Origin of the sequence: Pseudarthrobacter sp. NPDC092439 (assembly GCF_044754945.1) — a bacterium.
Lineage (GTDB): Bacteria > Actinomycetota > Actinomycetes > Actinomycetales > Micrococcaceae > Arthrobacter.
Genome location: NZ_JBIVQB010000005.1, coordinates 110,252 through 166,730 on the forward strand (window position 1 = coordinate 110,252; position 56,479 = coordinate 166,730).

Genomic DNA, 56,479 nt, shown 5'->3' on the forward strand with positions numbered 1-56,479 from the left:
CAACAAGGACGCCTACCTCCGCCGGCTCAAGCGGATTGAGGGCCAGGTGCGCGGCATCGCGCGCATGGTGGATGAGGACAAGTACTGCATCGACATCCTCACACAGGTGTCCGCTGTGACCAAGGCGCTGCATGCGGTCAGCCTGGGGCTCATGGAGGAGCACATCGGCCACTGCGTGGTCGGCGCAGCTGCCGAGCCGGACCCGGAGGCCCGCGCCGAAGCCATCGACGCCAAAGTCAAGGAAGCGGCGGACGCGATCGGCCGCCTGCTCCGCTGAGCACCCCCACCAAGCCCCCGGCCACCGCCGGCACACCGCGAAGGAGCACGCCATGAGCACCACCTCCCCCACCACCACCCGGGTCAGCGTTTCCGGCATGACCTGCGGCCACTGCATCTCAGCCGTTACCGAGGAACTTGAGGCCCTTGAGGGCGTCCAGGACGTTGACGTGGACCTTAACGCCGGCGGCGTGTCCACCGTAACCATCACCTCCGCCAAGGAACTCTCCCCTGCCGAAATCGGCGAGGCAGTGGCGGAAGCCGGCTACCTCGTCGTCGCCAACGAAGCCTAGGAAAACCCGCCGCTGGGCGACCCCCTCGGCGGACCCCGGACCGTCCCAAGGAGACGCCATGAGCAGCCAGGAACTCCTCAACCAGCCGGGCAGCCGGGTGGTAGAGCTCGACATCGAGGGCATGACCTGCGCCTCCTGCGTGGCGCGGGTGGAGAAGAAGCTCGGCAAGCTGGACGGTGTGGCGGCCTCGGTCAACCTCCCGCTGGAATCGGCCCACGTCACAGTACCGGCCGGCATCACGGATGAACAGATCACGGCAACCGTAGCGGCGGCCGGCTACAAGGCACGGGTCCGGGTGCCTCAGGAGTCGGCCATCGATGCCGGGGACCTGCCCACGGAACCAACCGCGCACGGCGAATCCCACGCCGCCGGCACCCTCCGCCCGCGCCTGATCCTCGCGGCTGTACTGACACTGCCGGTCTTCCTGATCTCGATGGTCCCGGGCTTCCAGTTTCCGCACTGGGGCTGGGCCGCGGCGGCACTCTCGCTGCCGGTGGTCACGTGGGCGGCCTGGCCGTTCCACCGCGCGGCCGCAGTGAATGCCCGGCACCTTGCCTCCACCATGGACACGCTGGTCTCCATCGGCGTGACCGCCGCCTACCTTTTCTCCGCCTGGCAGCTGCTCGCCGATCCGCGAATGACGGAGCACCCGGGCATGGAAGGGATGGACACCGGCGGCCTGTACTTCGAGGTGGCCGCCGTGGTCACCACCTTCCTCCTGCTGGGCCGCTACCTGGAGGCCAACGCCAAGCAGAAGGCCGGTGATGCCCTCAAGGCCCTCCTGAACCTGGGCGCGAGGGATGCCACCGTGCTGCGGGACGGTACCGAGCTGCGGGTGCCCGCGGAGACCCTGCAGGTGGGCGACGTCCTGGTGGTCCGGCCCGGCGAGAAAATCGCCACGGACGGTGTGGTGGTCGACGGGAATTCCGCAGTTGACGCCTCCCTGGTCACCGGCGAATCGGTGCCGGTGGAAGTGGGACCGGACAGCCGCGTCACCGGCGCCACCATCAACACCTCCGGCCGGCTGCTGGTCCGGGCAACCCGGGTGGGCAGCGAAACCACGCTGGCGCAGATGGCCCGGCTGGTGTCCCAGGCGCAGACGGGCAAGGCACCCATCGCACGGCTGGCGGACCGGATCAGCGCCGTCTTCGTTCCGGTGGTCCTGGCCATCGCCGTGGTGACCTTCGCGGCATGGCTGGTCACGGCAGGGCCGGACATCACCTCCGGTGAGCTGCGCGCGGCCTTCACCGCCGCCGTCGCGGTTTTGGTCATTGCCTGCCCCTGCGCCCTGGGGCTGGCCACGCCGGTTGGCCTGCTGACGGGTACCGGGCGCGGCGCCCAGCTGGGCATCCTGATCAAGGGCCCGCAGGTCCTGGAGGACACCCGGACGGTGGACACCATCCTGCTGGACAAGACCGGCACCGTGACCACCGGGGTGCTCGCGGTGGACTCCACCATCGCGTTCGGGGGCCTCGATGCCGCCCGGGTGCTGCGCCTGGCGGGCGCGGTGGAAGCCGCCTCCGAGCACCCCATTGCGCACGCCATTGCGGCTGCAGCACGGGATGCGGCCGACGACGGACGCCTGCCTTCCGTGGAAAAGTTCAGTTCCGCGCCGGGGGGCGGAGTTACCGGAACCGTGGACGGGCAGCTGGTCATCGCCGGCCGGACCGGGTGGCTGGAGCAGAACGGCGTGGCCATCAGGGCGGAGCAGCGCAAGGCCCTGGCGGCGGCTGAGGATGCCGGCGCAACCGCCATCTGGGTGGCCGTCGACGGGGAGGTGGCCGGGATCGTGAGCCTCCGGGACTCCATTAAGGACGGGTCCGCGCAGGCAGTGTCCCGCCTCCGGGAACTCGGGCTGCGGCCCATCCTGCTGACCGGCGACAACGCCGCCGTGGCCGCCCAGGTGGCTGCCGCCGTCGGAATCGCTGCGGCGGATGTCTACGCGGGCGTCCTGCCGGAGGGGAAAGTGGACGCCGTCCGGAAGCTGCAGGCCGCCGGCGCCACCGTGGCCATGGCCGGGGACGGCGTGAACGACGCCGCGGCGCTGGCTCAGGCGGACCTTGGCATTGCGATGGGGTCGGGAACGGATGTGGCCATCGAGGCCGCGGACCTGACCGTGATGGGCAACGACCTTGCCCAGGTGGCGCAGGCCATCGAGCTGTCCCGGCGCACGCTGGCCACCATCAAGACCAACCTGTTCTGGGCGTTCTTCTACAACGCCGTGGGCATTCCGGTGGCGGCCCTGGGGCTGCTCAACCCGATGATTGCCGGCGCCGCGATGGCCGCGAGTTCGGTGCTGGTGGTGACCAACTCGCTGCGGCTGCGGAGCTTCGGCAAGTAGCCACGTCCGCCGCTGCCGGCCGGCGCGTCAGGCCGTGCCGTAGCGTACCGCGGCGCGCGCCTTGGCCTTGGCGGCCTCGGTGTCGCGGTCCTTGGGCGGCGCCTGGGTGACGAGGGCGTCCAGGAGGTGCTGGGTGATGTGCGCGATCTCATGGACGGCATGGTCGAACGCATCCTGGTTGGCCTTGGACGGCTTGGTGCTGCCGCTGATCTTGCGGACATGTTGCAGGGCCGCGGCGTGGACCTCCTCGGAGGTGGCGTGCGGCTCGAAGTTGTGGAGGGTTCGGATGTTCCGGCACATAACCCCATGCTAGGCCCGCGCCGGTGGATGCGTCAGGGGACGGGTTCGACGTCGTTCGCGTGCTCCAGCGGTGAGGGCTGCCCGGGTGCCGCCCGCCGGAGTTCATCCAGCCGGACCAGGACCACGCCGCCCACGATCAGGACGCCGCCCAGCAGCTGGATGGGACCGGGCAGTTCGCCCAGCAGGAGCCAAGCCCAGAGGACGGCGAACAGCACCTCGGTGAGGGAGACGAAGGACGCCACCTTGGAGCCCAGGGCACGGGCGGCCATGATTCCGGAAACGTAGGCGAACACGGTGGCCAGGACCACGAGCCCGGCCACGGAGACCCACCAGGGCGTGACCCATGGACCGAGCCGGGTATCGGCTGTGCTGAAGGCCATGGGGAGCAGGCCGGTGGCTGCGGCCAGCCACATCACGGCGGCGCCCACCAGGAGCCCGCCGGAGGCCAGGACCAGAGGCGGAAGGGTGTCGTTCTCCTTGGCCGTGATGAAGAAGTAGATGGCCAGGCAGACGGCGGCCGCCATGCCCCAGAGGACGCCCACCAGGTCGATCCGGATGGCGCCGGTCAGGTCCAGCACCAGCACCAGGCCGCCAAGGGACAGCAGCGTGCCGCCGAACGTCAGGGCGCTGGGCCGACGCCGGCTCGCAGCCCAGAGCCACAGGACGATGAGGACGGGCGCCAGGTATTCGAGGAGGAGGGCCACCCCCACGGAGAGCCGGGCCACGGCGTTGAAGTAGAACAGCTGGCAGGCCGCGACGCCAATCAGGCCGAACAGCACGATGGTGAGCCAGTTGTCCCGCAGCTGGTGCCACCTGCCGCGCAGGGCGGGGAGGGCGGGCACGGCCAGGATCAGCGCCGCACCCGTAAGCCGTGCGGTGACCGCCGCCCCGGGGGACCAGCCGGTCTCCAGCAGCGCCTTTCCGAAGGACCCGGAGATCCCAAAGACTGCGGAAGAGAACAGCGCGATGCCCAGGCCGGACGCCAGGAAGCCGCCGCCTGGCTGCTGCAGCCGGGCGGAAGTGGACTTGTTAACGGCTGGCACCGCGGCCTCCTGTCAGGAGTAAAGTGGGGTAATGCCCCTGACATTACGCCTGCAGCCTGTAAGGAGTCAAGATGGTCTTTGCCCCTGACACTGAAGTGGCACTGCGCACGGTGGTGAACCTGATCAACTCCGCGGCCAACGGCACCGAAGGGCTTGCTTCCGCGGCCGATCTTGACGCGTTCCTGGCGGCGGAGGGGTTTACCGGTTCCCGGACGCACGACGCCACGGAACTGGCCAGCGTGCACGGGCTCCGCAGCCAACTGGCGGAGCTGTGGACCGCGAACCAGGATGCCGCGGTGGAGATCATCAACCGGCTGCTCCGGGAGGCCAATGCACTCCCGCAGCTGGTCCGGCACGACGGCTGGGACTGGCACCTGCACGCCACCACGCACGAGGCGCCGCTGGCGGACCGGATGGGCACGGAAGCGGCGATGGCCCTGGCGGACGTGGTCCGCGGCAAAGAGATGGACCGGCTGCGAAGGTGCGAGGCGGAGGACTGCAACGCGGCGGTGCTGGATCTCACCAGGAACCGGTCAAAGCGCTACTGCGACACCGGGAATTGCGCCAACCGCGTGCACGTCGCGGCCTATCGAGCCCGTCAGGCCGCCGGGGGCGGGGGGCTGGCGGATTGAAAACCGTCCCCTCGGGCCGCCAAGGGGCAGCGAAGTAAGGGCTAGCGGCCGGCGGGACCTGCGGGGCCGCCGTCGGACGCTGCCGGCGGCTCCTGGCCATCCTGAAGGCCTTGGTTGTCCCGGGTACCCTGCGCGCCGAATCCGTGGGACGGACGCTTGGCGGAGGAGAGGTTCACGCCGGAGCCCTTGCCCAGGTGCTCGGCATTTTCCTTGTAGCTCATGGATAACATCGCGGCAATCACCAGGGTGACGATGAAGGCAATGCCCGCTCCGGTGAACGCAAGGTCGAAGCGCGGCTCGCGGGCGCTTCCGCCAGACGCGAAGATCAGGACCGCCACGAAGGCCACAACGGCCCAAAAGGCGGAGAACATCAGCGGCCCCTTCACCGAGGTCCGCAGGTTGCGCGGTTTGCCTGGATGCTGGTCTGCCACGGTGGTTCCTCCCTGCAGGCGGCGCACGGCCAACCTGGATTGCGTGATGTGGTGGTGTTTCCCGGCGGTGTTTCTACAGGAAGTAGAACCGGTCCCCTCCTAGTTTACGGGTTACCCGCGGCGCCGCGGGCATCGTGCCGGAGGGTCAGGCCGGCCAGGATCCACAGGACGCCCGAAATGATTGCCCCGCCGCCGGTAACCCCCAGCAGCGCATGGGCGCCCAAGGCGGTAAAGAAGGGCAGGGCAGCAGCCGTTCCGAGTCCGATGACGCCGGAGGCGATCCAGTCGCGCGCCAGGACATGCCGGCCGCGGAACCTAAGGCCACACGCCAGTTCCAGGGCGCCGGCAACGCCCAGGCCGAGCGCGGCGATCACAGCGTAGAGCAGGTCACCATTCAGGAGTACGACGGCGAAGCCCGCTCCGGCGAGCACGGAACCGGTGGCGGACAGCAGCTTCCCCGGGGTGGACTTCGGGGCGAATCCCGCCGCCGGGACGCCCCGCAGGACGGTCAGGCCGGTGGCCAGCAGGTAGAGCCCCCCGACCCAGCCCATCACTTCGATGGAGGGAGAGGGCCAGAAGATCGTCACCGCGCCGAACACCAGTGCCGCTGCGGAGCGGAGCACGACGGGCTTCCAGAGGTCCGGGCGGGGGTCGGTGCCGGCTGCCATGCCTGCCGGGGTCAGTGGTTGTGTCACCGGTTCAGTTTAGTGCGCCCTCACCGGGCACCCACGCCTTGAAACTTTCCCCTGGCTTTGCGTGGTATTCACTTGGGCTCTCACTTCCGTTGGTGCGTTCTGGTTTTTCTTGATGGAAATGGGAGGTTTTGATGGTTTTGGAAATACCCGCACTACGGCTTGAGCGGTTGAAGGAACTGATTACCGACGGGGGTGCACTGTCCGTGCGGACGGCCATGTCCGTCCTCGATGTTTCCGAGATGACCGTCCGCCGGGATTTCGCCGCGCTGGAAGACCAAGGACTGGTGCAGCGCACCCGCGGAGGGGTGGTCGCGACCGGGCGTATCGCGGCCGACGTCTCCTACAGCCAGCGTGAGCAGCATGAAGCTGCCGCCAAGATGGACATCGGCGTCAAGGCGCTGGGCCTGGTCAAGGACGGGGACATCCTCTTTATCAGCGGCGGAACCACCTGCCTGGCCTTCGCACGGGCACTGCGTGGCAGGCGGCGCGTGACGGTGATCACCAATGCCGTCACGGTACTTACGTACCTGATGACAGACCCTGGCATGACGGTGCTGGCCACCGGCGGTGTGGTTTCCGCTCAGGACCAGGACATGACTGGACCGGTGGCCGCGGCTGCCCTGGCCCGGTTCCGCGTAAACAAGGCGTTCATCGGCGCCTCGGGCGTCAGCGCGGAGGGTGTCTTCAACTCCAACCAGGCCAGGGCCGCCACGGATGAGCTCATGGTCAAAGCCGCGCGGCACGCGTATGTCCTCGCGGACCGAACCAAGCTCGAAGCCGTAGCACTTGCGCTGGTTGCGGGACTGGAGTCAATCGACGGGCTTGTAACCGACTCAATCCCCGCGGACGCCACCCTTGAATGGCTGGACGACGCAGGCGTGCAAACACTCATCGCGGGCGGGGAGGGTGCCACCCCAAGCGAGGGAACCAACCCATGAGCGTGTTTGAACAGTCGAAGCGTATGAACGTCCAAAGTTCCGTTGACTTCTCCACAGCAGTTCGGCTCTCGGCGGAGGAGGCGGCCCTCAACGTCAGGGAGCTGCTCTGCGAAGGATTCCGCAGTCCGGGATCCCCCGACCTCAAGGGCGATCCCCACGACCTTGTCACCAAATATGACCGGCTGGCCGAGGAATCAATTAGGGCCACGATACTCAACGCGTTTCCCGAAAGCCGCGTCGTCGGCGAGGAAGGCGGCTCACGGGGCGGAGGCGACCTCACCTGGCACGTTGACCCCATCGACGGTACATCGAACTTTGCCGGCGGAGTGCCCTTCTTTTGTGTCTCCATAGGCGTCGAATACCACGGATCCCTCATTGCCGCCGTCGTTTTTGATCCGCTGCGGCAGGATCTCTTTTCCGCTGATCTGGCCGGCGCGTACCGCAACGGCGTCACCATGAAGTCCTCGGGAGCCGGCAGGGACCGCGACGCCGTCCTTGCCACGGACTATCCCGACCCGCGGCAGCGGGGTTTCGATACGAATGGGCGTCCCGAGACTGAGATCTTTGGTGAGCTCACCCACGCTTTCAGGACAGTGCGGCGCCTGGGTTCAGGAGCGCTGACCCTGGCCTACGTGGCCGCCGGCCAACTTGACGCGACCTTGGGGGTCAATGCCAAGTCCTGGGACGTAGCCGGCGGGATCATGCTGGTCCGGGCCGCCGGAGGCCAGTTCCATCCCGCTTCCCTCCCTGCTCTGCCCGCCGCGCCTGCATGGGCGTGCGAGGCATACGTCGCAACTGTCCAGGAGCTGGACATTAACACCTCCATCCTCAACACCGTCCTCGGGGGCCTCCATGCCTAGTCAGCTCTTCAACCGCCACAGCGGCACCGAACGACCATTACTGGTCGCGCACCGCGGCGATCAGTACGGGGCTCCCGAAAACACGATGGCCGCGTTTAGGCAGGCCACGGCTCTTGGCGCGGATGTCATAGAACTGGATGTCCAGCTTTCGCGGGACGGCGTCCCCGTCGTCATCCATGACGACACCTTAGACCGCACGACTAACGGTTCGGGAGCGGTCAGGTGCATGGACTGGGACCAGCTGGTGCAGCTCGACGCGGGCAGCTGGTTTGGAAGCGGCTTTGCGGGAGAGGGCATCCCCGCACTGGGGGACGTCCTTGCGTGGGCCGCGGACTGCGGGGTTGGGCTCCTGATCGAAATCAAGACCCATCCGGTTCACGATCCCGACGCCGCGGAGCTGCTGGCCGCGTTCTTCGGGGCCCGGCAGCTTCCCAATTGTGCGATTTACAGCAGCGACCACGTCCTTCTCCAGGACCTGGCCACCGCTGTTCCGGAACTGGCGAGGGGCGCCCTCGTGAATGAACGAACACCCTTCCTGCCGCAAATCCTCCGCATCACGGAATCGAAATTGTTGAGCCAGTCCGTCTGGGTCCTCACGCCGGACACCGTGCGGGATGCCCAGGAGGCGGGCGCCGTCGTCTGTTCGGAAGCCCGCTATCCCGCTGACGTTCGCATGCTCGCCGGCTGGGGAGTCGACCTCATCGTTTCCAACCGCATCCCGTTGGTCCACCTCGCCGGGGAACTCCGGCGTGTCAATGAAATGAGGCACCATGACACTGCCCGCCTTTAAGGTTCCGGTCGACGGCCCTCCGCTGATCTCCGCGCATCGGGGAGCCGGCAACATGGCGCCGGAAAATACGCTCGCCGCATTTGAAGCAGCCCTGGAAAAGGGGGCGACGATGATCGAGCTCGATGTGCACCTGAGCTCGGACGGCGTCCCCATGGTCATCCACGACGTCACCACGGCACGAACGACCGGAAAGAACGGATACGTTTCTGAGCAGGCCCGCGCGGAACTGCAAGGTTTGGATGCAGGCTCATGGTTCGGGCCCGGCCACGCCGGGCAGCGGATCCCCTCATTTGAGGACATCCTCGACTGGGCCAAGGACCGTGTCTACCTGAACGTGGACGTCCGCAACTACCCCGGACTCAGTTCCTACGACACGGGTCTGACGGCCCGCGCCGTTACCGACGCAGTGGCACGCACAGGGATGCTGGAGCAGGCCGTCATCCAGTGCCTCGACCACCAACTGGCAGTTGAAGTCCGGCGGAGGCGCCCGGATGCCATCACGGGCATAACCTTTCATGGCCGGGCCGCCGATCTCGCGGGAATGGCCCGGACTGCCGGCGCCACCCTCATTAGTGGTGATGCGGCATTCAGCACCGGGGAGGTGGTCGCCGGCCTGCATGCAGCCGGTATCGGCTGGATGACCACTGCCGAGCTTCGGCTCCCGGGCCTCGCCGACAACCCCGACCTGATTGCCGCTTCTTCGCGGAGGTTGCGGGATATCGGCACCGACATCATTGTGACGGACGACGTTGACGCCACGCTGGCGGCCCTGCGGGAGGGCACGGCGTGACGCTCATGAAGGCTCCCGGCGCAATGCATGGAAGCGGAAATGCAGCCCCGTCCGCGCCGGCCAGGCGCAGAAAGCCGCGGACGGACTGGAGCGCGTACCTCTACGTGTTCCCTGCCACCGTCCTGCTGCTGGTATTCAGCATCTGGCCGCTCTTCTTTGGCTTTTGGATCAGCCTGTGGAAGTGGGGGATCGGGCCGCAGAAATTCGTCGGATTCGCCAATTACGCGGCCATCTTCACCCGCGACCTGGTCCAGGACAATGGTGCGGGCACCCTGGCTCCCGGCCCCATCGGCCAGGCACTCCTGAACACTGCGTACTACGTTGCCGGATCGGTCGCGGTTTCCATCGTGCTCGCCTTCGTACTCGCTTATCTCCTCTTTCGCATCAAGACGTTCCGGAACACGCTGCAGTCGCTGTTCTTCCTGCCGTACGCCACGACCATCGTGGCGAGCGCGCTTGTCTTCATCTGGATCTTCGACCCGCAGCTCGGCATCGCCAATGCCGTCCTCAAGGGCCTTGGCCTGCCTGCCCAGACCTGGCTGCTGGACCCAACCCCGGCAGCTGCCCGGTTCATCAGCCTCGTCACCGGAACTCCCGCCGCGGAGGTGACCAATCCCTATATGGGACCCAGTGTGGCCATGTGCGTGGTCATCCTGTTCAACATTTGGAACACGCTGGGCTTCAGCATCATGATCTACCTCTCCGGGCTGGCATCACTGCCGGCCGAACTTCTCGACGCGTGTGCACTGGATGGTGCCGGCGAGCGGCAGACCATCCGACACATCGTGCTCCCGCTCATGAAGCCCACAACGCTCTTCCTGCTCATGTACAGCACCGTCCACTCGTTCAAATCCTTCACGCCAATTTTCTCCCTGACCCAAGGGGGCTTCAGCGGGGGCAACGGCACCCAGGAAGCGGGCGGTCCGTTAGGAACCACCAACGTCCTGACCACAGAGATCTTCAACAATTTCTACCAACGGCAGGACCAGGTGGGATACGCCTCAGCGGTGTCGTTCCTCCTCCTCGCGCTTCTCATCACGCTCACCCTCGTTCAATTCCGCCTTCTCGGCCGGAGGTCCGACTTTGACTAGTTCACCAACGCGGCGCAGGCCCCTTACGTCGCCGACCCTGATCCCACTGCTCATTCTGGTGCCGGCCGCCATCATCATGGTGTTCCCGTTCATGTGGATGGTGCTCTCTTCACTGAAATCCAGCTCCGAACTCACCCAGGTGCCACAAGCCCTGTTCCCCGAGACTCTCCTCTGGTCCAACTTCGCTGAAGTCTGGAATCAGCCGCCCCTTACCTTCGGGAGGTTCTATGTAAATTCCTTCGTCCTTGCCTTTGTTGGCACCATCCTTAAAGTCACGACGTCGGTGCTTGCCGCCTACGCATTTGCAACGATGCGCTTCCCAGGCAGAAACGTACTGTTCGTACTCTTCCTGGCCACCACGATGATTCCCGGGGAAGTAACCCTGATTCCGAACTTCATCACCATTCGGCACCTGCCGTTCCTGGGCGGGAACGACTGGACGGGCGCCGGCGGCCAGGGCCTGTACAACAGCTACGCCGGCATGATCGTGCCAGGCGCAGCGGACGCCTTCAGCATCTTCCTGCTTCGCCAGGCCTTCTTGTCCATCCCGGGCGACTACTGGGAAGCGGCGCGGCTGGATAACTGCGGACGGTTCCGCTACCTGGTCTCCATCGCACTGCCGATGATCCGGCCTGCCCTGGCGGTGGTCATCATCCTCTCCGTCTTTGAGTACTGGAACTCGCTGCTGTGGCCCTTGGTCTCCACCGACAGCGATGAAATCCGCCCAGTGCAGGTCGGAATCCTGTACCTCCAGGGCCAATTCAACGCCCAGCCCAACCTGGTGATGGCGGCGGCTGCGCTCAGCATCATCCCAATTCTTGTCCTCTACCTCTTCGTCCAACGGCAGTTCCGCGAGTCTGTGGCGCATTCAGGCCTTCGCGGCTAAACAACAATCAAAGGAAAATCGATGCGATCCCCAAAATCCAAAACTATTGCCCTGGCTCTCACGGGCCTCCTGGCCCTCACAAGCGCAGGCTGCAGCATGGTGTCACCGGTTGCCCAGGAATCCGCCAGCGCTGCGGCCATCCCGTCCGAATTAACCGAACCGGTGACGGTCACGTTCTGGGAGCGGTACTGCGACGACGGCGTCAAGCAGGCCGTTGAGCGCTTCAATGAGATCCACAAGGGCAAGATCACCGTGGACAGCGTCTGCGTAGGCGGCGGAGAAAGCAACCTGGCCTCCAAGATCCAGGCAGCTGCGGCGGGCGGCGGCCTTCCCGATGTCGCCACAGCATCCGAGCAGTACGTTACCCAGTACCGCAAAGCCGACCTGCTGGTGCCGTTGGACCCCTACATCGAATCATCCAAGTGGGGCATTGGAACCCCGGAAAAGGATGATTTCCTCCCGGCCTCGCTGGCCAGAACGTCTCTTCCCGCGTACGGGGGACAAACGCTTACCTGGCCATTCGGGAACACCGCGAACGCCCTCTACGTCAACATGGACCTGCTCAACAAAGCCGGTGTCACGAAGGCTCCCACCACGTGGGATGAATTCGCCGCCGCAGCATCAGCCATCAAGACCAAGACCGGCATGGCAGGCTGGGCAGCGGGCCCCGGTGACGGCCCGGACCTGTTGAACGCTGTCTGGTCTTCTGGTGTCCCCTGGGTCAGCGAAGACGGAACCAAGGCGCAACTGGACAGCCCGGAAACAGTCAGCGTCCTGACGCAGTGGAAGGACCTGTTCGCCGCGGGCCACGCGGAGGTTTCGAGCAACTACAAGTCCATGTTCACCAGCGGCAACGCGGGGATGGTCTTCGCCAGCACCGGATACACCACCACGTGGGCCAAGGACCTTGGCAAGACGGAATGGGACATCGCCATGTTCCCCCACGGAAAGGGCCAGGAACCCCTCACTGAAATGTTCGGGTCAGTCACGGAAATGTTCCGCAGCACTCCCGAGAAGCAGCTCGCCAGCTGGCTCTTCATGAAGTATCTCGCGTCAGCTGAGAACCAGGCAGCGATGTGCCCGGTGGAAGGCTGCCTTCCGGCAACAAAGTCCAGCACGGACTCCGGCGAGATCGCCAAAGCGGCGCAGGCGGTTCCACAGTTCGGAGCAGCCATCACCGAGATCGCCCCGCATGCCCGGCTGCTGCCGCAAAGCCCCGCGTTGTCCGAAGTGCGCGGCAAGATCGCTGGAGACATCCTGGACCAGGTCCTTGCGGGAACACTGACTCCGGAACAGGCCAGCCGGCAGCTCCAGGCTAAAGCCCAACAGGCCATCGACAGGAACAACGGCTGACGCCAGATTGACCCGGCCGCGAATTCAGTTCGCTCCGGAACCGAGCACCATCCACCGGTCCGACCGGGCCCTGAATCCCAGGGTCAGGGCCCGGGCCGCCATGTAGCCCAGTGCGAAGGCGGCCCAGAGCCAGCCCAGCCCGGCCGGGCCGGTGGTGCCGGCCAGGGCGACGGCGCCCAGCAGCGGAGCGTACGCGGCAACGTTGGCCAGGCCTGCAAGGGCAAGGTAGCGGGCGTCGCCCGCGCCAATGAGCACCCCGTCCAGCACAAAGACATACCCGGCCATCGGCTGGCCCGCGGCTACGGCCCACAGCGCCACCGCGAGGGCCCACTGCACCTGTGGGTCCGGCGTGAAGAGGCGGCCCAGCCACGGGGCCGCGGCGGCCAGCAGCAGCCCCGTTGCCACGCCCAGGCCGATGCCCCAGCGGGTCATGGTCCGGGTTAGCAGCCCGGCACGGGCCGGGCGGCCGGCACCCAGCTCCTTGCCGATCAGCGCCTGCGCGGCGATGGCCAGGGCATCCAGGCCGAAGGCCAGGAAGGAGAAGATCGTCATGGCCAGCTGGTGGGCCGCAAGGTTGACTGGACCCTGCGCGGTGGCAACCAGGACGGTGGCCAGAATGGCCACGCGCAGGCTGAGCGTGCGGAGCATCAGCCACGATCCCACCTTCGCCATTGCCCGGATGCCGCGCCATGAGGGGCGCAGCGGCACTCCATGGCCGGCAGCGTAACGCCTCACCATCAGCACATACACGAGGGCCATGGCCCACTGGGCCACGCTGGTCCCCGCCGCGGAGCCCGCCACGGACCAGCCCAGGCCGTAGACCAGCCAGAAGTTCAGGACAATGTTCAGTCCGAACCCGGCGGTGGCCACCACCAGCGGAGTCCGGGTGTCCTGCAGCCCCCGAAGCACGCCGGTCCCTGCGAAGACCAGCAGCATGGCCGCCAGGCCGGGCATGGACCAGCGGAGGTACTCCACTGCGAAGGTACGCACCTCCCCCTCGGCTCCGAGGAGGTCCACGAGCGGTCCCGCAGCGGCAAAGCCGGCCACGGCGAGGGCCGAGCCCAGGACCAGCGCCAGCCATACGCCGTCGCGCCCTGCAGCCAGTGCCTTGCCCGGCTGCCCCTCCCCCACGGCGCGCGCCACGGCGGGGGTGGTGGAGTAGGCGAGGAACACCATGAGTCCGACGGCGGTGTGCAGCACCGCGGATGCCAGGCCCACGCCTGCCAGTTGAGCCACGCCGAGGTGTCCCACGATGGCCGAATCCGCGAGCAGGAACAGCGGCTCGGCCACCAGTGCTCCGAACGCCGGAACGGCCAGGCGCAGGATTTCCCGCGCGTGCCCACGGGTGGACTGCGAGGCGGTAGCGGGAGGGATTGGCACGGTGCCAGCCTAAACCGTGCCGGCTGCCGGCGCGGCGGAAGGTGAGAGAGCGTTCCGGTTCAGGGCGCATTAAGTGAGAGAGCGTCACAAGTGGGGCGGAGCGGGGCCACGTCCTACAGTGGGCACCATGACTGCGACCGGCCCCGCCAACTCCGTGACCCTCCGCTTCCTGGCAGCGCCCATGGACGTGGGACACAGCGGATCCGTCGACGCCGGGACCGTTCTCGAATGGGTGGACAAGGCCGCCTATGCCGCCGCCGTCGGCTGGGCCAAGTCCTACTGCGTCACCGCCTACGTGGGCAACATCCACTTCGCCGACCCCGTAAACAGCGGCGACATGGTGGAGGTGGAGGCAACCATCGTCTACACGGGCCGGTCCTCGATGCACATCCGCACCGTGGTCTCGTCCGGGGATCCCAAGGGCGGTCCGGCCAGGATGCGCAGCCAATGCCTGGTGATCTTCGTGGCCGTCGGCGAGGACGGCAAGCCCATCCCCGTCACCCAGTTTGAACCGCGCACTCCGCAGGAGATCGAGGAGCGCGACCATGCCCTGGCGCGCATCAAGGTGCGCGAGCAGATCGTCGAAGCCATGAACCGTCAGGAATATACCGGCGCCGGGACCGCCGAGCGGGTGACCCTGCGGTTCATGGCCGCCCCCACCGATGTGAACTGGGGCGGCAAGGTCCACGGCGGCATCGTGATGAAGTGGATCGACGAGGCCGCCTATGTCTGCGCCTCCCGCTATTGCGGCCGGGACACGGTAGCGGTCTTCTCCGGCGGCGTCCGCTTCTACCGTCCACTGCTGATCGGCCACGTGGTGGAGGTGGAGGCGCGCCTGGTCTACACCGGCACCAAGGGGATGCACATCGCCGTCCATGTCCGCTCGGGCGACCCCAAGGGCGGGGAACTTCAGCTCACCACGTACTGCCTCACCGTGATGGTGGCGCGCGACGACGACGGGAACTCCGTGCCGGTCCCGGCCTGGGTACCGGTCACCGAGGAGGACAAGCGGTTGCACGCCCATGCCCGCGAACTGCTCGAAATCCGCGGCACCGCGCCGGGAAACAGGCTGCCCAACCACCTGCTGGCGCAGGCGGGCGAGCCCTAGAAGCCGCCTCCGCCGGCGTCTCCGGCCATGTTGGCGAACCGGGAGTAGTGGCCCTGGAACGCCACCACGATGTCCTTGGTGGGGCCGTTACGGTGCTTGGCCACCAGGATGTCCGCCTCCCCGGCGCGCGGAGACTCCTTGTCATACACATCTTCGCGGTGCAGCAGGATGACCATGTCCGCGTCCTGCTCGATGGAGCCGGACTCACGAAGGTCCGACACCATGGGGCGCTTGTCCTGGCGCTGCTCCGACCCACGGTTCAGCTGTGACAGCGCGATGACCGGCACCTGAAGTTCCTTGGCGAGCAGCTTGAGGGCACGCGAGAATTCGGAGACTTCCTGCTGGCGGGATTCAACCTTCTTGCCGGAGCTCATCAGCTGCAGGTAGTCGAGGATGACCAGCTTGAGGTCGTGCTGCTGCTTGAGCCGGCGGCACTTGGCCCGGATCTCCATGAGCGACATGTTGGGGCTGTCGTCGATAAACAGCGGCGCATCGTTCATCCGGCCCATGGTGGTGGCGATCTTGGACCACTGCTCGTCCTTGATGGTGCCTTTCCGGAGGTCCTGGAGCCCGATGGTGGCCTCGGCGGACAACAGGCGCATGGCGATCTCGTTCCGGCCCATTTCGAGCGAGAACATAACCGTGGACAGGTTGTTCCTGATGGCCGCGGAGCGTGCGAAGTCCAGCGCAAACGTGGACTTACCGACGGCAGGGCGGGCGGCGATGACGATCATCTGGCCGGGGTGCAGGCCGTGGGTCAGCTCATCGAGCTCGTAGAAGCCGGTGGGCACACCGGTCATGCCCTCACCCCGGTGGCCGGACGCTTCGATCTCATCGACCGTCGATTCCATGACGTCCTTGAGGACCACATAGTCCTCCGCGGTGCGTCGCTCCGCCACGGCGTAGACCTCAGCCTGGGCCTGGTTGACCAGATCCTCGACTTCGCCGTCGGAGCCGTAGCCCAGTTGGACGATCTTGGTGCCGGCATTCACCAGGCGGCGCAGCACCGCGCGTTCGGCCACGATCTCGGCGTAGTAGCCGGCATTGGCGGCGGTGGGAACGGTCTGGATAAGTTCGTGGAGGTAAGCCGGGCCGCCGATCCGGTTGATCTCGGCCCGCTTGGTCAGCTCATCGGAAACCGTGACGGCGTCGGCGGGCTCACCGCGGCCGTAGAGGTCGATGATCGCTTCGTAGATCGTTTCGTGTGCCGGCCGGTAGAAGTCCTGGCCGCGGAGGATTTCCACCACGTCCGCGATGGCGTCCTTGGAGAGCATCATGCCGCCCAGCACGGACTGCTCGGCGGCGATATCCTGGGGAGGCTTCCGGCCCGAGTCCGATCCCCGGGTGGTCTCGACCGTATCCAAGTGCGCGATTGACAATGCTGCCGTCCTCAATTTGTACCGGCCCCGGAGGCGCCGATGGTTGTCCATCCTGCCGGGCCGGCCCTGGTTTCCCGCCTCCGGTTCACCGCGCCAGCCCTACATGCACAGCTATACCCGCCTCCACCGACAACGGCCGCTGCCTGCCGGCGGGCCAGTTATCCCCAGTCTCCACAGGTTTTCCACAGAGGCTGCTTCGGCGGTCCGCAGGGGGTGCCCAAGACCGCCTTTCGGCAGCGGGGGCGGCAGTGTAAAACGAGTACCCCGCAACGGTAGCCGCCCTACAGTCCCCTGCAAAGCCGGGAAGCCGGGCAACGTGTGGATAACCTGTGCACTACAGGGCATACCTTGTGCACAGTCTGTGGGAAAGGCTGTGGACAAAGAAAAACTTTCATCGCAAAATCGGCGCTGACCTGCGGAAACGTTCCCTCCAGCATGTGGAGTAAATATTTCTTTTGTGGAATTTCATCCACAGACCGGGGGCGCCAGGAGCGCGCCGCGAGGGCAGCCTCATCGCCCTGACCCGCTGCCCGGAGGGGGCAGGCAGCCCTATATGCTTTCCATCGACCACATGGATGCGGGCCGGCACATGAAGGAGCCGCATCCATGCAGCGCGGCGAATATTGCTGTGGAAAACCCTCACTGGCTTAAGCTTGGAGTATGGGTGAAACGCTTGTAGTCCCTGTCCTGATCCTCCTGGCAGTGGCTGCGGGGGTACTTCTTGTTGCCCGCGCCGCGGCGAGGCGGAAGCCGGCGGCGGGACCTCCGGCACCTGCCCCCAATACCGCGGAACTGGCCCGCAGCGCCGCCGCCAAACTGTCAGAAGATGAACACCGCCGGCTGTACGCCCTGATCGCGCAGGGACAGGCCATGGCTGCCATCAAGCTGTACTACGAAATCAGCGGAGCCGGCCTGCGCGCCTCGCGGGACGCCGTCGGCGCCCTCGCGGCCCATCCCCAGCCGTACCGGAGCCCCGAAACGGCCCCACCCGCCGTCGACGATGACGCGGACGAACCCGAGCGGTTCCCCTACCGGTACCGGGCCATCGCCAGCAAGGGCGACGTGACCCGCGAAGTGAGCAGCAACATGCTCAATGACGAGATCTACGGCAGGATCCGCACCCTGGCCCGCAGCGGCGACCTTGAGGCCGCCGCTGCTGCCCTCAGCCGGCACTCGGACATCACGCTGGTCCAGGCGCGCGAGTTCATCTCGCTGCTGGAGGACTAAAAGAACGGCCACGGCCCCCGGAACTGGTGCAGTTCCGGGGGCCGTGGCGTTAGGGCCGGTTTGCTTAGCCCATCACCAGGTTGAGGATGAACAGCAGCGGAATCGAGCCCGCCCACACGGCCGTGGTGATGCCGGACCAGCCGCGCAGCGCCGCTGTCCCGTCCAGGCCGGTGAACCGGGTGACCACCCAGAAGTAGGAGTCGTTGAAGTAGCTCAGGATCATGGATCCGGCGGTGCAGGCGACTGCCGCCACCAGCGGGTCGATGCCAAGCGTTCCCACCAGGGGTGCGGTGACGGAAGCAGCGGTAATCATGGCGACCGTACCCGAGCCCTGTGCCAGCCGGACCAGCGTGGCCACGAGGAACGGTACCAGGAATGCCGGCAGGGCAGTCGCGGCAATGGCCTCGGCCAGCGCATCGCCCACCCCGGAGGTGCGCAGCACCTGGCCAAGGGCGCCGCCGGCACCGGTGATCAGCAGGATGAGGCCGGCGGAGGCGGCGGCATCGGCGAACCAGTGCTGCACCTTGTTGCGCGGGGTCCAGCGGGGCAGCAGGACATAGACGGCCAGCAGCACACCGATGGTCAGCGCGATGACGGGGTTGCCGATGAACGCGAAGGGGACCACCCAGTCGGAGGGCTCGTACTTGCCGCCCACAACACCCTGGGCGTTCTGGTCAATGGCGCCGGTCACCGTGTTGAGGATGATCAGCAGTAGCGGCACCAGCAGCGGCAGCGAGGCCAGGAAGGCGCCTACGCGGTGCGGCTTGGCACCTGCCGGCGGCGTGCCGAGCTCCAGCTCGGGATCGTCGGGGAGATCGGCAGCGTTATCCGCGTCGACGTCGTGATCTGCGATATCGACGGAACCTCCGCGGTGCGAACCTTCAGCGGCACCAACCAGCGCCGCACGGCCATAAACTGCGGCGCGCACTTCTTCGCTGACCGAGGATTCCAGCTTGGGGCCAATCCACTTGGCGTAAACAACCACGATGGGCAGCAGCAGGACCGTGAAGGCAAGGCCCGTAAGAATGACCGCACCGAGGTCAGCGCCGAGGAGGCCGGAGACGGCGAGCGGGCCCGGCGTCGGCGGCACCAGGTGGTGCGTCAGGGTCATGCCGCAGCCGAGTGCCAGCGCCAGGGTCACGTAGCCGGCGCGCTTAACCCGTGCGATGGAGCGTGCCAGCGGGTTCATGATGACGTAGCCGGAGTCGCAGAACACCGGGATGGACACCAGCGCGCCCACCGTTCCCAGCGCCCACGGTTCGCGTCCCTTGCCAAAGAGGCGCAGGAAGGCGAGGGCAAGTGCGTTGGCGGCACCGGAGACCTCCAGGATCTTGCCGATGGCAACGCCCAGGCCGATCACGATGCCGATGGAGGCAAGCGTGTTCCCGAATCCGGTGGTGATGGCCTTGGTGATGTCCAGTGCGGACTGACCGGCCACGAGGCCTGTGACCAGTGATGCGATGAGCAATGCCACGAAGGCATCCAGGCGGGTGCGCAGGACCAGGACGACGATCGTCGCGATGCCCAGAACCAGCGCCAGTAAGAGTTGTAGATCCACGTTGATTTACTCCTTGGGGAAAGACCGACGGGCGACGTGCCCGGCCGCTCCTCGAAGGTGCCGCGACGTTTCGGCAACGAATTGACTCCATCGAGTGACTGGTGCCACACTACTTGCACATAAGACATCTGACAAGTGCAGCGATGGAGGTGCGTCGATGAGCCGGAATACGCTGGCAGTTGCGGTGTTTGAGGACCTTCTGGAGCGGATACTGAACGGGGAGCTCAAGCCCCGCGAGCCTCTGCCGTCCGAGCCGGAGATCGCCCGGGAGGCGGATGTCAGCCGCCTGACCGTGCGGGAGGCCCTGAAGACCCTTCAGGCGCAGAACATCGTCACGGTGCGCCGCGGCCTGGGCACATTCGTGAATCCCGTGGAAGAGTGGACTGGCCTGGAAGCCATCCTCCGGGCCGCCTCCCGCGGGACCGGCGGGGACGAGGTGGCGCTGCGCCTGCTTGAGGTGCGCCGAATGGTGGAAACGGGCTCTGCAGAACTCGCCGCCAAGAACGCCCGCCCGGAACACCTGGCGGCCATGCACGAATCGATCCGCGAACTGGAGGACGCCCACGCGGCCGGAGACCTGGACCGCGTCACGGTGGCCGACCTCGCGTTCCATGACATCGTGTTGCGCGCCTCGGCCAACCCTTTCCTGCCAGCACTTCTGGGGCAGCTGGGAAACCTGCTCTACTCCACGCGACGAGAGACCTCCGCCTTCGTGGAGGTGCAGCGCCACGCCATCGAGCACCACCACCTGGTACTGGCCGCGATCGAGACCGGAAACCCGGAGACGGCGCGCAAGGCCATGGAAGACCACATCAACCAGACATACGACGACTACGAACGTTTTATCAACAACCAGGAACCCGACACAGGAGCTGAATAGCATGACCGAAACGGCAACTTTCCCCGCCCAGCGCACCGCGGTACTCACCGGTGCGGCCTCGGAGCGCGGCATCGGCCGCGCCACTGCGGACCGCCTGGCCAGCGAAGGCTGGAGCATCGCCATCCTCGATATCGACGGCGAAGCTGCCGCGCAGGCGGCGAAGGAAATTGCGGAACGCCACGGCGTCCAGGCCCTTGGACTCCGCACCGACGTCTCCGACGAGGCGTCCATTGACGCAGCCGTCAGCCGCGTTGAGGCCGAGCTTCCGCCGATCGTTGGCCTGGCCAACATCGCCGGCATCAGCTCCCCGCGCCCATTCATGGAGGAAACCAAGGAGGGCTGGGAGCGGGTCTTCGCCATCAACATGACGGGCACGTTCCTGGTGACCCAGCGCGTCCTGGGCGGCATGATCGACCGGAAGCTCGGCCGCGTTGTGAGCATCTCCTCGATCTCCGCGCAGCGCGGCGGCGGAACCTACTCCAAGGTGGCCTACAGCTCCGCCAAGGCCGGCATCATCGGCTTCACCCGCGCGCTGGCCCGGGAGATGGGCGAGCACGGCATCACCGTAAACGCCATCGCACCGGGTCCGGTGGATACCGACATCATGGGCGGCACCCTCACGGACGAGCGCAAGAAGGAAATGTCCCGCGACATCCTGGTGGGCCGGGTGGGCACTGTGGGCGAGATGGCCGCCCTCATGTCCTTCCTCATGGGCGAGGACGCCGGTTTCATCACCGCCGCCACTTACGACATCAACGGCGGGCTGCAGGTTTCCTAGCGTCCATACAGCCTGCGCCGCTTACCGGCCTCCGCTGATTCCCGCCAGGAGTTCTTCGAACGGCAGGGATCCGGCGGGGGCCGGTTTGCGGTTCGGCTGGACACCTTCCAGCAGCCGGGAAAACTCCCCGGCGGCCCGGTCGATGCGCGCTGAAAGCGAGGAGCCGCCGTCGCCCGCGGTGCCCCAGTCCTGCGGCCCCGCGAAGACAGACGTGGCAGCCATCCTGGTGCGCAGGTAGGTGAACAGCGGCCGCATGGCATAGTCAAGCACCATCTGGTGGCGTTCCGTTCCGCCGGTTGCACCCAGCAGCGCTGCCTTACCGTCCAGCGACGTCGGATCGAGGACATCGATGAAGGACTTGAAGAGGCCGCTGTAGGAGGCGCTGAAGACCGGGCTTACGGCGATGATGCCGTCCGATGCCTCGACGCCGGCGATGACCTCGGCTAACCGGGGCGCGGCGTAACCGGTCACGAAGTTGTTGGCGATGTCCACGGCAAGATCGCGTAGTTCGACCGTCTCCACCTGCACGGCGTAGCCTGCTGCCGACAGCTGCCTTTCAGCTGCCGCGGCGAGCTGGTCGGCCAGCAGGCGGCTCGACGACGGGACGCCGAGGCCGGCGGACAGTACGGTGATGCGGCGGGTTTCCATGGGGCGCTCCTGGTGCTTGCTCTGCCTTATATGCATATGCATCTACGTGGAGAACCCGCGCTCCGCCGGAAGTATTCCCGGCCATGAGAAAACCCCCGCCGCCGGAGTCCGGCGACAGGGGTTTTCGCGTGCAGCAGTAAAAACTACTTGCCAGCAACCACGTTGAGGTCGATCACAGCGGAAACGTCCTCGTGGAGACGGACGTTGGCCTGGTAGGAACCAACCGACTTGATGTGAGCCGGCAGTTCAACCTTGCGCTTGTCGATGCGGCCGAGGCCAGCGGCCTCAACAGCGTCAGCAACGTCGGCCTGCTTGACGGTGCCGAACAGGCGGCCCGTCTCACCGGCCTTGACAACCAGCTGGACCGGCTTGGCGGAGAGTGCAGCGGCCTGCTTCTGAGCGTCTTCCAGGGAAGCGTGCTCGCGGGCGGCGCGGGCGGCCTTGATGGACTCAACCTGCTTCTCGCCACCCTTCGACCAGGTCAGGGCGAAGTTGCGGGGCAGCAGGTAGTTACGTGCGTAACCGTCCTTGACCTCGACAATGTCGCCAGCAGCACCGAGACCGGTAACTTCGTGGGTCAGAATGAGCTTTGCCATGTTAGTTAATCCCTTTCCTTAACCGCGGCCAGCGCCGGAGTAAGGCAGCAGAGCAACTTCGCGGGCGTTCTTGATTGCCTGTGCGATCTTGCGCTGTTCCTGGACCGTAACGCCGGTGACGCGACGGGCGCGGATCTTGCCGCGGTCGGAGATGAACTTGCGCAGCAATGCTACGTCCTTGTAGTCGATGACAGTGATGTCAGCGGCCTTCAAGGGGTTGGACTTTGGTTTGGGCTTACGGAGTTCAGCCTTAGCCATCGTGGAGCTCCTATTCTAGGGAGCCCGTGGATGTTGATCCACGGGATGGTGGTGGTCCGACGGCGGCAGTCACCTTGGGCGCCTCAGGCACCCGGGCGGTCCCGGCGTCGGGCCTTAATAATGGTTTTTAGAAGGGAGGTTCGGAGTCGGGGCCGTTGCCCCAGCCGCCGGCGTTGGAGACACCGGGCGTGGCCCAGGGATCGTCCTGGCCGGACTGCTGGCTGTTGCCGCCGCCCCACCCGCCGGAGTTGCCGCCCTGGTTTCCGCCAGGGTTGCCGCCTCCGAAGCCACCGCCGCCGTTACCGCCACCGAAGCCGCCGCCACCCTGTCCGCCGGAGCGCTGGGTACGGTTGACCTTGGCATTGGCATAGCGCAGGCTGGGGCCGATTTCGTCGACCTCAAGCTCGATTACGGTGCGCTTTTCGCCTTCTTTGGTTTCGTAGGAGCGGCTCTTCAGCCGGCCGGTCACAATCACGCGCATCCCCTTGGTCAGGGATTCGGCGACGTTCTCGGCTGCTTCGCGCCAGACGGACGCGCGGAGGAACAGGGTTTCCCCGTCCTTCCACTCGTTGGACTGGCGGTCAAAGGTACGCGGGGTGGAAGCAATGGTGAAGTTCGCTACTGCCGAACCGGACGGTGTGAACCGCAATTCCGGGTCATTGGTGAGATTACCGACGACCGTGATAGTGGTTTCGCCTGCCATCTACTGCCTCCTTGGTTCCTGGGTGAAGAGTACGTTTCCTGCGGGGTAAAGAATGAAGATGGCGCTGAATTACTCAGCAACAACCTTCTGCTCTTCGGGGCGGGTGATCTTGGTGCGCATGATGGTCTCGTTAAGAGACAGCTGGCGGTCAAGTTCCTTGGCGGTTTCCGGCGTAGCGGTGAAGTTCACCACGGCGTAGATACCTTCGGACTTCTTCTTGATGTCGTAAGCCAGGCGACGACGGCCCCAGATGTCAACCTTTTCGATGGTTCCACCATCGTTGGTGATGACGTTCAGGAACTTCTGAAGCGACGGCTCAACGGTACGCTCTTCGACCTCGGGGTCGATGATTACCATCAATTCGTAAGGACGCATATGTGAACCCACCTCCTTTGGGCTAAGCGGTTACGGCATTTCCGTAACAGGAGGTTCATTTGCGATTCCGTGCCATGGCCGGCCACCGGAACGGAAGCAGGACGCAGCACAGACTTCAATATCTTAGTCCATTTGGACCCCATAACGCGATTCGCGCTTGACTCGAGCCTAGCCTCCGTGCCACACAGCCGCCCGCCGAGGCTCCGGCTATGTGGATAACGTGACGCAAGCCATGCCGGCGTCCGCTTCCCGCGGCCCACCCCAGCGTCCCCGGTCGCGCAGGAATCCAAGTAGTAGGGCGCCGAAAATAGAGTACTCGGGGGCCAGGAGTTCGCTGGTGCGCCCGATGATTGCCCACTATATTGACGTGACGGCTGGGTACCGCGCTGGACGCAACGAGGCGGCCAGGAACAATTAGGCCCGAACGGCCAGACCAGTGGCAGCAAGGGTCATAACAACGTACGAAGACAGCATCGGTCTCCTTCTTCGATGAGTGGGGGCCCCATGCCGTTGGTAGGTCGAAGCAAGGAACTGGACCGCATTCTTGCCGTGATTCGAGGGCCGCGGGATTCAGCTCTCGCCGTGGTGGGGCCGCGCGGCGCCGGAAAATCCGCCCTGCTCGCCGAGATCCCCTCGGTATGCGATTACCGGACCGTATTCCTTAACGCCAGCGCCTCTGAGTCCGAGTGGCCACTGTCCGGTCTTACCGCTCTGCTCAACGGCCTGGATGACCCCGTCCTGAACCGGGTTGCCGAGGAAGTTCTCAACGATGCCACGGGCTCAATGGACCTGGCGACTGTTTCCACCATGCTCCTCAACGCAGTCCACCAGCGGTCGTCGTGCCGGACGGTCATCGTGATCGATGATGCCGATCAGCTGGACCCGGGCAGCCAGGCCGTGATCGGATACCTGGCCCGCCGCCTGGCCGGCACGGACATCGCATTATTCGTCGGGCTCCGCACCGACGCTCCGGGCAGCGCGTTCAGCGGCTTGCCGGTCATGCAGCTCGAGGCGCTCGGCCACAGCGACTTGGTCCTGATGCTGGAAGCGATCCCCGCACACCACGCAACGCCGGCATCGGCCCATGCAGTTGCCGCAGTGGCTCAAGGGAACCCCCTTGCCGCCGTCGAGCTTTATCAGCGGCTGCTGGAACGGCAGGCGGAGGGGGAGTATGCGCTGCCCGTGCCACTGCCCGGCAAGGGCTGTTTCGAAGGGGAGTTCGCGTTGGTGGTGGGCCGCCTTTCCCCCATCGCCCGCCGGGTGCTGGAGCTCCTGTCGCTTTCCTACCGAAGCGAGATCACCACGCTCGAGAAGATCTGCCCCGACGTGTGGGCGGGCGTGGAAGAGTTGCTCACCAGCGGCGCGGTGAGCCGATCCGGGTCCTGCCTTCAGATATCCAACCAGCTGCTGCGGGGGCATGTATTTGCCGAAACGCCGCCGGCATCCCGGACTGCGGATCATCGCGCACTGGCCGAGGCTGCTGAAGACACAGACCCCTACGGCAGGCGGTGGCATCTTAGCTTCACCGCCCTCGAACGGCAGACAGCTTTTGGCCTCCTGCGCTACGCCATTGAGCTGATTCGCGCCGGAGAAGTGCCGTTCGCGCTGGAATATGTCGAACGCGCCCTGACGATCAACCCCTGGGAAGCGGAGACGGCTGCCCGTCTGACAACCGTGGCGGAACTGCTCTTTAACCGTGGCCACCTCGCCTACGCCCAGCGCTACCTTGAATGGGCGCAGCGGGTCACCCGCAATCCGGCGCTGGTCCTGAGGTTGACAGGCCTGTCCTTCGAAATCGCCTTTATGCAGGGCGCTCCGGTGCGCTCCAGCATGGTACTGCGCCTCGTGAAGGAGTTCGGCCGGCACGACCCGTCCTATGCCGCCACCCTGCTGGCCCTTGCGGCCCTTTATTTCGCTGAGCGTTGGGAATTAATGGATGCGGTTGAGCTTCTCCGCTACCCCGAATTCCAAGTCTCGGCGTCGCCTGAATGCCTGGCAATCACCGAACGGGCAAAACTGATTGTCGAGTCCATCAGGGGCGAAATGGGAGCATTCGGCCGGGTGCATGAACCGCCCGGGAATGCGATCCTGCCCAGTCTCCTGGTCCAGGGTCGTGCCCTCAGCTACGCGGAGCGCTACGCCCCGGCGAACGAGGCGTTCACGATGGTTCTCAACTCCACCGAAGCGCATGGCGTCAACTGGCGGGAGACGGCTGCCCTCCTTGCAGCGGACAATGAAATCCGGGCCGGCCACGTCCGCACCGCCGTCAACCTGATCGGAGAGATCGAACGCCGCGACGATGGGATCACGTATCACCGCGGGCTCCGGCACGTCTTCCGGCTCTGGCGGGCCCATGCAATGGGAGACGAGGCATCGGCACAGATCTGCGCTGCAGACGCTCAGCGCTACATAGGCGCCGCCAGCCACCCTGCCCTCACCGCCCAATTGGCTGCCTGGCAGGGCCACTTTGCACTCCTGCGGGGAGACCTGGCCGAGGCCTTGGCCCAGTTGTCCCGGGCGACGGAGATCGGGATGGGCTTCGGCAATCCTACGCTGTTGAGGTGTGAGCCCGACCTGGTGGAGGTGCTGATCCGGCTGGGTCGGCACCGCGAGGCTACACAGACCCTCCGCCGCCTGGAAAGCCGGTCGGTAGGGTTGCGCTCACCGTGGCTCATCATGGCAATAACCCGGAGCCGGGCCATGCTCGCGGACGGCGAACAGTCCCTGCAGCTCTTCACGCAGGCCCTCGAGTCCAGGCCAGGCCGCGAGTCTGTACTCGAACGTGCCCGGACTCTCATGTGCTACGCGGAGCGTTTGAACGCCTTCGGACGGGTCCGGGAAGCGCGTGACGCGCTGATGCGGGCCAAAGTGATGTTCGACGAAATAGGGGCGCATGCCTGGGTCCAGCACATCGACGCGCTGTTGCTCGACGAACGGGTGGAACCTGCCAACCCTCAGGGAAATCCAGCCCTGCTGATCCTTGCCGACCATGAACGGGCGCTTGCAAAGATGGTGGCGCGTGGAATGCGCAACAAAGAGATCGCGGCCACGCTTTTCGTTTCCGTCAGGACGGTCGAGGTGCGGCTGACCGCGATCTACCGCAAGCTCGGAGTTGAATCGCGGGCGCAACTGACCGCCCTGGCGGCAAACAAACAGCAGAGCTCCCCGGAGCCCTACGCACTACCTATCTACTAGAGTTCGCCAGCGGCTTCGGCGGGCACCCGCATTTTCCACAATGATGCGTATACGGACCCACAGCCTCCCTCCGGTATTGGACCCCTAATACGGCGCTGCCGCTAAGTTTGCTTCACGGTGCCAGTGCCGGCAGACACTCGGGAAGGGGTCAGGATGACAGGCGTATCTGTGGCACGGAGCCAGCAAGGGGTTCTCCGCCGGGAGATACGTCCGGTCCAGTCTGTACAGGCGGAAACACCGCCAGCGCTAAGTCGAAAAGAATCAGCGGAATGGATCTCCACCCACATCAGCCTGCTGCGCCTCGCCGACTCTGTGCTGGTCGCGCTGGCGGTCTTGGCCGGCTACCTGTCTGCCGGCCCGGTGTCCTTTCCCGCCGGCTCCACGGGCGCCGGAACGGGAACCATGGATGTCGGGATCGCTGCCAGCGCCGGAGTTGCCCTGCTGTGGATGGCAGCGCTGGGGGTCCACCGCACCCGTGACTCGAAGGTGCTCGGTGTCGGCGCGCACGAGTACAAGCTCGTCGGCACCGCGACATTCCGGACGTTTGCAGCCGTGGCCATTGCCTCCGTCGTTTTTTCCGTCGACGGCGGAGCAGCCCTCGTCACGGTTTCTCTTCCACTGGGCATCTGCGCTCTCACTGCGAACCGCTGGGTCTTCCGGCGGAGGCTCGCTATGGAAAAGGCCAAGGGCCACCACCTCTCACGGGCCATCGTGGTAGGCGAACCCGAAGACGTCCGCTACGTCGTCCACCAGATCGAGAAAAAGTCCGGCGTGGTCTATGAGGTACTCGGTGTATGCCTTCCCGGGGCACGCCGGGGGGCGAAGTTCCGAGTTGATGATCATCACGTGTCGGTTCTGTCATCCACCGACGACATCGCCCGGACGGCAGGCACGGTTCAGGCCGACGCCGTTATCGTCGCCGGACCGCTGCCGGGCGGGAATAACTTCATCCGCGAACTGGGCTGGAAGTTGGAAGAATGCGCGGCGGAAATGGTTCTGGCGGCCACCCTCACCAATGTCGCGGGCCCTCGCATCCACTGGCGGCCGGTGGAAGGCCTGCCGCTTATGCACGTGGACATACCGCAGTACTCCGGTGCGAAGCACAGCCTGAAAAGGGTCATGGACATAGCCACGGCGGGCTGTGCACTAGTGGCTTTGGCTCCCTTGTTCCTGGTTCTGGCCGTCATTGTCCGGCTGGACAGCCCGGGCCCCGTCATCTTCCGGCAGGACCGCGTGGGAAAGAACGGCCGGACGTTCGGGATGTTCAAATTTCGGTCCATGGTCGCCGATGCGGAAGCCCTCAGGCCCGGCCTGGAGAAGGAAAACGAAGGAGCAGGAGTCCTGTTCAAGATGCGTCACGATCCACGGGTTACCCGGTGCGGCCGGTGGATGCGAAAGTACTCGCTGGACGAACTGCCGCAGCTGTGGAACGTCGTCATGGGCGACATGAGCATGGTTGGTCCGCGTCCTCCGCTCGCCAGCGAAGTCGAAGGCTACGGGCGGCACGCTCTTCGCCGCCTGTTGATCAAGCCCGGCCTCACCGGGCTGTGGCAGATCAATGGCCGCTCGGACTTGGACTGGGACGAAGCGGTCCGCCTGGACCTGTACTACGTGGAAAACTGGTCGATCGCCGGTGACCTGCTGATCGTCTGGCGGACGTTCCGCGTCATACTCCGGCCCGCCGGCGCCTACTGACCATGGAGCAGGAGGACGAACGATGAATGCGGACACAGGAAAGTCCATGGGGAGGGCCACCGATCCCGGCAAACTCGGCATCGCCGTCATCGGGGCGGGCGTGCGGGGAAGCAGGCTTGCCCGGACGCTGCAGGAGAGCAGTGACTGGAACCTGGCCGCTATCTGCGATCCGGACGTCCTGCGGGCCACAGCGCTTTCCAGGAAGCTCGGCGGCGCCCCGCGCTTCGGAACCATCGACGAAGCCTTGGACTGCGTGCCGCTGGACACGGTTGCCGTTGCCACACCGCTTCGTTTCGTCCACGGAACGGCAATGACAGCGCTGCGGGCCGGTAAGCATGCCCTGGTTGAAAGACCGTTGGGAGACAGCCTGGAACGCGGTCTTGAACTGGTTGCAGAGGCAGAGTCCAACAGCGTCGTCCTCATGGCCAACCATGCCCATTCCTTCACCCCTGCGGTCCAACACATGAGAACGCTCGTCCTCAACGGCTCCCTTGGGGAACTGCTGTTCGTCGATGTCGTGCGGACAGGGCCACTTTCCGACCACGCACAACGGGATGTGTTTTGGGACTTGGCGCCGGAGAGCCTGGCCATCCTGGATCGCGTGCTTCCCGAGGGCTTGAATTCCCGGGAAGTCTCGGCATTTGGAGGAGATCCTCTCGGAACGGGCCGTGACTGCGTGGGCCACGTCAATTTCAGGCTTGGCAATGATGCCCTGGTCCATTTGTATGTGAACAGGCTGAGTTGCGTTACAAGGCACCAGGTGGTCATCGCAGGTTCCCGGCTGACTGTTTTGTGGGATGGCATGCGGCCCGGGAACCAGCTCTCCGTGATCGCCTCTACGCCGGGGCGGGATACAGGCATGCTTCCCGGTCACCGGTGTGAATCCGGGCAGCCCTGTGACATGGAAATATTTCCTGACGCGGTCCATGGACAGGAGACCCATCTTGTAGCCGAGTTCGCCCGGCGTATTCGCGAAGCGGACGGACTCGCATCACCTGACGCGTCAGCACTGCGCGTGCTCGCCATGCTGGACGCGGTGGCAGTCAGCTGCAGCAGGGAGGGCACGGCGTCGCCTGTTAAACCGCCGGCCGCTGCCGGGAAGGCCGTGGAACCATGACGGTGGAAACAGCACTCGCCCACATCGATGTCACGAAACCTTGGCTCGGACATGAAGAGAGCCTTGCCCTCGCTTCCGTCATCGCCTCGGGGCGCCTCAGCCAGGGCCCCCGGGTAAAAGAATTCGAAGACGCTTTCGCTGTGGCACAGGAAGCCCGCCATGCAGTCGCCACCTCGAGCTGCACCGCTGCCCTGCACTTGGCGCTGCTAATCGCCGGTGTTGGCCGGGGGGATCACGTGGTGGTGCCATCCCTCTCCTCTATCGCCGCGGCAAACGCGGTGACCTACGTAGGGGCCCGACCAATCTTCTGCGACGTTGATCCTGCCACCGGCAACGTGACGGCTGAAACCATCCATGCCGCAATCACAATCGAGACGCGCGCAGTCATCGTGGCGGACCACGGTGGAGTTCCGGCTGACCTTGAGCAGATCCGCCTGGTCTGCGACAGGCACGAAATAACCGTCATTGAAGACGCAGCCTGCGCTGCGGGCTCCAGGTACCGGAACCGGCCCGCCGGATCCGGTTCCGAAGTAGCCGTCTGGTCTTTTCATCGCACCAGCATCCTTACAACGGGTGAAGGCGGAATGCTCACCACGAACCGGTCGGACTGGGCAGCCCGGGCACGCATGCTGCGCGAACATGCAATCAGCGTTCCAGGCTCCTCCCGTGACGCCTTCCTCTCCCCCCGGAAAGTTTGCGTGGAGGTCGGGTATGACTACCGGATGACGGACCTTCAGGCGGCCGTTGGGACTGTCCAGCTCAAGCGGCTCCCGGAGATGGTGGACAGGCGACGGACCATTGCGGCGGCTTACTCAAGAGCCCTCGAGAACCTCAAGTTCCTCCGACTGGTGACCGACCCACCCTACGGCACCACTAATTTCCAGACACTGTGGCTGGAACTTCTGCCCGGCTTCCCTGCCAGCAGGGAGCGCCTGTTGGCGAAGCTTGCCGATGCCGGCATATCGGCACGGCGCGGCACCGCTGCCTGCCATCGGCAGCCTGCCTTCCGCTGGCGGAGTACTGATAACGTCCGGCTCCCACACACCGAACGGCTCAGCGAGCACACCCTGTCCCTGCCGGTGTTCCATGAGCTTGATTCCGCCAGTATCAACCGCGTGGTCAACGTCATCCGAAACACGGCGACGCCGGTGACGCCATGAGTGAACTGATCCTGATCTCAGCGAGCGGGCTTGCCCGGGAAGTGCTGGCCATGGTGCGGAGCAGTGGACAGTACGACATTGTGGGGCTGCTGGACGACGACAAGGAATTGGCCGGCGTGACGGTGGACGGGGCACCGGTCCTGGGCGGCATCGACGATGCGGTCAGCTTCAGTCATGCCTTCCTGCTCGTGTGCATGAGTTCCGGCCGGCGAAGGCAGGCTGTAGTCGAGCGGCTTGCGCGGCTGGGGCTCCAGGAATCCCGGTATGCGACGGCGATTGACCCCTCTGTCCAATACCCTGAGGGATGCCGTGTAGGGCGGGGCAGCATCCTCCTCCGCAACGTAACCCTCACCGCAGGTGTGACGCTGGGTGCCCATGTTGTCGCGATGCCGTCGGTGACCTTCTCGCATGATGACGACGTAGCGGATTTCGCAACCTTCGCCGCCGGCGTTTCCTTGGGCGGCGGCGTCCGGATAGGCCGTGCCGCCTGTCTGGGCATGCATTCCAGTGTGCGTGACCGCACGTCCGTGGGCGACTACGCCTCGGTGGGGATGGGTGCAGCCGTTCTAAGCAACGTGCCGGATGGTGAAACGTGGGTGGGCGTTCCAGCCCACGAAAACGACGTACAGGTTTTCGCGCAGGGCAATCACTGAGGAGGGACCGTCATCAATGGCACGCGCAGCTACGGTCCCTTCGCAAAGGAAGCAACCGCGGGCCGTTCCCCTGGGGAACGGCCCGCCGCTTCGTAAACCCTATGCGGGCAAGAGCCTCCGGCCCAGGGCGGTTGACCTGAACTCGTTGAAATCGCGCACCACCAGCTCGGCGCCCGCTTCGACAAGCCGTTCCTCCGGGCAGTAACCGCTAAGCACGCCCACGGGGACGCAGCCGGCTTCGGCCGCACAGCGCATGTCGTACTCCGTGTCGCCGAAGTAGAGGGCTTCGCCCCCATCCCTCAGCTCCGCCAGTACCTGGGCTTTGTCCGCAGCCTCTGTGACAACAGCACCAAAGCGCTCCTCCATGTCAAAGGACCGCAGTTCGGCCAGCAGATAATCAGGGCCAGCGGCCGAAATGACGGCACAGGCCTCACCGGCTGCGGCCAGGTCAGCCAGGAACCCGGCCGCCCCGGTCCGGAGCGGGGCGGCGTGCGCAGCCATCGCTGCGTTCCATTCCGCAATCGCCGCCGCAACGTCGCCGGCCCCCACCCCAAGCCTCAGGAACATCTCATCCATCGGCAGCAGGAATGTCCGGTCGAACAGGTCCGGGCTGATTTCCGGCAGCCCCACCAGCCTCAGGGCCGCGTTGGTGGCATTACAAGCCCGGCCGGCGTCGTCCGCGATGGTGCCATTCCAGTCGAACAGATACTTCATACGGCAGCCGACAATGCTGCTGCAGCCAGTCCCAGCCCGGACGCCATGCCGGCCCGCAGCCCGTTGGGACCGTGGAAGACATGAATGCTCTCCGGAGAGGCCCAAATGGAGACACGGGAATGCAGCTGCGGGCGCTCAGCCGAGCGGCAGGACAGCAGCAGCACAGAGCCGCCCAGATCGACATGCACGGTACGCAGCGGACCGTTGGGTTCCACCAGGATCACTTCACCCTCCGCCGTCCAGGCATCGCCGCGCCCGCCGGCTCCGAGGCGGACGTCCTCCGGCCGGACTCCCAGGACAACGTCACTTTCAAGGATGGTGCCGCCCGCAGCCTGCGATACCTGGCCGAACGGCGTCTCCAACAGTCCTGATTTCGTGCGGGCCGAGGCCAGCAAATTCATTGGCGGAGCCCCGATGAACCCGGCCACGAAGGCTGAGACCGGTGCATCGTAGAGCTCATCCGGCGTCCCCAGCTGGACGATGCGCCCCCTGTCCATCACGGCGATCCGGTCTGCCATGGACATGGCGTCCTGCTGGTCGTGGGTGACAGTCACGCCGGTGGCTCCCTCCTGGCTGATGAGCTGGTGGATTTCCGCCCGCAGTGAGATATGGAGCTGGGCATCAAGCCCGGACATGGGCTCATCCAGGAGTACGACGCCGGCGTGCCGGGCGAGTGCCCGCGCCAGGGCAATGCGCTGGCGCTGGCCGCCCGACATCGCCTTGGGGCGCCGTTCCAGCAATTCCTCCACCCGCATCCGTGAAGCAACCTCGCGTGCCCGCTTTTCGGCTTCCTGCCGGGACAGACCCAGGCCGTGGCGAAGTCCCAGGGTGATGTTGCCCAGGGAGGTCAGGTGCGGGTACAGGGCGAAGTTCTGGAATACGATCGACACGTCGCGCTGATGGGCCGGAACGCCCGCCTGGTCCTTGCCGTCCAGTTCCACAGTGCCTTCGTCGGGATCCTCAAGCCCCGCGATGATTCGCAGCAGGGAAGACTTACCCGATCCGGAGGGCCCCAGGATAGACAGGCTCTCACCGTCGCGGATGGAGAGGCTCACGCCGTCGAGCGCCACAACCTCCCCAAAGCGCTTGGTGATGTTCGTCAGTTCAATGGCTGTCATTGCTACTTGCCCAGCATCGAGTTGATCGACTTGGCCGTGGCCGGCACGACCTCGTCGGCCGGCTTTCCGGTAGCAAGCTGCTCCATCATGTTCCGGACGGTGTCGATGATCTGGGCGGTCTGCGCGCCCTCGAATCCGCCCCATACGGTGAGCGGCTTGTCGTAGGTCCAGGCGTAGCGCATCTGGGGAGCAATGTTGTCGCCCTTGAGAAGCTCTTCCGTGGCGAGCTTGTTGACCGGAATGTAGCTGTAGTCCTTGCCGCTGCTCAGCAGCGAGGCTTCCTTGGTGAGCATCTCGGTGACCATGGCCTGCGAGAACGCGGCCTTGCAGGAGTCCTCGGAGATGACAACCCAGCCGTTGCCGCCTGCGGGCAGTTCACCCTCGGGCCCATTCAGTCCGGGAAGGTCGATGGGCATCCAGTCCAGGTCCTTCGGAGCCTCCTTGACGACCTTGACGATGCGGGACGTCGTGGCCATGTGGAAGGCCAGGTTGCCGGCGACGAACTGCGCCTGGCCGTCGTCCATGCGCACGTTCAGGGACGTCTTGTCCTTGGCAAGGCGGGCGAGCAGCCCAATGGCTTCCCGGCCCTTGGGGGTGTCAAAGCCGAACGAGCCGTCCTCGGCCACGTACTTTTCGCCGGAGGACTGCACCAGTGCCTGCGAGAACCAGTCCGGCAGGTCGTCCGAGGAGATGTTGATGCTGGGCTTGCCGGTCTTTGCCGTCACCTTGCGGGCCGCGTCCTCGAGGGCTGCAAAGTCCTTAATGGAGGACGGGTCGGTGATGCCGGCCTCGGCCAGGAGTTTCTTGTTGACCAGCATGGTAGGTGTGGAGATCTGGAACGGAGCCAGGTACGTGGTGCCGTCCACCTCCCCTGCGGTCAGGAACTGCTTCTGGTATCCCTCCGGCAGGGTGGCCGGGTCAAGCGGTGCGGGGTTGTAGCTGTCGGTCCAGAACCGGAGCTGGCCCAGGCCGGTCATGATGAGGTCAGGCCGCTTTCCCACGGCCGTGTCTGCCACGACCTGTTTGGTGAGATCCGAATAGTTGCCGCTCTGGGCAGCAACCGCGTCGATTTTGAGGCCGGGGTACTTTTCCTCCATGATCTTCTTCGCATGCTCCACCGCGGGTGTGCCCTGGGGTGCGAACGCCAGCTTGAGCGTGGTTCCCTCCGGCTTGCACTGGTCGATGGCGGCAGCACTGGCCACGGCACCGCCGGAACCGGATTCGGCGCCGCCGCAAGCGGACAGGCTTAGGGCTGTAACGGTGGCCAGGGCAGCCGCTGCAAGGATTTTGGAACGCATTGGGGATTCCTTCGTTTGATTGGTTCTGCAGTTAGGGGAGGGGGGAGGATTCGGGGTTAGCCGGCCACTTCAGTTCCGGCCATACCGCGGACGAAGTGCCGCTGTGCAAGGAGGAAGAGGATGACCACCGGCCCGGTGACTACGACGGCGGCAGCTGCCAGGGCGGGGTAATCGAAGCCCGTATCGGCGTTCTGGAAAATGGCCAGGCTCAGCGGCGGCGTCATGATGTCCGGGCTGCGTGCCACCAGGAGCGGCCACAGGTAGTCATTCCAGTGCGTAAAGACCGAAAGAAGGGAGAAGGCTGCAATTGACGGCGCGGAGATCGGGACCACCACTGAGACCAGCGTCCGCAGCGGTCCGAGCCCATCTGTCCTGGCGGCTTCCATAATGGCGTCGGGTACAGCCATCATCTGCTGGCGCAGCATGAAGATGCCGATGGCACTGGTAACAAACGGGAGGACAAGCCCCAGCCGCGTGTCGCCCAGTCCCAGGAGGTTCAGGCCGACGAATGTGGGGATCATGGTGGCCTGGTGGGGAATCAGAAGGCACGCCAGAACCAGGCTGAGAATGACGCCGGCACCGCGGAAGCGGAACTTGGACAGCGCATAGGCCGCCGGAATGCAGGTGAGCAGCTGAAGGACCAGAATCCCCAGCGTCACGGCGATTCCGTTCAGGACGGCCTGGCCCAGGTTGGCCTTCTCCCACGCCCGGCCAAAGTTTGAGAAGTCGAACTCGGTTGGGATCAGGCTCAGCCCTGTGGTCGTCAGGCCCTCAGCGGGGGCAACAGCCGTCCGCATCATCCAATAGAAGGGAAACAGCGCCAGCGCGGCCGCCAGGATGCCGAGTGCGGTGACCAGGGCTGTGCGGATTTTGTTCGGTGATGTCATTGGTTTTCCTTGGTACGCCGCTGACGGCCGATGATGCCGACAATCAGCAGCAGAGCGATCAGGATGAAGGAGATGGCGGATGCCTCGCCGATCCGGAAGTACTCGAAACCCACCTTGTGGGCGGCCGTCATGGCGGTTTCCGAACTTCCCAGGGGCCCGCCCTTGGTCATGACGTTGACGATTTCGAAGACCTGGACTGCCCCGGTGATGGACAGGACCGTCACAAAGACGAGGGTGGGCCGGAGCATGGGCAGAGTGATGGTCCGAAGCTTGGTGAAGCCCCTGATGCCTTCGACCGACGCTGCTTCGTGAATGGAGGAGGGGATAGTGGTCAGTCCGGCCATGAAGAGGAGCATGCACAAGGATGTGGCCCGCCACAGCCCCAGCAGGATGACGGTGAACAGGGACGTCTCCGCTTCACCGAGCCAGTTCACCGGGGCCAGCCCGGCCAAGCCAAGGATCTGGTTGGTGAACCCGCCCTGGAAGGCGAAGATCCATTTGAAGACCACGGCCATGGCCACCATGTTTGCCGTCATTGGAAGGATGAGCGCCGTCTTGGCGAGCCAGCTTCCACGGCCCATCTTTTCCATCAGGAGTGCCAGGAGCAGTCCCAGGACCATGGACGGCAGGATGGTCGCCAGGGCGTAAACCAGCGTGTTCATGGCGGCCTGATGGATCAGCGGATCGGCAAACACCTTGAGGTAGTTGTTGAAGCCGGCGTACTTCCACTGCCCTCCGGACAGCGGAATGATGAAAAAGCTCCCAATCAGGGAAAGCAGTGCGGGACCATAGACGAACGCCAGCAGGGCCGCCAGGGCGGGCAGCAGGAGCAAGTAAGGAGTCAGGGACAGCCGCGGCCGGACCTTTGCCGGAGCAGCTGTTTTCTGCGCCGGGCGCGTCAGCAGGCTCATGATCCGGCCCCCAGGTCAAGCGAAAGCAACCCGCCGTCGACACCCACGGTGAGGTAGCTGCCACCTCCGGCGGCGACCAGGGGCGCGGCGAGGGGAACCCCGACGTCGTATGTCCCCGCCTGGGTGCCGTCCAAGCGGAAACGGCGGAGGACGCCATCGAGCCCCGGCAGCAACAGCGTTGCGCTGGATTCTTCATAGGAAGGCGCCGCCATGACGGGGTTGGCCCTCATGCGGTAGGCGGTCATGGGGAAGGGTGCCACTCCTTCCACCGGCACGTCCCAGAGCTGCGCGCCGCTGTCCTTGGCCAGCATGCGCAGGCCCTTGCCGGTCACCGTGACGACGTATCCATCGGGGGTGATGACCGGCGTGGAGGGACTGTAGCCACCCTCATGCTGCACGGCCCATTGCACGGCTCCGGTTTTCCGGTCCAGCTTGGCGGTGCTGGTGATCGCAGGCACCAGGAAACTGTCCTGGCCGGCGTCGTAAGCTGCCGTTCCGGTGACCCGGAGGTTCCGGGCTGTGTCCCAGGGGTCATCCTGCAGTTCAGGCATGTGCCAAATGGACTTCCCGGTGTGAAGGTCGACGGCGATGGGCGAGTTGGGCGTTGGCCAGAACCCCACCATGACCAAGGCGCCGACGATTGCCGGGCTCGAGTGGGTGACGATGTTGTGATGCGGGGAAAGATCCGTGCGCCGCCAGAGGACTTCCCCGGTGGCCGCGTCCAGTGCCCGAAGGTCGCTCTGGTCCCCGAGCACCACGATGCCTTCGGATTCCACCGGCGACTGCCATGCGAACCGCCGGTAGGGGTCGGTAGAGGGCGTCGTCCACAGCCTGTTTCCGGATGTGGCGTCCAGCCCCGTGACCGCGCCGTTCACTTCAGCCACCACCACAACGCCGCCAGCCAGGACGGGCCGTGTTTTGACGGCGGACGAGGTTGGGGCGGACCACAGGAGCTCGCCGGTGACGGCCTCGACAGCTTCTACCGTGCCTGACGGGCGGTCCTCGATCTGTGAGCCGGCGTAAATCCGGTCCCCGGCAAGGGTGGGACCCGCACGGTGGCCAGCGCCCGCAAGCTGGTGGCGCCAGCGGATCAGGGAACTGCCGGACTTGGCGTCGTAACCGGTAATAGTGGCTTTGTCGACGTCGAATGCGTGGTCCGGATTATGCAGGTAGCGGGCGGGCATGGTTCGGGAGTTCAGCTCCAGGCCGCTGCCGTCCCACGTGACTTCCCGGAACATCGGCGGCGAGTAGTCCAGGCCGGCGAAAAACGGCGTGGGGCTATTGACGTGCAGGACGCCGTCAATGTCCACCACCCGGGACGTGTGCCAGTGGCCGGAGAAAGTAGCCAGCGGCTTGCGCGGAAGCCGGTTCATGATCGGGTGCCCGGGCTGGTCGTGCATGCACAGGATGTATGGCGTTTCCTCCCCCGCTGCCGCGAGGTCGTTACGGAGCCATTCCTCCTGGACAGCGTGGTCCAGCCCGAGCTCGTGGGTGTGCCAGTCCATCACTACGACATGCAGTCCCGCCACATCGTACGAGAACCACCGGGGGCCCACGAGCTCCTCGTAAAGTTCCGGGTTGCCGTCGTTGACGATGTAGTTGTTTCTGGAAATTCGACCGGACCGGCCGGCATGCATGTGGTCATGGTTCCCCGGCACCAGGTTGACGGGCACTGGAGCATCAGCCACCGCGTCCAGCAGGCCGGCGAATTCTTCGGCGGTTCCGTTGTCCACCAGGTCGCCGGTCACGATCACGGACCGGCTTGCCGGAGACAGCTGCGGGAGGTCCTGGATGAACTCCTTCAGCTGGTCAGGCGTCGTCAGGCGGCCTTTGTCGAACGCCCATTCGTCCGGTGCCGCCATGTCGATGTGCGTGTCCGTGATGTGCATGAACTGATATGGAAGCGGCTGCTCCACGGCCTGGAGTTCGAAGACAAGCTCCGTTCCGCCCGCTGCGCCGACTGCCGGAAGCCGCTTGAACCAATGGTCCGTGTGCCAGCCGGTGGGGCGGGTCAGGGTGATGAAGGCACCGTGAGGTTCGACGGCAAAACGGCCGTCGCCTCCTGTTGCCACGACATCGCGGCCGTTTGTAACAGCGATGCCCGGGAGGGGCAATCCGTCAGCCGTGATGACACGTCCGGTGATGATTTTGGGCATGAGGTCTCCAGGATTGGGTCAAACAGTGTCGGGCAGGGTGGGAAGTCCGCTTAGCTGCGGTGGAGCTTGGTGAGAATGTCGTTGCTGGCGGAGAGGGCAGCCATGCGGCGCGGCGACCCATGGGTCAGGAGAACCACGATCGCGTCCAACACAGCCAGGTGCACGACGCGGCTGATCATGGCGTCCACCCGGTACGCCGTTTCCTGGCTGCCCGCCACGATGGACAGGCCGGCCAGATCCGTCAGGGGAGTTCCGGTAAAACTGGTCACCGCCACCGTGGCGGCCCCGGCGGCCTTTGCCGCACCGGCTGCGGCCAAGGTTTCGGTGGTGGCTCCGGTGTGGCTGATAATCAGGCAGACGTCTTCACTGGTCAGACGGCTTGCCATGATGTTCTGGACATGGGCATCTCCGGCGAAGACAGCGTCCACGCCAACGAGCGCCAACCGATAGGCAACATCCGCGGCCAGTGGAGCCGACGTTCCGACGCCCAGCACCAGGGTCCGCCTCGCAGCGCCGATCCGTGCGGCCGCGGACGCTACGTTCTCGTGATCGATGTTCTCCGCCGCAGCCTGGAGCGCCTGGGCGGAGCCCAGGACGACCTTTCGGCTTACGGTTGCGCTGCTGTCGCCCGCTTCAATGTCGGCCAGCTGCACCGTCGTCGAGGGCGATTCACGTGTCAGCACGAGCTTCAGAGCTTGAAAACCGGCCAGGCCCATGCTTTGGCAGAACCGAACCGCCGACGCGGAGGAGACCCCGGTTTCAGCGGCGAACTGGCCGATTGAGCTGTTGATGATGCTCTGCGGCCCGGCCAGGACGGCGCGGGCGATGCGGAGCTCCACTCCTGAAAACGACGCAAGATTTTCGCGGACCGCCTCGAGGAACTCTGCCCTGTGTTGGGGCGCTGGTTTGAACGGTTGCGTGGTCACAACTTGAAATTAGCGGCCCGGTTAAACGGGAGAGAGCCTAAAAGGTTAACGAAGAAACAACTTTTCATAGCAATGTGCGCCATGAAACTCACATTCATCCCGGGGGCCGGCGCCCCCCTACGCAGCCGTCCGGAAGAACAACTCCGCCACTGCCGCGAGATAAGCCGGGTCCTGCACACCGCACATCTCGCGCGCGGAGTGCATGGACAGCAGCGGGATGCCCACGTCCACTGTGCGGATGCCAAGCCGGGTGGCGGTGAGCGGGCCGATTGTGGACCCGCACGGCATCACGTTGTTGGACACGAACTCCTGGTACGGCACCCCGGACTCCGCGCACAGCCGGGCCCAGAAGGCCGCGCCCGGGCCGTCCGTGGCGTACCGCTGGTTCGCGTTGATCTTCAGCAGCGGCCCGCCGTTGAGGACGGGGTGGTTGGCGGGGTCGTGCCGCTCGGGGTAGTTGGGGTGCACGGCATGGCCGGCATCGGCGGAAATACAGAACGACGCCGATATCGCCTGCCGCCGCTGGCCCGCCGTCGCGCCGAGGCCGTCGGAGATGCGGACCAGGACGTCCTCCAGGAACGGCCCACAGGCGCCCGAGCGCGAGTTCGAGCCGATTTCCTCGTGGTCGAAGGCAGCAAGGACAGCGATGGGCGCACCCGGGGAACGAAGCAGGGACCCCGCGTGTGCGATCAGCGCCGCCAGGCCGGCGTGCGTGGAGGAAAGGTTGTCCAGCCGCCCTGACGCGAAGAACTCCCCTTCGCCGCCGAAAACCGCTGGCGCCTGCGTGTCCGCCATGACGACGTCGAACCCTCCGATGTCCGCCGGGTCCACTGTGGCGCCCTGCACGTGCGAGGCGAGCACGGCCAGCACGTCCGACCCGCCCGGGCTGCCCAGCCCCCACACCGGATTCATGTGCCGCTGCTTATCCAGCACGAGGCCCTCGTTGGCGGCCCGGTCCAGGTGGATCGCCAGCTGCGGGAAGCGGAGCATTGGCCCGGTGGCGGTCAGGTGCTCGGTGCCGTCGCGCAGCACCAGCCGGCCGGCCAGCTGCAGCTCACGGTCCAGCCACGAGTTCAGCAGCGGCCCGCCGTAAACCTCCACGCCCGCCTGCAGCCAGCCGAACGCGCCCGTAGTGGGCCTGGGCTTGAGCTTGAAGGACGGCGAATCGGTGTGGGCGCCCACGATGTTGAAGCCCGTGGTGGCGCCGGCGCCCCGCGGCACCACCCATGCCACCAGCGCACCGTCGCGGACCACGAAGAAGGAGCCCTCGCCGGCCTCCCACGGCTCCAGCTCATCGAGCCGGGTGAACCCGGCGTCAGTGAGCCGCCTGGCGGCCTCATGAACGGCGTGAAAGCTCGACGGCGACGCGCTGACATACGCCCCGAGGTCCTGGATGTGGGCGGCGGCTGAGCTGTGAAGAGGCATGCTGTCGAGTCTAGCCAGCCGCCTACACGTCCCGGCGTTTCAGGAGCACCGCGGCGAGCACCAGCGGAACCACCACCCACGTGCCCAGGACGAGTCCGGCCTGCCACGCCTCCAATGTTTCCGGCACATGCTCCACGGCCGTCAACGGTTCAACCGTGTTGCCGGGCAGATACTTGCGGGTCTCCTCGAAGAACTCGCCGGGGATCAGCTGGAAGGCAATGGGCGCCACGAAGAAAAGGCCTACCAGGCTCATGATGCCGCCGGCGGAGTTCCTGAGCAGCGTGCCCAGCGCCAGGCCGATCGCTGCAACAGCCGCAACGTAAACGCTGCTCACCAGAAGGAGCTTCAGGGACTGGGAACTGCCCAGGTCCAGCTTGAGCCCGTAGTTGTCCAGGATGGGCACGGCCACCAGGCCGGCCACCCAGGTGGATGCGGCGGTGACCGCGAAGGACGTCACTGTGACGACCAGCAGCTTGGCTGCGAACGCGGGAAGCCGCTTCGGCACGGCGGAAAAGGTGGACCGGGCCATGCCGGTGGAAAACTCGGAACTCATAAGGAGTACGCCCAGGGACCCGAGGATCAGCTGGGCAAAGGCGATCCCTGAAGTGGGCACGCTGACTGCCAGGTCGCCGCCCTGGGCCGCCAGCCGGGCGGCCGCCTGCGGGTCCTCGGCCGCTGCATCGGCGAACTGGCCCGTGCCCCAGGCGGACAGTGCGCCGAAGCCCACCATCACCGCCGCCGTGGAAGCGATCAGGACCAAAGTGGAAAGAAGGGTGCGGAACTTGATGCCTTCAGACCTGAGCACGCGGAAGAAGCTGGGGCCGGTCAGGGCACGTTCAGGGGCAGTAGTGCTCATTTGCTGACCTCCGCAGCGGGAAGGGAGTGGTATTCGACGTCATCCTTGGTCAGTTCCATGTAAGCCTCCTCGAGGCTCGCAACCAGGGGCGTTAGCTCGTAGACCATAACCTGGTGGCCGAGCGCCACGCCCGCGATCTCCTTGGAATCCAAGCCCTTCACTTCGAGCAATTCACGCTCCGGAGATTCAACCGTTGCACCCCCCGCTGTGAGCAGCTGCGCCAGCCGCTCCGGCTCCTCGGTCCGCACCCGGACCCGTGCCTGGCCTTTGCCCGTAATGATGTCCCGGATGGGGGCATCGGCGATCACCCGGCCGCGGCCGATCACAATCAGGTGATCGGCAGTCTGCGCCATTTCGCTCATCAGGTGGCTCGAGAGGAACACCGTGCGCCCCTGTCCGGCCAGGTACCGAACCAGGTTACGGACCCACACCACTCCTTCGGGGTCCAGGCCATTCACCGGCTCATCCAGGATCAGGACCTGCGGGTCCCCCAGCAGGGCACCGGCAATGCCCAGCCGTTGGCCCATGCCCAGCGAAAACCCGCCGGCCTTCTTCCGCGCCACCGCCTCCAGCCCGGTCATCCCGATCACTTCGTGCACCCCCGCTTTGGAAATACCGTGCGTGGCGGCCATGGCCAGGAGGTGGTTGTAGGCGCTGCGGCTGGTGTGCACCGCTTTGGCCTCCAGGAGCGCGCCCACCTCACGCAGCGGGGCCCTATGCCGGACGTAGGGCACGCCGTTGATGGTCACGGAGCCCGACGTCGGCCGGTCCAGCCCCATGATCATCCGCATCGTGGTGGATTTCCCGGCGCCGTTCGGTCCCAGAAAGCCTGTAACCCGCCCCGGTTCAACCGTGAAACTCACTCCGGCCACGGCGGTCTTGCTGCCGTAAACCTTCGTCAGGCCCTGTGCCTCAATCATGGATAAGTTCCTTTGGACGGCAGCGCGGGGCTGCGGGGGTGGGCAGTGCAGGTTCAGTCCCTACGCTACCCACCAACAGACAGCTTGAGCGCCGGTTTCGCCACGATTCAGGGGTGATTCAGGGACTGTTCAGGGGGCAACCCCCTTCACGGCCGCGGCGAGTAGTACGTGAGCGACCTCGGCGCCACCCGGTACCGGACCCTTCGCACGCCGGCCAGCGCTTCACCGTCCACCGCCAGCGCCATAGGTGCGCCTCCGGCGTCGATCTCCACCTCGGTGGCCTCCCGCAGATGGGTGATGCGGGAGCTTGCCACGGTGCCTGTCAGCACGGACCACAGCAGCCGCACCCTGGCGAACCGCTCATCGGCGGTGATGAGCCGGACGTCCAGCACCCCGTCGTCGAGGACCGGCCGGAGCAGTGGCGCATGGTCCCTCGGATAGTAGCGGCCACGCCCCAAGTACGCGATCCACACCCGGTGCCGGACGCCATCCACTGCCAGGGTCACCGGAGTTCCCGCGGCGAATGTCCGGAACATGGCTACGACGCCGGCCAGCGGCTTGCCCAATGCCGGCGTCAGCTGCTCGCGGCGCCTCACGAGGTTGGGATAAAGCCCGATGCTGGAGGTGTTCAGCATCAGCAGCTCCGTCGTCTCCGTCCCGTCCGGCAGGCCCCGCTCCACCTCCACTACCCCCGTGTCCGCCAGCGCCGCCTCACCTTTTCCGGCGGCCACCACGGCGTCCTTGAGGCTCCCGGTGCCGGCGTCGCGGGCAAAGTGATTGAGCGTTCCGCCGGGCAGGACCAGCAGGGGCAGTGAATGTTCGACGGCGGCCGCAGCGGCAGCGCCCACGGTCCCGTCGCCGCCCCACACACCCAGGGCTTTGGTACCTGGGTGCTTCAGCGTTAGCTCGATTTGCTCCCTCAGATCCGCCTCAGGCCGGACAGCATTTATATACGCATTGGGGAATACTTCGCGGAGGGCGTTCGCGGTTTCCTCCTTGAACGACCCGCCCAAGGTGTTGACTACGATGCTGAGACCGCCACCGCCGGGGAGTTCGGGAGCCTGGGTCCAGGTCCTTGCCGTTTCAGGCGTGGGCGGCTTGACCGGCCACCAGTGGCGCGTCACCAGCGCGGCGCCGGCGCCCAGTGCCGATCCGAACACCACGTCGGACGGCCAGTGCGCACCAGTATGCACGCGGGAGTATGCGACCCCCGCAGCGACCGGCGCCAAGGCGGCCCCGAGGCCAGGATGCACCAGGCCCGCTCCCGTGGCAAAGGCGACGGCAGAGGCCGAGTGGCCGGACGGCATGGACGAACTGGTGGGCTGGGGGTGGACGAACCTGAAAACTGGCAGGTGCTCCGGAAGCGGTCGGGCCCGGGGAAGCAGTGTCTTGAACCCCATGTTGGTTACCGCGGACGCCACGGCCTGCGCTATCAGGCCGTGGAGCGCGGCGCGGCGCGGCTTCCCGGGGAAGGCAGCCATGACGGCCGCCGCCGCCATCCACAGCTTTCCATGGTTGGCCGAGGCGGAGAGCCGCCGGAAGAAGCCGTCGTGCCCGCCTCCTGGGAAACGGGAAACATGCCGGACCAGGTATCTGTCCAGCCTGGCGATCCTCCGATGGCTCCGGCGCCACATGCTCTGCATGCGATCACCCTACTCCCACCGCCGGAGCCGGCTACCTTCCGGTGCCGGTTTCCGCGGTTTTCAGTTCTACGGGAAGCGGCCGGGCTGCGCCCGCCAGCAGCAGTGCGAGGAGGATGGGTGCCAGGATGGCCAGCAGCGCGAGGTGGATCCCGGTGAGATCGCCCAAGTAGCCCAGCAGGGGAGGCCCGGCAAGAAACGACACGTATCCCAAGGTGGAGACAACGGATACCCGGGCCGCCGCATGCTGGGGGTCGTCTGCCGCGGCGGACATTCCCATGGGGAACGCCAGTGCTGCGCCCACGCCCCAGAGGGCGGCTCCCACTGCAGCAAGCCCCACATTGCCTGCGAGGACGAACAGGCAGAGTCCGGCCGCGGCTGCCGCCATGCTGGCCCGGAGAACCGCCACCCGGCCGTATGCGTCGATGACGCGTCCCCCCAGGAAGCGCATGGCTGTCATGGCCAGGACGAACAGGGCAAACATCAGCGCCCCTGTGGAGTCCGAGGTGCCCAGGCCGTCAACGGAGGCCTTGGCGATCCAGTCGTTGCCGGCGCCTTCGGTGAGCGTCGCGCCCAGGACCACGACGCCGACCAGCAGGGTCCGGCCATCGCGCCAGGCCGTGGGGCCGCTGGCAGGCTTCGGTTCACCCGCCGTAACGGTCCGGGCAAGGTGGGGGAGGAAGTAGCGGGGAGCCACCAGTGTGGACAGCAGCACGACTCCCGCAATGGCCAATAAATGTACCGGCAGGCCGACGCCCAGGTTGGACAGGCCCGCGCCGACGATCGCCCCGATGAACGCGCCGCCGCTGAACGCCGCATGGAACTGGGGCATGATGGTCCGGTTCATTTTGTGTTCCACGTCGGCGCCCTCGATGTTCTGGGAGACATCCCAGAGGCCCACCGCGATCCCGAAGAAGAAGAGGGAAACCGCCGTCCCGGGAATGTATGCCGCGAAAAGCGACCCCGCGACCCCCACCGCCGCTGCAGCAGCGAGGATGCCGCCGGTACGCACCGCGTTGGCAGTGCCGATCCTGCCCACCACGAACCCCGCCGTCGGAAGCGCCAGAAGCGATCCAACCGCGGTGCACAGCAGCAGTGTCCCCATCTGTCCGGAACTGATGCGCAGCGTTTCCGTCACAGCGGGGATGCGCGCGGCCCAGCTGGCAAACGCCAGTCCGTTGATTCCAAAGACCACGAAGGTGGCCGCCGCCGCGGCCTTCAGCCCCTGGTGCCGGCCGGTTCCGATGCTCATGCTTTGTCTACTTCCACTGGGAGATTGCGGGTGGCGTCCTGCAGACGCTCTCTCACTTAATGGAGGAAAACAACCAACCCTCTCTCACCCGGCGAGAGAGCGTGCGGCCAAAACGTGCATTAAGTGAGAGAGCGTGGGGTCAACGGGCGCGTTCCACGCGCTTTTCGTCCCAGACCGGTCCGGCAGATTCATAGACCTTCCCGTCCGAGCCGAACACCAGGAACCGGTCAAAGGTCCGCGCGAACCAGCGGTCATGTGTGACGGCCAGGACGGTGCCTTCAAAGTGGTCGATGGCCCGCTCCAGCGCCTCGGCCGAGTGCAGGTCCAGGTTATCCGTGGGCTCGTCCAGCAGCAGCAGCGTGGCGCCGGAGAGCTGGAGCAGCAGGATCTGGAAACGCGCCTGCTGCCCGCCGGACAGGGACTCATATTTCTGTTCCGACTGCCCCGCAAGGCCGTACCCGTCCAGCGCTCCGGCGGCGGCCTCACGGCCCAGGCCGGAGCGGTGCTCGTCGCCGCGGTGCAGGATCTCAAGCAGGGTCTTGCCCAGCAGGTCCGGGCGGACGTGCGTCTGCGCGAAGAAGCCCGGCCGGATGCGCGCCCCCAGCTTCACGGTGCCCTCGTGCGGGACTTCGGCGATTTCGACGTCGGAAACGGGCAGGTGCTCACGCTCCGGGTCGGTGCCTCCCGTGGCCAGGAGCCGCAGGAAGTGTGACTTGCCTGAGCCGTTGGAGCCCAGCACGCCAACCCGGTCGCCGAACCAGACTTCGGTGGAGAACGGCTTCATCAGCCCGGTCAACTCGAGCTTCTCCGCGACGATCGCGCGCTTGGCGGTCCGCCCGCCTTTGAGCCGCATCTGCACGTTCTGTTCGACGGGCAGCGCCTCAGGCGGACCAATCTCCAGGAACTTGGCCAGGCGGGTCTGGGCTGCGTGGTACCGGTTGGCCATGTCGGAGCGGAACGCGGCCTTGTTCTTGTACATGTTCACGAGCTCTTTGAGTTTCACGTGCTCCTCGTCCCAGCGCTTGCGCAGCTCCTCGAACCGGGCGTTGCGGTCTGCGCGGGCCTCGACGTAGGAGCCGAAGCCGCCGCCGTGGATCCAGGCGGACGCCCCGTTGATGCCGGGCTCCAGCGTTACGATCCGGCCGGCGGCGTTGTTCAGCAGCTCGCGGTCGTGGCTGATGAAGAACACGGTCTTTCTGGACTCGTTGAGCTTCTCTTCGAGCCAGCGCTTGCCAGGGACGTCCAGGTAGTTGTCCGGTTCATCCAGCAGCAGGAGCTCGTCCGGGCCGGCGAAGAGCGCCTCCAGCACCAGGCGCTTCTGCTCACCGCCGGAAAGCGTCGACGCCGCGCGGTGCTGGGCGCGGTCGTACGGCAGTCCCAGCGCGGCCATGCAGACTTCGTCCCAGACGGTCTCGACGTCATAGCCTCCCGCGTCTCCCCAGTCCACGATTGCCTGGGCGTACCGCATCTGGCTTGGCTCGTCGTCGTGCTCCACCATGGCAAGCTCCGCGTCGTCCACCTCGCGCGCCGCGGCCGCAAGGGCGGGCGGCGCCGCCGAGACCAGCAGGTCCCGCACCGTGGACCCGTCCCGGACCTGGCCCACGAACTGGCGCATGATGCCCATGTTTCCCGAGCGTCCGACCACCCCTTCGTCCGGGACGAGGTCGCCGGCGATGATGCGGAACAACGTGGTCTTGCCGGTGCCGTTGGGGCCGATCAGCGCGGTCTTGGTGCCGTCCGGGACCTTGAAGGTCACCCCGTTCAGCAGCTGGGTGCCGTCGGAGAGGAAGTAATCTATGCCGGAAACGTCGATATGGGCCACACGTTCAATACTCCCACGAACCCCTCCCTACAACGGGGGGCGGCGGGTCCACGGCAGCACGGCTTCCAGCGCTGCCCCCACCCGGAAGACCGTCGCGTCCTCGAAGGGATGCCCCACGATCTGGACGCCGGTGGGAATTCCGCAGTCGGCCATGCCACTGGGGACGGCAAGCACCGGGCACCGGTTTGCAATGTTGAAAGGCGCCGTCATGTGCCCTTCCCAGTAATGCTCGAGGTGCACCGTGCCGGCGTCTATGCCGTCAAGGTACTGTCCTTCCGCCTCCAGGGCCGGAACTGCGGACACCGGGCAGACCATCGCGTCAAACCCTGCCATCGCCGCCGCCAGCCCGGCCTGCAGCCGGGACTCGGCGCGGATGCCGTCGAGGTAGCGGTTCTCCCCGGCTGCCCGGCGGGCGTCCGCCATGAACCGCCGTGTGTAGGGAGCCAGCTGGTCCACCGATTCCGCTGTCTCGTCCTCCATTGCCGGTCCCAGAAGGTAGCCGAAGTGGGTGAAAATGGTCCGCCTGATGCTCTCCGTGGTCCACGGGAGCTCGATTTCCTCCACCGCCGCGCCGGCCTGGCGAAGTGCCTCTGCGGCGGTGCGGGTATTGGCCTCGATATCTGCCGCCACCGGATAATTGCCCAGCCGGACGCACAAGGCGATCCTCATGCCGGCCACGGTACTCCCGCCGCCGGCCATGCCCTGTCCTGGCCAGCCCGCCGGGAGATCCGCCAGCGATGCATGGTCCGCGGGAGACTTCCCCGCCATGATCCCGGCCAGCAGTGCCGTGTCCGCTACTGTCCTGGCCATGGGCCCGTCTCCGCGATAGTGGTCCGCGGCGAGCGGCCCCAGCCCCGGGATGCGTCCGTAGGAGGCCTTGAACCCCACGGTCCCCGTGAACGACGCCGGCAGCCTGGTTGAGCCTGCGATGTCCGAAGCCGTAGCCAGCGGGGCCAGGCCGGCTGCCAGTGCCGCCCCCGAGCCGCCGGAGGATCCGCCGGGAGAATAGGTCAGGTTCCATGGATTCCGCGTTACGCCCCACAGCGGGCTGTGGGTCACGGTGGCGCAGCTGTACTCTGGGGTCGTTGTGCGGGCGTGGATGATGCCGCCCGCGTTCCTGATGCGTTCGATCACCGGATGGTCGGCCGCCGCAATGTCGCCTTTCCGCGCCAGGAGCCCCTGCGACAGGGTGCGGCCGCGGAGCCCGTGCTTTTCCTTGGCGGCCACCGGAAGGCCCAGGAGCGGGGCAAGGTCCCTGCCGCGCGCGTACCGGGTGGCGGCCTGCCGGGCGGCCAGCCTTGCTTCGGCGAAGAGCGTTTCGGTGAGTGCGTTGATGGCGCCGTTGACGGCTTCCGTCCGCGCAATTAACGCGTCCAGGAACTCCACCGGCGAAAGCTCCCGGCTCCGGAACAATCTCAGCGCGCCGGTGGCATCAAGGTAGTGCAGGTCCGTCATGCCAGCGCCGCCACGGCCGGCGCCGCAGTCCCGGCCAAGGCCCCCGCCACGAGCTCGCGGGCAACGCCGGTGAGCATGTCCACCCCGGCCACCATGTCGGCGTCGGTGGTGAACTCCCGCTCGCAGTGCGAAACGCCGTCCACGCTGGGAATGAACAGCATGACGGAAGGAGCCACGGTGTTCATGGCAACCGAGTCGTGGCCTGCCATGGTCTGGATGCGCCGGGCTGAGAGACCCAGGTTCGCCGCCACCTTGTCCGCGAGTTCCAGGCCGGCCTCCGGAAAGCGCCGGATGGGGCGGATATCGAAGTCCTTGACGTTCACTTTGATGTCGTGTTCACGGGCCAGGGTGTCGATGTCCTTCAGGAGTTTCGCCCGCGCCTGCTTGACGATGTCCGGATCGGCCGAGCGCAGGTCCGCGACGAGGTGCACCCGGCGGGCCACCACGATCGGTGAGTTCGGCTCCAGCGTCAGCTGTCCCACAGAGGAAACAATGGCCTCGTCCGCAAACTCCTTGGTGACATCGTGCACCATGAGGATGATCTTGGAGGCAGCCACCAGGGCGTCGTGCCGGTCAGCCATGGCCGTGGCTCCGGTGTGCGACTGTTCGCCCAGTACTTCGATATCCAGCTTCTGGGTGTACCAGCTGCTGTCCACCAGGCCGATGGTGATCCCCTCGCGCTCCAGGATGCGGCCCTGCTCGATGTGGATTTCAGCGTAGGCGGCGGCATCGGGCGCCTCGGCCGTGCCGAGGTACCCGATGCCGGCCAAAGCATCGCGGACAGTAACACCCTGCAGGTCGGCGACGTCGAGCATCTGCCCCCGGTCGAGCAGGCCCGCGTACACCGAGCTGCCCATGATGCTCGGGGCAAAGCGCCCGCCCTCTTCGTTGAACCAGTTGACCACCGCCAGGTTGAAGCGGGGCCGTGCCCTGCCGGCGGCAACCTCCGCTTGCAGCCGCCGGGCGGCGTGCAGCGCGGCGATGACACCGTAGGCGCCGTCGAAACGGCCTCCCAGCGGCTGGCTGTCCAGGTGCGATCCGATGATGACGTACGGAGCCCCGGGCACCCACTCCACCAGCCCGAACATGTTTCCGATTCCGTCCACCCGGAGTTCCCACCCGGCGTCGTTCACCCAGGCCGCGAACCACTGGCGGGTGAGCGCGTCCTCGGCGGTTGCGGCCTGCCGGTCCACACCGTTGTTCGCTGTGGCGCCGATGGTGGCAACGTGGTGGAAGTCGGACAGGAAAGCTGCTGAATTCATGGGGGAAGTCCTTAGGTCTGGCTGTGGAGAGGAAAGAGGGCGGGGGCTTCTAGCCCATCCGGCCGCGCGTCTCCGGCACCCGGGTGAAGAGGACCAGGAGAAGGACGACGGCGGCCGCCGCGGCCATGTAGAAGCCGGGGGCGTGCGGTACACCGCTGCCTCCCACCAGGGCGGTGCCGATGAACGGTGCGGTCCCGCCAAAGAGCGCGTACGCGCCGTTGTAGCTGATCGCGGCCGACGTGAAACGCGTCTTCGTCGTGAAGATCTCCACAAAGAACGTGTAACAGCCGCCGCCGTAGATGCACAGCGCCACAACGAACAGTGCCTGGCCCAGCAGTGCGAGCGGCAGGCTGCCGCTGGTGACCAGCATGAAGCACGGTACGGAAACGGCGGCCAGGACGGCAGAGCCCGCGATCAGCATCGGCTTGCGTCCCACGCGGTCGCCGACCCGGCCGCCAAGCGGCAACAGCACGGCGTAGAGCGCCAAGGCGGCTGCGTTGACCAGCAGGGACTGTTCGCGGCTGAGCCCGCCCGAGGTCTGGACGTAGGACACGAAGTAGGCGGAGAGGAAGTAGAAGCCCATGGCGGTCAGGCCCATGACGAAGATGACCTGGACCATCCGCAGCTTGTTTTCGCGGAAGGCCTCGCGGACGGGACTGAATTCCTTCGTCCGGCTTGCCTTGGCCTCGTTAAAGGCTTCACTCTCCACGGTGCGGCTGCGGATCCAGACTCCGAAGAGTGCAAGCGGCAGGGCCAGCAGGAACGGGATGCGCCAGCCCCAGGCCATGAAGGACTCGTTGGACATGGACTGGCTGAGGATGAGGATCATGGTTCCGGCAGTCACAGAAGGCAGCGCGGTTGCGGCGATAGTGATGTTCAGCCAGAACCCGCGGCTCTTGACCGGGGCGTGCTCGAAGACGAAGGACGGGGCACCTACGGACTCGCCGCCTGCCGAAAAGCCCTGGACGAGCCGGCAGAGGACCAGGAGGGCCGGTGCCCATGCGCCGATCTGGCCATAGGTGGGCAGGAGGCCCATGAGGGCGGTGGCTGCGCCGATCGCGACGAGCGTGATGGTGAGGACCCGCCGGCGGCCGATCCTGTCACCAAGCGCGCCGAAGAAGAGGCCGCCAATGGGCCGCACTACAAACGCGACGCCGAACGTGGCAAAGGTGGCCAGCATCGCTGCAACGGGGTTGGCCGCGGGGAAGAAGAGCTGCGAGAAGATCACCGCGGTGAGGCCGTAGAGCGTGAAATCGTAGAACTCGATGAACTGGCCGATGCTTCCGCCCGCCAGCACGCGCTTCTGCATCTTCGTAACGCCGGGGCGTGCGTTGACGGCCGCCGCCGTTTCACGAACGGGAACGTCCGGCGCAGGGGTCTGTACAACGTCAGGTGCCTGCTGGGGTTGGGGATGGATCTGAACCACAGAATCTCCTTTGATCAACATGGTTGTCCCGCCGGGGAGGTGGGGCGAGCGGTGTGGCTGGAGGGGCTTTCCCTTCCAGGAACCCCGCTGACATCCGCGCTGGAACAACCATGTGTGATCTGCCACACATGTGTCCAATTGATTGATTTGCTGCCATCAATAGATTTCGCCAATGCCCGTGCCAGTCAGGTGTCAGGGCATTCACCCGCCTGCAGGTGCGTGGCCTGCGGCGGCTGCCGTGTAGATGCGGCGGCACGTCTCTTCGAAGGCGAGGGCACGGCGCGTAGGCTGCACCCCCTCCGGCCGGACCAGCATCACCTCGATGGGCGGGAAATTGTCCGTCAGCGCCAGCGCCACCACCTTTCCGCCGGAATACGTCATGTCACTGTTCAGCCGCTGATTGAGCATGGCGTAACCATGGCCCTTCGCAACGAAGGACCGGACCGTCTCGTAACCCGCGAAGCGGTGCCGGACGTTGGGGACAATGCCGGCGAGTGCATAGAGCTGCTCGTAATATTCGCGGCTGTGGGGGAGATCCAGCACCACGGACGGTTCGCCGTCGAGCTCTTTGAGCGCAATGCTGCGGCCGGGGCGTGCTGCGGCCGGATGCCCGGCATGTACCAGGACGTGAGGCGGCACGCGTTCCAGCACCTTGTAGGTAAAGCCGCGCCCAAGGCCAAGGCCATACATCAACGCAACGTCGCACCGCCCGTCCAGCAGGGCGCTCTGGAGTGTGGCGAGATCGGCCTCCAGGAATGACACCTCCACGCCGGGGTGCTGGACTTCGAAGGTCTGGAGAATTGCCGGCAGCCTGAAGGGAGCCAGGGGCGCAAAGACCCCCACTTTCAGCTCACCCACGAGGCCAGCGGACAGACCGTGGGCAGATTCGTACAGGGCGTCCGCGTGCTCAAGCAGCACCTTGATGTCCTGCGAAAGCTGCCTGCCGGATGGCGTGAGCCTCAGCCCCCGGGTTGGCAGCCGCACGAACAGCTGCGTTGACAGGCTTGATTCCAGCTGGGCAACCGCGGTTGACAGGGTTGACTGGGTGACCAGCAGCCGTTCGGCGGCCGCCGTCATGTTCTCGAGTTCCGCAACCACGGCGAAGTAGCGCAGCTGCGTAAGGGTGAAGGGCTTTGCCATCGGTCAAAAACCACTCTCTACGGCACGTGCCGTTACGGAAGTCCGGTCGGTTCTGTGCTCATCGGACTCAAAGAGCCTGGAGCCTGTGGAGCAGGAGCGCCACGTGCAGCGAAGTCCGGGATTCGGCGTCATCGAGGTCCACGCCCAGGAGTTCCTCAAGCCGCCCGAGCCGGGCGTACAGCGTGGGTCTGCTGAGGTAGCCGCTGCGCGCCATGGCTGCCTTGTTGCCGCCCGACTCCAGGTACCGGGCGAGAAGTTCGAGGTGACCACCCCGGCCCTGGGCTTCATCCTGCAGCAGGACCTCCAGCTCCGACTCCACGAACTGCTGGACGCGCGGATCGTTCCGCAGCAGGGCCAGCAGTCCACGCAGCCGGACGTCCGTGGCCCGGTAGAACGGCTTGCGGACGCCGCGCAGGGTGGCCGAGGTTTCCGCCACGTGTGCGGCCTCGTCAACTCCGGCCGCGGCCTCGAGCAGGCTCCCCCGCGCGTGGCCCACGCCGACGGTCCATTCCGCGGACACGCTGTCGGGCTCCCGGTCCAGGGCATTGGTAAGCCGGTGCAGCATAGGGTCCTCCAGCTGCCTTGCCGGCAACGCCAGGATCATACCCACCGAGCCGGACTGGATACTTGCTGTCAGGGCGGTACTGGAGACCGTTTTTAGGACGCGACCCAGCTGTTCGAGCAGGATCCGCTCCTCCTCCTGGCCGGCGAGCGGATCGCGGGAGGGTCCGCCCGGCCGCTGTCCGGAGCGTGCCGCGGCGCCGGCTGACTGACCGATCCTTCGGAATACCACCGGTACGTAGAACGGTGACCGTTTCAGCCCCAGGGCTCCGGCACGCGCCAGCGCTTCCGCCTCGTCAAGACCGCGGGGTTGGCGCAGGGCGTTCAGCAGGCCCGCCTGGGCCTGCTGGCTGAGTTCGCGCCGATCGCGTTCGGCGAGCCGGTTGATCGCCAGCGCCTGTGCGGCCCGCTCCAGGACCATAGCCGCAGGGCCGTCGTCGTCCACGCCCAGGGGAACCACCAGCCTTCCCCACAGCTGGCGCCGCACCCCCACGGGAGTCTGGAGCCAGCCCTCGGCCCCGGCCCGGGCCGTTCCGGCAGGTGACGGGGTGGTCCGGGACCGGCGCTCCCAGTCCTCGAGCAGCTCCGCGGTGGGCCGCCCTTGGGCTGAGAATGCGAGCACCAGGTGGGACAGGTCTTCCAGGACGACCGGGGCCCCGATCATTTCGGCCGCCTTTTCCACCACTAGTTGGGTGCCGGCATTCTCCAGGCTGAGGAGCGTGAAAGCCTCGTGGACGTCCCGCGCGTGTTCCACGCGTTCCAGCTGCTCCGCAACGATCATGCGATGCACAATCTCGGTGACCTGCACGAACCGCACCCGCCGCTGGACCACGGCGACCGGAAGGGCGGTCCGCTGCGCCGCGGTGCGAAGCGCAGCGAGGCTGCGTTCACGGTTGCCGGTGAGCTCGACCACCAGGCCCGCTGCCCCTGCCTGCTCCAGCGACGCGACGAAACCGGCCGTGAGGCCCGGCTGCTTTTCCAGCTCCAGGCCCGTAGTAAGCACCAGTTCCCCCCCGGCCAGAAGGCCTGAGATGTCCAACACTTCGCTCACATGCACCCAGCGGACGGGAGCGTCCAAACCCGCGAAACCGCCCAGCAGCTGCGGTGCAGCTGCTTGCAGCACGGGAAGACCAAGAACGTCGCGGACCGAGGGAAGCATTTACAGAGTGTAAACGACTGTGTGATTTACCTTACACATCGGCCCTAACGGTGGTCCTTTGTGACGGCGAGACTGGACACAAATGCACCGACCTCAAGGAGAAACTTTGAACATCATCGAGCACTGGATCAACGGCAGCTACCTCCCCGTCGGAGACCACACGGCGCCAGTCACCAACCCCGCCACGGGGAAGGTCACCGGGCAGGTTGCCCTGGCCACCGCGCAGGAGAGCGACGCGGCTGTGGCTGCAGCCAAGGCCGCTTTCCCCGCCTGGCGGGACACGTCCCTTGCCCGCCGCACCCAGATCCTGTTCACGTTCCGTGAACTGCTCAATGCCCGCAAGGAGGAGCTCGCAGCGATCATCACGTCCGAACACGGCAAGGTCCTGTCCGACGCCCTGGGGGAGGTCACCCGCGGCCAGGAAGTGGTCGAGTTCGCCTGCGGCATCCCGCACCTGCTCAAGGGCAGCTACACGGAGAACGCCTCCACCAGCGTCGATGTCCACTCCATGCGCCAGCCCCTGGGTCCTGTCGCCGTCATCAGCCCCTTCAACTTCCCGGCCATGGTCCCCATGTGGTTCTTCCCGCTCGCCATCGCGGCCGGAAACACGGTGATCATCAAGCCGAGCGAAAAAGACCCCACAGCCGTCAACTGGATGGCTGAACTTTGGAAGGAAGCCGGTCTTCCTGACGGCGTCTTCAACGTCCTGCACGGTGACAAGGTGGCCGTTGACGCCCTTCTGAACCACCCGGACGTCAAGGCTGTTTCCTTCGTCGGCTCCACCCCGATCGCCAAGTACGTCTACCAGACGGCCACAGCGGCCGGTAAACGTGTCCAGGCCCTCGGCGGCGCAAAGAACCACATGATTGTCCTCCCTGACGCCGATCTCGACCTGGCGGCCGACGCGGCAATCAACGCCGGCTTCGGTTCCGCCGGCGAGCGTTGCATGGCCATTTCGGCACTCCTGGCCGTGGGGGACATCGCAGACGAACTGGTCGCCAAGATCGCCGAACGGGCCGCCGAACTGCGCACCGGCGACGGACTTCGCGGCTGCGACATGGGACCGCTGGTTACCGCCCAGCACCGGGACAAGGTGGCCGGGTACATCGACGCGGGCGAAGCAGCCGGCGCCACTGTCGTGGTGGACGGCCGAAACATCGCGGCCGACGCCGAGGGTGACGGTTTCTTCGTCGGGCCGACGCTCTTCGACAACGTCACGCCGGACATGTCGATCTACAAGGACGAGATCTTCGGCCCCGTTCTGTCGGTGGTGCGCGTGGACACCTACGACCAGGCGCTGAACCTCATCAACGGCAACCCATACGGCAACGGCACCGCCATCTTCACCAATGACGGAGGCGCTGCACGGCGCTTCGAGAACGAAGTGGAAGTGGGGATGGTGGGCATCAACGTCCCAGTCCCTGTCCCCATGGCCTACTACTCCTTCGGCGGCTGGAAGAACTCGCTCTTCGGCGATACCCACGCGCACGGCACGGAAGGGGTTGGCTTCTTCACCCGGGGCAAGGCCGTCACCTCCCGGTGGCTGGACCCCAGCCACGGAGGCATCAACCTCGGCTTCCCGCAGAACGCCTAGGACCGGAACCACGAAAGGAAAATGCCATGACCTCCACCGTTGAGTCCGGACCGGTTCCGGCGATTGACGCCGAAAGCGCCCGTCGGGCGTATGAGCTGGACCGCAAGCACGTCTTCCACTCCTGGTCAGCACAGGACCTGCTCGACCCCATGGTCATCACGGCTGCCCAGGGCTCCTACGTCTGGGACGGGGACGGGAACAAATACCTGGACTTCACGTCCCAGCTGGTGAACACCAACATCGGCCACCAGCACCCCGCCGTGGTTTCCGCCATTGCGGCGCAGGCCACGAAGCTGTGCACCATTGCGCCCAGCTACGCCAACGACGCCCGCTCGGAGGCGGCACGCCTGATCTCCGCGCGGACCCCGGGAGAACTGGACAAAATCTTTTTCACCAACGGCGGGGCCGACGCCAACGAACACGCCGTCCGCATGGCCAGGCTCCACACCGGCCGTCACAAGGTCCTCTCCGCCTACCGCTCCTACCACGGCGGAACCCACCTGGCGGTCAATCTGACAGGGGATCCAC

52 protein-coding genes (2 of these 52 cut by a window edge) are annotated in these 56,479 nt (G+C 65.8%); 22 read left to right on the forward strand and 30 right to left on the reverse strand.

What is annotated here, in order from left to right:
* The 3 genes in view from ACIQCM_RS12145 to ACIQCM_RS12155 are tightly spaced (at most 58 nt apart) and all read left to right on the forward strand, a layout consistent with a single transcriptional unit that may run on beyond the window.
* Positions 1 to 277, forward strand: partial view of a metal-sensitive transcriptional regulator gene (locus ACIQCM_RS12145; RefSeq protein ID WP_377216305.1) — the 3' portion only. It extends 65 nt beyond the left edge of the window; the window shows 277 of its 342 coding nt (coding positions 66-342); its start codon lies beyond the left edge, outside the window; it ends in the stop codon at positions 275 to 277.
* 52 nt (positions 278 to 329) lie between these two features.
* Positions 330 to 569, forward strand: a complete 240-nt coding sequence (locus ACIQCM_RS12150) for a heavy-metal-associated domain-containing protein (protein WP_400607220.1) — start codon at positions 330 to 332, stop codon at positions 567 to 569.
* A gap of 58 nt (positions 570 to 627) precedes the next feature.
* Entirely contained in the window at positions 628 to 2,910 is a 2,283-nt protein-coding gene (locus ACIQCM_RS12155; RefSeq protein WP_400607218.1) for a heavy metal translocating P-type ATPase, read from the forward strand.
* 27 nt (positions 2,911 to 2,937) lie between these two features.
* Here the strand turns inward: ACIQCM_RS12155 and ACIQCM_RS12160 are convergent, their stop codons facing one another.
* The gene (locus ACIQCM_RS12160; RefSeq protein ID WP_400607216.1) at positions 2,938 to 3,210 is read right to left on the reverse strand and encodes a DUF2277 domain-containing protein; all 273 of its coding nucleotides are present in this window, start codon (positions 3,208 to 3,210) and stop codon (positions 2,938 to 2,940) included.
* A gap of 32 nt (positions 3,211 to 3,242) precedes the next feature.
* The gene (locus tag ACIQCM_RS12165) at positions 3,243 to 4,253 is read right to left on the reverse strand and encodes an EamA family transporter (protein ID WP_400607214.1); all 1,011 of its coding nucleotides are present in this window, start codon (positions 4,251 to 4,253) and stop codon (positions 3,243 to 3,245) included.
* 71 nt (positions 4,254 to 4,324) lie between these two features.
* On the opposite strand from ACIQCM_RS12165, the gene ACIQCM_RS12170 reads away from it, so the two are divergent.
* Complete coding sequence (locus ACIQCM_RS12170; RefSeq protein ID WP_400607212.1) at positions 4,325 to 4,885, forward strand: CGNR zinc finger domain-containing protein; 561 nt, start codon at positions 4,325 to 4,327, stop codon at positions 4,883 to 4,885.
* A 41-nt stretch (positions 4,886 to 4,926) separates the two neighbouring features.
* Here the strand turns inward: ACIQCM_RS12170 and ACIQCM_RS12175 are convergent, their stop codons facing one another.
* Both ACIQCM_RS12175 and ACIQCM_RS12180 read right to left on the reverse strand, forming a co-directional pair.
* Complete coding sequence (locus tag ACIQCM_RS12175; protein ID WP_400607209.1) at positions 4,927 to 5,316, reverse strand: hypothetical protein; 390 nt, start codon at positions 5,314 to 5,316, stop codon at positions 4,927 to 4,929.
* Between the two features lie 104 nt (positions 5,317 to 5,420).
* On the reverse strand, positions 5,421 to 6,011 hold the full coding sequence (locus tag ACIQCM_RS12180; RefSeq protein ID WP_400607207.1) for a hypothetical protein: 591 nt from the start codon (positions 6,009 to 6,011) through the stop codon (positions 5,421 to 5,423).
* A 131-nt stretch (positions 6,012 to 6,142) separates the two neighbouring features.
* Between ACIQCM_RS12180 and ACIQCM_RS12185 the strand changes: the two genes are divergently transcribed.
* The 7 genes from ACIQCM_RS12185 (at position 6,143) to ACIQCM_RS12215 (ending at position 12,719) form a co-directional block, all read left to right on the forward strand.
* Positions 6,143 to 6,949 carry a DeoR/GlpR family DNA-binding transcription regulator gene (locus ACIQCM_RS12185; RefSeq protein WP_400607205.1) on the forward strand — a complete coding sequence of 269 codons (807 nt, stop codon included), beginning with the start codon at positions 6,143 to 6,145 and terminating at the stop codon, positions 6,947 to 6,949.
* On the forward strand, positions 6,946 to 7,809 hold the full coding sequence (locus tag ACIQCM_RS12190; protein ID WP_400607203.1) for an inositol monophosphatase family protein: 864 nt from the start codon (positions 6,946 to 6,948) through the stop codon (positions 7,807 to 7,809). The genes ACIQCM_RS12185 and ACIQCM_RS12190 overlap by 4 nt, the downstream gene beginning before the upstream one ends.
* 85 nt (positions 7,810 to 7,894) lie before the next feature.
* Entirely contained in the window at positions 7,895 to 8,599 is a 705-nt protein-coding gene (locus tag ACIQCM_RS12195; protein WP_400633681.1) for a glycerophosphodiester phosphodiesterase, read from the forward strand.
* A complete protein-coding gene (locus ACIQCM_RS12200) occupies positions 8,580 to 9,389 on the forward strand; it encodes a glycerophosphodiester phosphodiesterase (RefSeq protein ID WP_400607197.1) in 810 nt (269 codons plus the stop codon). The genes ACIQCM_RS12195 and ACIQCM_RS12200 overlap by 20 nt, the downstream gene beginning before the upstream one ends.
* A 5-nt stretch (positions 9,390 to 9,394) precedes the next feature.
* Positions 9,395 to 10,480, forward strand: coding sequence for a carbohydrate ABC transporter permease (locus ACIQCM_RS12205; RefSeq protein ID WP_400607441.1), 1,086 nt, complete (start codon positions 9,395 to 9,397; stop codon positions 10,478 to 10,480).
* Positions 10,473 to 11,366: a carbohydrate ABC transporter permease gene (locus tag ACIQCM_RS12210; protein ID WP_400607195.1), complete on the forward strand. Its 894-nt coding sequence runs from the start codon at positions 10,473 to 10,475 to the stop codon at positions 11,364 to 11,366. The genes ACIQCM_RS12205 and ACIQCM_RS12210 overlap by 8 nt, the downstream gene beginning before the upstream one ends.
* Positions 11,367 to 11,387: 21 nt before the next feature.
* Positions 11,388 to 12,719 carry an extracellular solute-binding protein gene (locus tag ACIQCM_RS12215; RefSeq protein WP_400607192.1) on the forward strand — a complete coding sequence of 444 codons (1,332 nt, stop codon included), beginning with the start codon at positions 11,388 to 11,390 and terminating at the stop codon, positions 12,717 to 12,719.
* Positions 12,720 to 12,743: 24 nt separating this feature from the next.
* Here ACIQCM_RS12215 and ACIQCM_RS12220 read toward each other — a convergent pair whose 3' ends face one another.
* Positions 12,744 to 14,099: an MATE family efflux transporter gene (locus tag ACIQCM_RS12220; protein ID WP_400607189.1), complete on the reverse strand. Its 1,356-nt coding sequence runs from the start codon at positions 14,097 to 14,099 to the stop codon at positions 12,744 to 12,746.
* 127 nt (positions 14,100 to 14,226) lie between these two features.
* On the opposite strand from ACIQCM_RS12220, the gene ACIQCM_RS12225 reads away from it, so the two are divergent.
* Positions 14,227 to 15,207 (forward strand): acyl-CoA thioesterase, encoded by a 981-nt coding sequence (locus ACIQCM_RS12225; protein ID WP_400607186.1) that lies wholly within the window; start codon positions 14,227 to 14,229, stop codon positions 15,205 to 15,207.
* Here ACIQCM_RS12225 and dnaB read toward each other — a convergent pair.
* On the reverse strand, positions 15,204 to 16,586 hold the full coding sequence (dnaB, locus tag ACIQCM_RS12230; RefSeq protein WP_400607183.1) for a replicative DNA helicase: 1,383 nt from the start codon (positions 16,584 to 16,586) through the stop codon (positions 15,204 to 15,206). The genes ACIQCM_RS12225 and dnaB overlap by 4 nt on opposite strands.
* Positions 16,587 to 17,246: 660 nt before the next feature.
* Here dnaB and ACIQCM_RS12235 point away from each other — a divergent pair.
* Positions 17,247 to 17,813: a hypothetical protein gene (locus ACIQCM_RS12235; protein WP_400607180.1), complete on the forward strand. Its 567-nt coding sequence runs from the start codon at positions 17,247 to 17,249 to the stop codon at positions 17,811 to 17,813.
* A gap of 64 nt (positions 17,814 to 17,877) precedes the next feature.
* Here the strand turns inward: ACIQCM_RS12235 and ACIQCM_RS12240 are convergent, their stop codons facing one another.
* Positions 17,878 to 19,371 (reverse strand): GntP family permease, encoded by a 1,494-nt coding sequence (locus ACIQCM_RS12240; RefSeq protein WP_400607177.1) that lies wholly within the window; start codon positions 19,369 to 19,371, stop codon positions 17,878 to 17,880.
* Positions 19,372 to 19,528: 157 nt separating this feature from the next.
* Between ACIQCM_RS12240 and ACIQCM_RS12245 the strand changes: the two genes are divergently transcribed.
* Together ACIQCM_RS12245 and ACIQCM_RS12250 are read left to right on the forward strand one after the other, a co-directional pair.
* Positions 19,529 to 20,251 (forward strand): FadR/GntR family transcriptional regulator, encoded by a 723-nt coding sequence (locus tag ACIQCM_RS12245; protein WP_400607176.1) that lies wholly within the window; start codon positions 19,529 to 19,531, stop codon positions 20,249 to 20,251.
* Position 20,252: 1 nt separating this feature from the next.
* Positions 20,253 to 21,029, forward strand: a complete 777-nt coding sequence (locus ACIQCM_RS12250; protein ID WP_400607174.1) for an SDR family NAD(P)-dependent oxidoreductase — start codon at positions 20,253 to 20,255, stop codon at positions 21,027 to 21,029.
* A gap of 21 nt (positions 21,030 to 21,050) precedes the next feature.
* On the opposite strand, the gene ACIQCM_RS12255 is transcribed toward ACIQCM_RS12250, so the two are convergent.
* The 5 genes from ACIQCM_RS12255 to rpsF form a co-directional block, all read right to left on the reverse strand.
* Entirely contained in the window at positions 21,051 to 21,677 is a 627-nt protein-coding gene (locus tag ACIQCM_RS12255; RefSeq protein WP_400607171.1) for an FMN reductase, read from the reverse strand.
* 143 nt (positions 21,678 to 21,820) lie between these two features.
* On the reverse strand, positions 21,821 to 22,273 hold the full coding sequence (gene rplI / locus ACIQCM_RS12260; protein WP_377216328.1) for a 50S ribosomal protein L9: 453 nt from the start codon (positions 22,271 to 22,273) through the stop codon (positions 21,821 to 21,823).
* A gap of 18 nt (positions 22,274 to 22,291) precedes the next feature.
* Complete coding sequence (gene rpsR / locus ACIQCM_RS12265; protein ID WP_003800144.1) at positions 22,292 to 22,531, reverse strand: 30S ribosomal protein S18; 240 nt, start codon at positions 22,529 to 22,531, stop codon at positions 22,292 to 22,294.
* 127 nt (positions 22,532 to 22,658) lie between these two features.
* Complete coding sequence (locus tag ACIQCM_RS12270) at positions 22,659 to 23,234, reverse strand: single-stranded DNA-binding protein (RefSeq protein WP_400607169.1); 576 nt, start codon at positions 23,232 to 23,234, stop codon at positions 22,659 to 22,661.
* A gap of 69 nt (positions 23,235 to 23,303) precedes the next feature.
* On the reverse strand, positions 23,304 to 23,609 hold the full coding sequence (rpsF, locus tag ACIQCM_RS12275; protein ID WP_377216330.1) for a 30S ribosomal protein S6: 306 nt from the start codon (positions 23,607 to 23,609) through the stop codon (positions 23,304 to 23,306).
* Between the two features lie 504 nt (positions 23,610 to 24,113).
* Here rpsF and ACIQCM_RS12280 point away from each other — a divergent pair.
* From ACIQCM_RS12280 to ACIQCM_RS12300, 5 genes are all read left to right on the forward strand, one after another.
* Positions 24,114 to 26,804: an AAA family ATPase gene (locus ACIQCM_RS12280; RefSeq protein ID WP_400607167.1), complete on the forward strand. Its 2,691-nt coding sequence runs from the start codon at positions 24,114 to 24,116 to the stop codon at positions 26,802 to 26,804.
* Between the two features lie 153 nt (positions 26,805 to 26,957).
* Positions 26,958 to 28,499, forward strand: coding sequence for a sugar transferase (locus tag ACIQCM_RS12285; RefSeq protein ID WP_400607165.1), 1,542 nt, complete (start codon positions 26,958 to 26,960; stop codon positions 28,497 to 28,499).
* 22 nt (positions 28,500 to 28,521) lie between these two features.
* A complete protein-coding gene (locus ACIQCM_RS12290; RefSeq protein WP_400607162.1) occupies positions 28,522 to 29,616 on the forward strand; it encodes a Gfo/Idh/MocA family protein in 1,095 nt (364 codons plus the stop codon).
* Positions 29,613 to 30,776: a DegT/DnrJ/EryC1/StrS family aminotransferase gene (locus tag ACIQCM_RS12295; protein ID WP_400607160.1), complete on the forward strand. Its 1,164-nt coding sequence runs from the start codon at positions 29,613 to 29,615 to the stop codon at positions 30,774 to 30,776. The genes ACIQCM_RS12290 and ACIQCM_RS12295 overlap by 4 nt, the downstream gene beginning before the upstream one ends.
* Positions 30,773 to 31,429 (forward strand): NeuD/PglB/VioB family sugar acetyltransferase, encoded by a 657-nt coding sequence (locus ACIQCM_RS12300; protein ID WP_400607157.1) that lies wholly within the window; start codon positions 30,773 to 30,775, stop codon positions 31,427 to 31,429. The genes ACIQCM_RS12295 and ACIQCM_RS12300 overlap by 4 nt, the downstream gene beginning before the upstream one ends.
* 99 nt (positions 31,430 to 31,528) lie before the next feature.
* Here the strand turns inward: ACIQCM_RS12300 and ACIQCM_RS12305 are convergent, their stop codons facing one another.
* From ACIQCM_RS12305 to ACIQCM_RS12390, 18 genes are all read right to left on the reverse strand, one after another.
* Positions 31,529 to 32,143: an HAD family hydrolase gene (locus tag ACIQCM_RS12305; protein ID WP_400607154.1), complete on the reverse strand. Its 615-nt coding sequence runs from the start codon at positions 32,141 to 32,143 to the stop codon at positions 31,529 to 31,531.
* Complete coding sequence (locus tag ACIQCM_RS12310) at positions 32,140 to 33,261, reverse strand: ABC transporter ATP-binding protein (protein ID WP_400607153.1); 1,122 nt, start codon at positions 33,259 to 33,261, stop codon at positions 32,140 to 32,142. Before ACIQCM_RS12310 ends, ACIQCM_RS12305 begins: the two co-directional genes overlap by 4 nt.
* Positions 33,262 to 33,263: 2 nt before the next feature.
* Complete coding sequence (locus ACIQCM_RS12315) at positions 33,264 to 34,559, reverse strand: extracellular solute-binding protein (RefSeq protein WP_400607151.1); 1,296 nt, start codon at positions 34,557 to 34,559, stop codon at positions 33,264 to 33,266.
* 56 nt (positions 34,560 to 34,615) lie between these two features.
* Entirely contained in the window at positions 34,616 to 35,446 is an 831-nt protein-coding gene (locus ACIQCM_RS12320; RefSeq protein WP_400607148.1) for a carbohydrate ABC transporter permease, read from the reverse strand.
* A complete protein-coding gene (locus ACIQCM_RS12325; RefSeq protein WP_400607146.1) occupies positions 35,443 to 36,357 on the reverse strand; it encodes a carbohydrate ABC transporter permease in 915 nt (304 codons plus the stop codon). The genes ACIQCM_RS12320 and ACIQCM_RS12325 overlap by 4 nt, the downstream gene beginning before the upstream one ends.
* Positions 36,354 to 38,513, reverse strand: coding sequence for a PQQ-binding-like beta-propeller repeat protein (locus tag ACIQCM_RS12330; protein WP_400607144.1), 2,160 nt, complete (start codon positions 38,511 to 38,513; stop codon positions 36,354 to 36,356). The genes ACIQCM_RS12325 and ACIQCM_RS12330 overlap by 4 nt, the downstream gene beginning before the upstream one ends.
* Positions 38,514 to 38,563: 50 nt before the next feature.
* Positions 38,564 to 39,439: a MurR/RpiR family transcriptional regulator gene (locus ACIQCM_RS12335; RefSeq protein WP_400607142.1), complete on the reverse strand. Its 876-nt coding sequence runs from the start codon at positions 39,437 to 39,439 to the stop codon at positions 38,564 to 38,566.
* A 117-nt stretch (positions 39,440 to 39,556) separates the two neighbouring features.
* A complete protein-coding gene (locus ACIQCM_RS12340) occupies positions 39,557 to 40,864 on the reverse strand; it encodes a M18 family aminopeptidase (protein WP_400607141.1) in 1,308 nt (435 codons plus the stop codon).
* A gap of 22 nt (positions 40,865 to 40,886) precedes the next feature.
* Positions 40,887 to 41,720: an ABC transporter permease gene (locus tag ACIQCM_RS12345; RefSeq protein ID WP_400607138.1), complete on the reverse strand. Its 834-nt coding sequence runs from the start codon at positions 41,718 to 41,720 to the stop codon at positions 40,887 to 40,889.
* Positions 41,717 to 42,640, reverse strand: a complete 924-nt coding sequence (locus ACIQCM_RS12350; RefSeq protein ID WP_400607136.1) for an ABC transporter ATP-binding protein — start codon at positions 42,638 to 42,640, stop codon at positions 41,717 to 41,719. Before ACIQCM_RS12350 ends, ACIQCM_RS12345 begins: the two co-directional genes overlap by 4 nt.
* A 146-nt stretch (positions 42,641 to 42,786) precedes the next feature.
* A complete protein-coding gene (locus tag ACIQCM_RS12355) occupies positions 42,787 to 44,283 on the reverse strand; it encodes a bifunctional phosphatase PAP2/diacylglycerol kinase family protein (protein ID WP_400607133.1) in 1,497 nt (498 codons plus the stop codon).
* 31 nt (positions 44,284 to 44,314) lie between these two features.
* Positions 44,315 to 45,532: an MFS transporter gene (locus ACIQCM_RS12360; RefSeq protein WP_400607131.1), complete on the reverse strand. Its 1,218-nt coding sequence runs from the start codon at positions 45,530 to 45,532 to the stop codon at positions 44,315 to 44,317.
* Between the two features lie 139 nt (positions 45,533 to 45,671).
* A complete protein-coding gene (locus ACIQCM_RS12365; protein ID WP_400607128.1) occupies positions 45,672 to 47,354 on the reverse strand; it encodes an ABC-F family ATP-binding cassette domain-containing protein in 1,683 nt (560 codons plus the stop codon).
* 27 nt (positions 47,355 to 47,381) lie between these two features.
* Positions 47,382 to 48,809 (reverse strand): amidase, encoded by a 1,428-nt coding sequence (locus tag ACIQCM_RS12370; RefSeq protein ID WP_400607126.1) that lies wholly within the window; start codon positions 48,807 to 48,809, stop codon positions 47,382 to 47,384.
* Positions 48,806 to 50,071, reverse strand: a complete 1,266-nt coding sequence (locus ACIQCM_RS12375) for a M20 family metallo-hydrolase (RefSeq protein ID WP_400607123.1) — start codon at positions 50,069 to 50,071, stop codon at positions 48,806 to 48,808. The genes ACIQCM_RS12370 and ACIQCM_RS12375 overlap by 4 nt, the downstream gene beginning before the upstream one ends.
* Before the next feature lie 49 nt (positions 50,072 to 50,120).
* On the reverse strand, positions 50,121 to 51,497 hold the full coding sequence (locus ACIQCM_RS12380) for an MFS transporter (RefSeq protein WP_400607121.1): 1,377 nt from the start codon (positions 51,495 to 51,497) through the stop codon (positions 50,121 to 50,123).
* Between the two features lie 201 nt (positions 51,498 to 51,698).
* Entirely contained in the window at positions 51,699 to 52,637 is a 939-nt protein-coding gene (locus ACIQCM_RS12385; RefSeq protein WP_400607119.1) for a LysR family transcriptional regulator, read from the reverse strand.
* Positions 52,638 to 52,704: 67 nt separating this feature from the next.
* The gene (locus ACIQCM_RS12390) at positions 52,705 to 54,357 is read right to left on the reverse strand and encodes a PucR family transcriptional regulator (protein ID WP_400607117.1); all 1,653 of its coding nucleotides are present in this window, start codon (positions 54,355 to 54,357) and stop codon (positions 52,705 to 52,707) included.
* A gap of 106 nt (positions 54,358 to 54,463) precedes the next feature.
* Between ACIQCM_RS12390 and ACIQCM_RS12395 the strand changes: the two genes are divergently transcribed.
* On the forward strand, positions 54,464 to 55,951 hold the full coding sequence (locus tag ACIQCM_RS12395; RefSeq protein WP_400607115.1) for a CoA-acylating methylmalonate-semialdehyde dehydrogenase: 1,488 nt from the start codon (positions 54,464 to 54,466) through the stop codon (positions 55,949 to 55,951).
* A gap of 26 nt (positions 55,952 to 55,977) precedes the next feature.
* On the forward strand, positions 55,978 to 56,479 hold the 5' portion of the coding sequence (locus tag ACIQCM_RS12400) for an aspartate aminotransferase family protein (protein ID WP_400607113.1). The gene runs 869 nt beyond the window's last position; the window shows 502 of its 1,371 coding nt (coding positions 1-502); it begins with the start codon at positions 55,978 to 55,980; its stop codon lies off the right edge, out of view.

What these genes read in the sequence shown, in the direction of transcription:
- ACIQCM_RS12355 (WP_400607133.1), bottom strand. Translation starts at nt 44,283, where the DNA reads ATGCAGAGCATGTGGCGCCGGAGCCATCGGAGGATCGCCAGGCTGGAC.
- ACIQCM_RS12155 (WP_400607218.1), top strand. Translation starts at nt 628, where the DNA reads ATGAGCAGCCAGGAACTCCTCAACCAGCCGGGCAGCCGGGTGGTAGAG.
- ACIQCM_RS12330 (WP_400607144.1), bottom strand. Translation starts at nt 38,513, where the DNA reads ATGCCCAAAATCATCACCGGACGTGTCATCACGGCTGACGGATTGCCC.
- ACIQCM_RS12315 (WP_400607151.1), bottom strand. Translation starts at nt 34,559, where the DNA reads ATGCGTTCCAAAATCCTTGCAGCGGCTGCCCTGGCCACCGTTACAGCC.
- ACIQCM_RS12375 (WP_400607123.1), bottom strand. Translation starts at nt 50,071, where the DNA reads ATGAATTCAGCAGCTTTCCTGTCCGACTTCCACCACGTTGCCACCATC.
- ACIQCM_RS12360 (WP_400607131.1), bottom strand. Translation starts at nt 45,532, where the DNA reads ATGAGCATCGGAACCGGCCGGCACCAGGGGCTGAAGGCCGCGGCGGCG.
- ACIQCM_RS12340 (WP_400607141.1), bottom strand. Translation starts at nt 40,864, where the DNA reads ATGCCTCTTCACAGCTCAGCCGCCGCCCACATCCAGGACCTCGGGGCG.
- ACIQCM_RS12270 (WP_400607169.1), bottom strand. Translation starts at nt 23,234, where the DNA reads ATGGCAGGCGAAACCACTATCACGGTCGTCGGTAATCTCACCAATGAC.
- ACIQCM_RS12215 (WP_400607192.1), top strand. Translation starts at nt 11,388, where the DNA reads ATGCGATCCCCAAAATCCAAAACTATTGCCCTGGCTCTCACGGGCCTC.
- ACIQCM_RS12385 (WP_400607119.1), bottom strand. Translation starts at nt 52,637, where the DNA reads ATGGCAAAGCCCTTCACCCTTACGCAGCTGCGCTACTTCGCCGTGGTT.
- ACIQCM_RS12285 (WP_400607165.1), top strand. Translation starts at nt 26,958, where the DNA reads ATGACAGGCGTATCTGTGGCACGGAGCCAGCAAGGGGTTCTCCGCCGG.
- ACIQCM_RS12310 (WP_400607153.1), bottom strand. Translation starts at nt 33,261, where the DNA reads ATGACAGCCATTGAACTGACGAACATCACCAAGCGCTTTGGGGAGGTT.
- ACIQCM_RS12255 (WP_400607171.1), bottom strand. Translation starts at nt 21,677, where the DNA reads ATGGAAACCCGCCGCATCACCGTACTGTCCGCCGGCCTCGGCGTCCCG.
- ACIQCM_RS12325 (WP_400607146.1), bottom strand. Translation starts at nt 36,357, where the DNA reads ATGAGCCTGCTGACGCGCCCGGCGCAGAAAACAGCTGCTCCGGCAAAG.
- ACIQCM_RS12245 (WP_400607176.1), top strand. Translation starts at nt 19,529, where the DNA reads ATGAGCCGGAATACGCTGGCAGTTGCGGTGTTTGAGGACCTTCTGGAG.
- ACIQCM_RS12300 (WP_400607157.1), top strand. Translation starts at nt 30,773, where the DNA reads ATGAGTGAACTGATCCTGATCTCAGCGAGCGGGCTTGCCCGGGAAGTG.
- ACIQCM_RS12370 (WP_400607126.1), bottom strand. Translation starts at nt 48,809, where the DNA reads ATGACGGACCTGCACTACCTTGATGCCACCGGCGCGCTGAGATTGTTC.
- ACIQCM_RS12170 (WP_400607212.1), top strand. Translation starts at nt 4,325, where the DNA reads ATGGTCTTTGCCCCTGACACTGAAGTGGCACTGCGCACGGTGGTGAAC.
- ACIQCM_RS12225 (WP_400607186.1), top strand. Translation starts at nt 14,227, where the DNA reads ATGACTGCGACCGGCCCCGCCAACTCCGTGACCCTCCGCTTCCTGGCA.
- ACIQCM_RS12345 (WP_400607138.1), bottom strand. Translation starts at nt 41,720, where the DNA reads ATGAGCACTACTGCCCCTGAACGTGCCCTGACCGGCCCCAGCTTCTTC.
- ACIQCM_RS12320 (WP_400607148.1), bottom strand. Translation starts at nt 35,446, where the DNA reads ATGACATCACCGAACAAAATCCGCACAGCCCTGGTCACCGCACTCGGC.
- ACIQCM_RS12150 (WP_400607220.1), top strand. Translation starts at nt 330, where the DNA reads ATGAGCACCACCTCCCCCACCACCACCCGGGTCAGCGTTTCCGGCATG.
- ACIQCM_RS12390 (WP_400607117.1), bottom strand. Translation starts at nt 54,357, where the DNA reads ATGCTTCCCTCGGTCCGCGACGTTCTTGGTCTTCCCGTGCTGCAAGCA.
- ACIQCM_RS12205 (WP_400607441.1), top strand. Translation starts at nt 9,395, where the DNA reads ATGAAGGCTCCCGGCGCAATGCATGGAAGCGGAAATGCAGCCCCGTCC.
- ACIQCM_RS12350 (WP_400607136.1), bottom strand. Translation starts at nt 42,640, where the DNA reads ATGATTGAGGCACAGGGCCTGACGAAGGTTTACGGCAGCAAGACCGCC.
- ACIQCM_RS12250 (WP_400607174.1), top strand. Translation starts at nt 20,253, where the DNA reads ATGACCGAAACGGCAACTTTCCCCGCCCAGCGCACCGCGGTACTCACC.
- ACIQCM_RS12200 (WP_400607197.1), top strand. Translation starts at nt 8,580, where the DNA reads ATGACACTGCCCGCCTTTAAGGTTCCGGTCGACGGCCCTCCGCTGATC.
- ACIQCM_RS12185 (WP_400607205.1), top strand. Translation starts at nt 6,143, where the DNA reads ATGGTTTTGGAAATACCCGCACTACGGCTTGAGCGGTTGAAGGAACTG.
- ACIQCM_RS12160 (WP_400607216.1), bottom strand. Translation starts at nt 3,210, where the DNA reads ATGTGCCGGAACATCCGAACCCTCCACAACTTCGAGCCGCACGCCACC.
- ACIQCM_RS12235 (WP_400607180.1), top strand. Translation starts at nt 17,247, where the DNA reads ATGGGTGAAACGCTTGTAGTCCCTGTCCTGATCCTCCTGGCAGTGGCT.
- ACIQCM_RS12280 (WP_400607167.1), top strand. Translation starts at nt 24,114, where the DNA reads ATGCCGTTGGTAGGTCGAAGCAAGGAACTGGACCGCATTCTTGCCGTG.
- ACIQCM_RS12195 (WP_400633681.1), top strand. Translation starts at nt 7,895, where the DNA reads ATGGCCGCGTTTAGGCAGGCCACGGCTCTTGGCGCGGATGTCATAGAA.
- ACIQCM_RS12290 (WP_400607162.1), top strand. Translation starts at nt 28,522, where the DNA reads ATGAATGCGGACACAGGAAAGTCCATGGGGAGGGCCACCGATCCCGGC.
- ACIQCM_RS12305 (WP_400607154.1), bottom strand. Translation starts at nt 32,143, where the DNA reads ATGAAGTATCTGTTCGACTGGAATGGCACCATCGCGGACGACGCCGGC.
- ACIQCM_RS12190 (WP_400607203.1), top strand. Translation starts at nt 6,946, where the DNA reads ATGAGCGTGTTTGAACAGTCGAAGCGTATGAACGTCCAAAGTTCCGTT.
- rpsF (WP_377216330.1), bottom strand. Translation starts at nt 23,609, where the DNA reads ATGCGTCCTTACGAATTGATGGTAATCATCGACCCCGAGGTCGAAGAG.
- ACIQCM_RS12295 (WP_400607160.1), top strand. Translation starts at nt 29,613, where the DNA reads ATGACGGTGGAAACAGCACTCGCCCACATCGATGTCACGAAACCTTGG.
- rpsR (WP_003800144.1), bottom strand. Translation starts at nt 22,531, where the DNA reads ATGGCTAAGGCTGAACTCCGTAAGCCCAAACCAAAGTCCAACCCCTTG.
- rplI (WP_377216328.1), bottom strand. Translation starts at nt 22,273, where the DNA reads ATGGCAAAGCTCATTCTGACCCACGAAGTTACCGGTCTCGGTGCTGCT.